At 57.3% G+C, this 55,905-nt stretch carries 58 protein-coding genes and 1 pseudogene (2 of these 59 running past the window's edge); 25 read left to right on the top strand and 34 right to left on the bottom strand.

The window, feature by feature from the left end:
- The 5 genes from LB462_RS09650 to hemC form a co-directional block, all read right to left on the bottom strand.
- Positions 1–379, bottom strand: the 5' portion of a protein-coding gene (locus tag LB462_RS09650) for a tellurite resistance TerB family protein (RefSeq protein WP_112525128.1). The gene continues 98 nt to the left of window position 1, outside the view; the window shows 379 of its 477 coding nt (coding positions 1–379); the start codon lies at positions 377–379; its stop codon lies beyond the left edge, outside the window.
- A gap of 117 nt (positions 380–496) precedes the next feature.
- The gene (locus LB462_RS09655) at positions 497–2,176 is read right to left on the bottom strand and encodes a heme biosynthesis protein HemY (protein WP_224507343.1); all 1,680 of its coding nucleotides are present in this window, start codon (positions 2,174–2,176) and stop codon (positions 497–499) included.
- A 10-nt stretch (positions 2,177–2,186) separates the two neighbouring features.
- A complete protein-coding gene (locus LB462_RS09660; protein WP_224507344.1) occupies positions 2,187–3,497 on the bottom strand; it encodes a COG4223 family protein in 1,311 nt (436 codons plus the stop codon).
- Positions 3,498–3,607: 110 nt separating this feature from the next.
- The gene (locus LB462_RS09665) at positions 3,608–4,342 is read right to left on the bottom strand and encodes a uroporphyrinogen-III synthase (protein ID WP_224507346.1); all 735 of its coding nucleotides are present in this window, start codon (positions 4,340–4,342) and stop codon (positions 3,608–3,610) included.
- Positions 4,343–4,344: 2 nt separating this feature from the next.
- The gene (gene hemC, locus LB462_RS09670) at positions 4,345–5,274 is read right to left on the bottom strand and encodes a hydroxymethylbilane synthase (RefSeq protein ID WP_224507349.1); all 930 of its coding nucleotides are present in this window, start codon (positions 5,272–5,274) and stop codon (positions 4,345–4,347) included.
- A 94-nt stretch (positions 5,275–5,368) separates the two neighbouring features.
- On the opposite strand from hemC, the gene tsaD reads away from it, so the two are divergent.
- Genes tsaD through LB462_RS09695 form a run of 5 tightly spaced genes read left to right on the top strand, consistent with a single transcriptional unit; the run spans position 5,369 to position 8,852 of the window.
- On the top strand, positions 5,369–6,448 hold the full coding sequence (gene tsaD, locus LB462_RS09675) for a tRNA (adenosine(37)-N6)-threonylcarbamoyltransferase complex transferase subunit TsaD (protein ID WP_224507351.1): 1,080 nt from the start codon (positions 5,369–5,371) through the stop codon (positions 6,446–6,448).
- Complete coding sequence (locus LB462_RS09680; RefSeq protein ID WP_224507353.1) at positions 6,445–7,428, top strand: NAD(P)H-dependent glycerol-3-phosphate dehydrogenase; 984 nt, start codon at positions 6,445–6,447, stop codon at positions 7,426–7,428. The genes tsaD and LB462_RS09680 overlap by 4 nt, the downstream gene beginning before the upstream one ends.
- 15 nt (positions 7,429–7,443) lie before the next feature.
- A complete protein-coding gene (locus LB462_RS09685) occupies positions 7,444–7,734 on the top strand; it encodes a YciI-like protein (RefSeq protein ID WP_224507355.1) in 291 nt (96 codons plus the stop codon).
- Positions 7,735–7,742: 8 nt separating this feature from the next.
- Positions 7,743–8,171 (top strand): EVE domain-containing protein, encoded by a 429-nt coding sequence (locus LB462_RS09690; protein WP_224507357.1) that lies wholly within the window; start codon positions 7,743–7,745, stop codon positions 8,169–8,171.
- A gap of 9 nt (positions 8,172–8,180) precedes the next feature.
- Positions 8,181–8,852 (top strand): class I SAM-dependent methyltransferase, encoded by a 672-nt coding sequence (locus tag LB462_RS09695; RefSeq protein ID WP_224507359.1) that lies wholly within the window; start codon positions 8,181–8,183, stop codon positions 8,850–8,852.
- On the opposite strand, the gene LB462_RS09700 is transcribed toward LB462_RS09695, so the two are convergent.
- Complete coding sequence (locus LB462_RS09700; protein WP_224507361.1) at positions 8,849–9,382, bottom strand: L,D-transpeptidase family protein; 534 nt, start codon at positions 9,380–9,382, stop codon at positions 8,849–8,851. The two genes, LB462_RS09695 and LB462_RS09700, sit on opposite strands and share 4 nt — an antisense overlap.
- 129 nt (positions 9,383–9,511) lie before the next feature.
- On the opposite strand from LB462_RS09700, the gene LB462_RS09705 reads away from it, so the two are divergent.
- Positions 9,512–10,195, top strand: a complete 684-nt coding sequence (locus tag LB462_RS09705; RefSeq protein WP_112525106.1) for a response regulator transcription factor — start codon at positions 9,512–9,514, stop codon at positions 10,193–10,195.
- Positions 10,196–10,325: 130 nt separating this feature from the next.
- Entirely contained in the window at positions 10,326–10,784 is a 459-nt protein-coding gene (locus LB462_RS09710; RefSeq protein WP_112525104.1) for a cyclic nucleotide-binding domain-containing protein, read from the top strand.
- A gap of 132 nt (positions 10,785–10,916) precedes the next feature.
- On the opposite strand, the gene LB462_RS09715 is transcribed toward LB462_RS09710, so the two are convergent.
- The 3 genes from LB462_RS09715 to LB462_RS09725 all read right to left on the bottom strand — a co-directional run bounded on the left by LB462_RS09715 (position 10,917) and on the right by LB462_RS09725 (position 15,480).
- Positions 10,917–11,723, bottom strand: a complete 807-nt coding sequence (locus LB462_RS09715; RefSeq protein ID WP_224507363.1) for an exodeoxyribonuclease III — start codon at positions 11,721–11,723, stop codon at positions 10,917–10,919.
- A 101-nt stretch (positions 11,724–11,824) separates the two neighbouring features.
- A complete protein-coding gene (locus LB462_RS09720; protein ID WP_224507365.1) occupies positions 11,825–12,499 on the bottom strand; it encodes an outer membrane lipoprotein carrier protein LolA in 675 nt (224 codons plus the stop codon).
- A 359-nt stretch (positions 12,500–12,858) separates the two neighbouring features.
- The gene (locus LB462_RS09725) at positions 12,859–15,480 is read right to left on the bottom strand and encodes a DNA translocase FtsK (RefSeq protein WP_224507367.1); all 2,622 of its coding nucleotides are present in this window, start codon (positions 15,478–15,480) and stop codon (positions 12,859–12,861) included.
- 274 nt (positions 15,481–15,754) lie between these two features.
- On the opposite strand from LB462_RS09725, the gene LB462_RS09730 reads away from it, so the two are divergent.
- Both LB462_RS09730 and LB462_RS09735 read left to right on the top strand, forming a co-directional pair.
- Positions 15,755–16,210, top strand: coding sequence for a mobile mystery protein A (locus tag LB462_RS09730; protein ID WP_224507368.1), 456 nt, complete (start codon positions 15,755–15,757; stop codon positions 16,208–16,210).
- Positions 16,207–16,797, top strand: coding sequence for a mobile mystery protein B (locus LB462_RS09735; RefSeq protein WP_224507370.1), 591 nt, complete (start codon positions 16,207–16,209; stop codon positions 16,795–16,797). The genes LB462_RS09730 and LB462_RS09735 overlap by 4 nt, the downstream gene beginning before the upstream one ends.
- Before the next feature lie 68 nt (positions 16,798–16,865).
- Here LB462_RS09735 and LB462_RS09740 read toward each other — a convergent pair whose 3' ends face one another.
- The 3 genes from LB462_RS09740 to tesB form a co-directional block, all read right to left on the bottom strand.
- Positions 16,866–18,290 carry an ammonium transporter gene (locus tag LB462_RS09740; protein WP_112525090.1) on the bottom strand — a complete coding sequence of 475 codons (1,425 nt, stop codon included), beginning with the start codon at positions 18,288–18,290 and terminating at the stop codon, positions 16,866–16,868.
- Between the two features lie 26 nt (positions 18,291–18,316).
- Entirely contained in the window at positions 18,317–18,655 is a 339-nt protein-coding gene (locus tag LB462_RS09745) for a P-II family nitrogen regulator (protein ID WP_100000921.1), read from the bottom strand.
- 256 nt (positions 18,656–18,911) lie between these two features.
- Positions 18,912–19,781, bottom strand: a complete 870-nt coding sequence (gene tesB, locus LB462_RS09750; protein ID WP_224507372.1) for an acyl-CoA thioesterase II — start codon at positions 19,779–19,781, stop codon at positions 18,912–18,914.
- Positions 19,782–19,872: 91 nt separating this feature from the next.
- On the opposite strand from tesB, the gene LB462_RS09755 reads away from it, so the two are divergent.
- On the top strand, positions 19,873–21,102 hold the full coding sequence (locus LB462_RS09755; protein WP_224507374.1) for a ubiquinone biosynthesis hydroxylase: 1,230 nt from the start codon (positions 19,873–19,875) through the stop codon (positions 21,100–21,102).
- Positions 21,103–21,109: 7 nt separating this feature from the next.
- Here the strand turns inward: LB462_RS09755 and LB462_RS09760 are convergent.
- Positions 21,110–22,140, bottom strand: a pseudogene (locus tag LB462_RS09760) (aldo/keto reductase).
- 27 nt (positions 22,141–22,167) lie between these two features.
- Entirely contained in the window at positions 22,168–22,692 is a 525-nt protein-coding gene (locus LB462_RS09765; RefSeq protein WP_224507376.1) for a hypothetical protein, read from the bottom strand.
- 182 nt (positions 22,693–22,874) lie between these two features.
- Between LB462_RS09765 and LB462_RS09770 the strand changes: the two genes are divergently transcribed.
- Together LB462_RS09770 and LB462_RS09775 are read left to right on the top strand one after the other, a co-directional pair.
- Positions 22,875–23,303, top strand: a complete 429-nt coding sequence (locus LB462_RS09770) for an OsmC family protein (protein WP_224507378.1) — start codon at positions 22,875–22,877, stop codon at positions 23,301–23,303.
- Between the two features lie 121 nt (positions 23,304–23,424).
- Positions 23,425–23,799: a YkvA family protein gene (locus LB462_RS09775; RefSeq protein WP_224507380.1), complete on the top strand. Its 375-nt coding sequence runs from the start codon at positions 23,425–23,427 to the stop codon at positions 23,797–23,799.
- Positions 23,800–23,820: 21 nt separating this feature from the next.
- On the opposite strand, the gene LB462_RS09780 is transcribed toward LB462_RS09775, so the two are convergent.
- The 5 genes from LB462_RS09780 to LB462_RS09800 all read right to left on the bottom strand — a co-directional run bounded on the left by LB462_RS09780 (position 23,821) and on the right by LB462_RS09800 (position 28,132).
- Positions 23,821–24,600 carry a succinate dehydrogenase iron-sulfur subunit gene (locus LB462_RS09780; RefSeq protein ID WP_112525080.1) on the bottom strand — a complete coding sequence of 260 codons (780 nt, stop codon included), beginning with the start codon at positions 24,598–24,600 and terminating at the stop codon, positions 23,821–23,823.
- Between the two features lie 75 nt (positions 24,601–24,675).
- On the bottom strand, positions 24,676–26,496 hold the full coding sequence (gene sdhA / locus LB462_RS09785) for a succinate dehydrogenase flavoprotein subunit (RefSeq protein ID WP_224507382.1): 1,821 nt from the start codon (positions 26,494–26,496) through the stop codon (positions 24,676–24,678).
- Positions 26,497–26,504: 8 nt separating this feature from the next.
- Positions 26,505–26,888, bottom strand: coding sequence for a succinate dehydrogenase, hydrophobic membrane anchor protein (sdhD, locus tag LB462_RS09790; protein WP_112525076.1), 384 nt, complete (start codon positions 26,886–26,888; stop codon positions 26,505–26,507).
- A 10-nt stretch (positions 26,889–26,898) separates the two neighbouring features.
- Complete coding sequence (gene sdhC / locus LB462_RS09795) at positions 26,899–27,297, bottom strand: succinate dehydrogenase, cytochrome b556 subunit (RefSeq protein ID WP_209998954.1); 399 nt, start codon at positions 27,295–27,297, stop codon at positions 26,899–26,901.
- A 361-nt stretch (positions 27,298–27,658) separates the two neighbouring features.
- The gene (locus tag LB462_RS09800) at positions 27,659–28,132 is read right to left on the bottom strand and encodes a GNAT family N-acetyltransferase (protein ID WP_114429624.1); all 474 of its coding nucleotides are present in this window, start codon (positions 28,130–28,132) and stop codon (positions 27,659–27,661) included.
- 189 nt (positions 28,133–28,321) lie between these two features.
- Here LB462_RS09800 and LB462_RS09805 point away from each other — a divergent pair, with 189 nt between their 5' ends.
- The 5 genes from LB462_RS09805 (at position 28,322) to queF (ending at position 31,114) form a co-directional block, all read left to right on the top strand.
- Positions 28,322–28,726 carry a hypothetical protein gene (locus LB462_RS09805; RefSeq protein WP_224507383.1) on the top strand — a complete coding sequence of 135 codons (405 nt, stop codon included), beginning with the start codon at positions 28,322–28,324 and terminating at the stop codon, positions 28,724–28,726.
- A gap of 81 nt (positions 28,727–28,807) precedes the next feature.
- Positions 28,808–29,518, top strand: coding sequence for a 7-cyano-7-deazaguanine synthase QueC (queC, locus tag LB462_RS09810; RefSeq protein WP_224507386.1), 711 nt, complete (start codon positions 28,808–28,810; stop codon positions 29,516–29,518).
- A complete protein-coding gene (gene queE, locus LB462_RS09815; protein WP_224507388.1) occupies positions 29,515–30,168 on the top strand; it encodes a 7-carboxy-7-deazaguanine synthase in 654 nt (217 codons plus the stop codon). Before queC ends, queE begins: the two co-directional genes overlap by 4 nt.
- 104 nt (positions 30,169–30,272) lie before the next feature.
- Complete coding sequence (locus LB462_RS09820) at positions 30,273–30,659, top strand: 6-pyruvoyl trahydropterin synthase family protein (RefSeq protein WP_224507390.1); 387 nt, start codon at positions 30,273–30,275, stop codon at positions 30,657–30,659.
- Positions 30,656–31,114: a preQ(1) synthase gene (gene queF / locus LB462_RS09825; RefSeq protein ID WP_224507392.1), complete on the top strand. Its 459-nt coding sequence runs from the start codon at positions 30,656–30,658 to the stop codon at positions 31,112–31,114. Before LB462_RS09820 ends, queF begins: the two co-directional genes overlap by 4 nt.
- A gap of 217 nt (positions 31,115–31,331) precedes the next feature.
- Here queF and leuC read toward each other — a convergent pair whose 3' ends face one another.
- From leuC to rimM, 6 genes are all read right to left on the bottom strand, one after another.
- Complete coding sequence (gene leuC / locus LB462_RS09830) at positions 31,332–32,741, bottom strand: 3-isopropylmalate dehydratase large subunit (protein WP_209998945.1); 1,410 nt, start codon at positions 32,739–32,741, stop codon at positions 31,332–31,334.
- A gap of 117 nt (positions 32,742–32,858) precedes the next feature.
- Positions 32,859–33,602 carry an amino acid ABC transporter permease gene (locus LB462_RS09835; protein ID WP_224507707.1) on the bottom strand — a complete coding sequence of 248 codons (744 nt, stop codon included), beginning with the start codon at positions 33,600–33,602 and terminating at the stop codon, positions 32,859–32,861.
- Between the two features lie 80 nt (positions 33,603–33,682).
- Positions 33,683–34,477, bottom strand: coding sequence for a transporter substrate-binding domain-containing protein (locus LB462_RS09840; protein WP_224507394.1), 795 nt, complete (start codon positions 34,475–34,477; stop codon positions 33,683–33,685).
- A gap of 174 nt (positions 34,478–34,651) precedes the next feature.
- Positions 34,652–35,104 carry a 50S ribosomal protein L19 gene (gene rplS, locus LB462_RS09845; protein ID WP_112525226.1) on the bottom strand — a complete coding sequence of 151 codons (453 nt, stop codon included), beginning with the start codon at positions 35,102–35,104 and terminating at the stop codon, positions 34,652–34,654.
- 199 nt (positions 35,105–35,303) lie between these two features.
- Positions 35,304–36,014: a tRNA (guanosine(37)-N1)-methyltransferase TrmD gene (gene trmD, locus LB462_RS09850; RefSeq protein WP_224507396.1), complete on the bottom strand. Its 711-nt coding sequence runs from the start codon at positions 36,012–36,014 to the stop codon at positions 35,304–35,306.
- Positions 36,011–36,592: a ribosome maturation factor RimM gene (gene rimM, locus LB462_RS09855; protein WP_112525052.1), complete on the bottom strand. Its 582-nt coding sequence runs from the start codon at positions 36,590–36,592 to the stop codon at positions 36,011–36,013. The genes trmD and rimM overlap by 4 nt, the downstream gene beginning before the upstream one ends.
- A gap of 124 nt (positions 36,593–36,716) precedes the next feature.
- Between rimM and LB462_RS09860 the strand changes: the two genes are divergently transcribed.
- The 3 genes from LB462_RS09860 to LB462_RS09870 all read left to right on the top strand — a co-directional run bounded on the left by LB462_RS09860 (position 36,717) and on the right by LB462_RS09870 (position 39,234).
- The gene (locus LB462_RS09860; RefSeq protein ID WP_224507399.1) at positions 36,717–37,673 is read left to right on the top strand and encodes a tyrosine recombinase XerC; all 957 of its coding nucleotides are present in this window, start codon (positions 36,717–36,719) and stop codon (positions 37,671–37,673) included.
- A gap of 63 nt (positions 37,674–37,736) precedes the next feature.
- Positions 37,737–38,804 (top strand): TraB/GumN family protein, encoded by a 1,068-nt coding sequence (locus LB462_RS09865; protein ID WP_224507401.1) that lies wholly within the window; start codon positions 37,737–37,739, stop codon positions 38,802–38,804.
- A 130-nt stretch (positions 38,805–38,934) separates the two neighbouring features.
- Positions 38,935–39,234, top strand: coding sequence for a hypothetical protein (locus LB462_RS09870; protein ID WP_224507403.1), 300 nt, complete (start codon positions 38,935–38,937; stop codon positions 39,232–39,234).
- 63 nt (positions 39,235–39,297) lie between these two features.
- Here LB462_RS09870 and lpdA read toward each other — a convergent pair whose 3' ends face one another.
- The 9 genes from lpdA to LB462_RS09915 form a co-directional block, all read right to left on the bottom strand.
- A complete protein-coding gene (gene lpdA / locus LB462_RS09875) occupies positions 39,298–40,740 on the bottom strand; it encodes a dihydrolipoyl dehydrogenase (RefSeq protein ID WP_224507710.1) in 1,443 nt (480 codons plus the stop codon).
- Positions 40,740–41,267: a hypothetical protein gene (locus LB462_RS09880; RefSeq protein WP_224507405.1), complete on the bottom strand. Its 528-nt coding sequence runs from the start codon at positions 41,265–41,267 to the stop codon at positions 40,740–40,742. The genes lpdA and LB462_RS09880 overlap by 1 nt, the downstream gene beginning before the upstream one ends.
- Before the next feature lie 83 nt (positions 41,268–41,350).
- Positions 41,351–42,646, bottom strand: coding sequence for a 2-oxoglutarate dehydrogenase complex dihydrolipoyllysine-residue succinyltransferase (gene odhB, locus LB462_RS09885; RefSeq protein WP_224507406.1), 1,296 nt, complete (start codon positions 42,644–42,646; stop codon positions 41,351–41,353).
- 34 nt (positions 42,647–42,680) lie between these two features.
- Positions 42,681–45,701, bottom strand: a complete 3,021-nt coding sequence (locus tag LB462_RS09890) for a 2-oxoglutarate dehydrogenase E1 component (protein WP_224507408.1) — start codon at positions 45,699–45,701, stop codon at positions 42,681–42,683.
- 88 nt (positions 45,702–45,789) lie between these two features.
- Positions 45,790–46,704 carry a succinate--CoA ligase subunit alpha gene (gene sucD / locus LB462_RS09895; protein ID WP_224507410.1) on the bottom strand — a complete coding sequence of 305 codons (915 nt, stop codon included), beginning with the start codon at positions 46,702–46,704 and terminating at the stop codon, positions 45,790–45,792.
- Positions 46,705–46,707: 3 nt separating this feature from the next.
- Positions 46,708–47,904, bottom strand: a complete 1,197-nt coding sequence (gene sucC / locus LB462_RS09900; protein ID WP_224507412.1) for an ADP-forming succinate--CoA ligase subunit beta — start codon at positions 47,902–47,904, stop codon at positions 46,708–46,710.
- Positions 47,905–47,973: 69 nt separating this feature from the next.
- Positions 47,974–48,936, bottom strand: coding sequence for a malate dehydrogenase (mdh, locus tag LB462_RS09905; protein WP_112525031.1), 963 nt, complete (start codon positions 48,934–48,936; stop codon positions 47,974–47,976).
- Positions 48,937–49,237: 301 nt separating this feature from the next.
- Positions 49,238–50,428, bottom strand: coding sequence for a cell division protein ZapE (zapE, locus tag LB462_RS09910; protein ID WP_224507414.1), 1,191 nt, complete (start codon positions 50,426–50,428; stop codon positions 49,238–49,240).
- Between the two features lie 58 nt (positions 50,429–50,486).
- Positions 50,487–51,023 carry a protease inhibitor Inh/omp19 family protein gene (locus LB462_RS09915; protein ID WP_224507416.1) on the bottom strand — a complete coding sequence of 179 codons (537 nt, stop codon included), beginning with the start codon at positions 51,021–51,023 and terminating at the stop codon, positions 50,487–50,489.
- 418 nt (positions 51,024–51,441) lie between these two features.
- On the opposite strand from LB462_RS09915, the gene dapF reads away from it, so the two are divergent.
- The 5 genes from dapF to LB462_RS09940 all read left to right on the top strand — a co-directional run.
- Positions 51,442–52,335: a diaminopimelate epimerase gene (dapF, locus tag LB462_RS09920; RefSeq protein ID WP_224507418.1), complete on the top strand. Its 894-nt coding sequence runs from the start codon at positions 51,442–51,444 to the stop codon at positions 52,333–52,335.
- On the top strand, positions 52,335–53,618 hold the full coding sequence (mtaB, locus tag LB462_RS09925; RefSeq protein ID WP_224507420.1) for a tRNA (N(6)-L-threonylcarbamoyladenosine(37)-C(2))-methylthiotransferase MtaB: 1,284 nt from the start codon (positions 52,335–52,337) through the stop codon (positions 53,616–53,618). Before dapF ends, mtaB begins: the two co-directional genes overlap by 1 nt.
- A 23-nt stretch (positions 53,619–53,641) precedes the next feature.
- On the top strand, positions 53,642–55,063 hold the full coding sequence (gene ftsY / locus LB462_RS09930; protein WP_224507422.1) for a signal recognition particle-docking protein FtsY: 1,422 nt from the start codon (positions 53,642–53,644) through the stop codon (positions 55,061–55,063).
- Complete coding sequence (locus tag LB462_RS09935; RefSeq protein ID WP_224507712.1) at positions 55,063–55,746, top strand: septation protein A; 684 nt, start codon at positions 55,063–55,065, stop codon at positions 55,744–55,746. Before ftsY ends, LB462_RS09935 begins: the two co-directional genes overlap by 1 nt.
- A 117-nt stretch (positions 55,747–55,863) precedes the next feature.
- Positions 55,864–55,905, top strand: the 5' end (the start) of a protein-coding gene (locus LB462_RS09940) for a hypothetical protein (protein ID WP_224507424.1). It continues 384 nt past the right edge of the window; only the first 42 of its 426 coding nucleotides appear in the window; the start codon lies at positions 55,864–55,866; its stop codon lies off the right edge, out of view.

Genomic DNA, 55,905 nt, shown 5'->3' on the forward strand with positions numbered 1-55,905 from the left:
AGACGACATTATCTTCCAGCTCATGCGCGCTACCATCGGCAAAAACGACATCCCACATCAGCTCAATGAATCTGATGCGCGCCTCTTCGTCAAGATTGCGCTTGATGATGCTGGTGAAACTGTATAGGTCGACTGCTTCCTGATCCGCCTGTTCACCTTCGTCAAGCAATCGCTTCAGCGCCTCTCCCTTCAGGCCATAGGCCTCGGAAATCAGCTGTGAAACGCGTTTGCGTTCCACCTTGCCGCGGTCACCGTCTGCATCCATCACATGGAACAGCAAGGCGGCTGCCGCAAGACGCGGATCTTTTTTTGAAAAATGCTCCTTGCTGTTGTCACCCGACGGCAAGGATTTGAAAAACGTCACAAGACTATCGAGCATAAAGGGAGATCTTTCGCGTCTATTAAGATGGTACTCATCCACCCATATCGCTGTTCATACGCCTAAACCACTGTACATCTTGCCGCAAAGACGGCCGCAGCCATCACGTTTCGATGATTAGAAAAGCCTGAACTTCTTGTTTCGCTCCGCTCCATCTTCAGGCCGCACGCCTGGGTCATCCGGCACAGGAAAAACGAATTCCTCATCCTTTTCCTTGGATTTCAGTGACTTTTCCGGAAATGCAGGCAAAACGGAAGCTATTCTCTTCGGATTGACCGTTTCTGTGGGCTTTGAGACCGGCCGTTCCGTAGGCTTTTCCGGTGGTTCAAGTTGCACGATTTCAGCATCCACGACATCCGCATCGCCACGATCTTCCTTGGAAGCCGGCTTTTCTGCTTCCAGAACGACCGGCCTGGCCGGTATGAGCGGCTTCACTTCTTCGCGAGGTCGCGCGGGTTCTGTTGCCAACGCCCTGTCGAAATCATCGCCGGAATCGATGACCGAACCAAGCTGTTCAACAGGAACCTTCCATTCGAAGGCGTCGAGCCTGCCAGTCACCGGAGATGCCGGCGCCCAGCGTTCCGAAACGTAGCCATCGGCTGTCCAGGCGGGATCCCGCGGCGCCTTGACAGCTCGCGACAGCCACTGCCGGACGCGGCCTTGATCGCCGGTTTGCGCTTCTTCGATATCGGCAAGCAGAAGATATGCACTCTCGCGTGGCGCACTGCGGAGCACAGCTTCCGCCGCCTCCCTCGCCTCCTTTAATTCGCCTGCAGCCAGCGCGGCCTGGGCGATGGCCAGGCTCGACTCAGGGTGATGCGGATAGAGCGACGCCAGATGACGGGCGCGCTTGAGGCGATCCAACACCGAATCGCCAAGCCGCGCGTGCACATAGGTTTCAGCAACTTCCGGATGAGGTTGCTTCTTCCAGCTATATTCCAAAACTTTCGATCCTTTGCGCAAGTCGCCTTGGCTGAACAACGTTTTTGCGGCGATGATCGCAGCTGGTATGAGATCAGGTGCCATTTTGTTGGCCTCTATGGCGGTCGATTTGGCGCCTGCCGGGTCACTTTCGAAGGTTTCGATTGCCTTCGCTGTCAAGAGCACCGCGCGCTCACGCTTAGCCTTCTCCTTGTCAACCTGCTTGGTCGCTTTCTGCTTTTCGAGCAGCAGCAGCGCTCCGTCCCAGTCGCCACGGGTGGTTTTCTGGCCAAGAGCCGCCGATGCGGCCCATTCGACATTAGGGGCCAGCAAAGCGGCTTCTTCGGCGTAGTGCCTTGAAGCATCGCGTGCGCCAAGGCGCTGCGCTTCAAGGTAAAGCCCCCGCAACCCGAGGAGCTTCGTTTCTGGATCTTCGAGCATGGCTTCGAATTTGGCCCGCGCGTCCTCGGCGCGCCCTTCGAGCATGGCGGACTGGGCATCAAGCAGTTTGATCAGCGGCTCCTGATCAACGTTCAGCAGCTTTTCTGCCTGTTTGATCATTCTGCGTGCGGTCTCGCCATCACCAGCACCTGCGGCGATCAGTCCGGTCGACAGCGACTGGTAGCCCCGATCGCGTTTGCGCGCACGGAAATGACGGCGCAGCGCGTAAGGCGACGTAACGAGGCTTTTGACAATCCACCAAGTCAGCATGACTGCGGCGACGATCGCGACGATCGCAGAAGCTGCCACCATCAGCGTGACCTTGTACTGCATGCCGGCAAGCGTAACGACGAGATCGCCGGGCCGATCTGCAAGCCACGCGAAACCGACACCGAGCAACAGAACGACAAGAAGGAAGAACAGAATACGAATCATGATCTTGCTCCTAATTAGCCGCTGCTGGGGACTTGATGCCGGTCAAGGCATCGGACAAGGCCTTCGACACGACGTCCCCGGCCTTTTGCCGGGCCTTCATCGCATTGGCGAAATCCATGGAAACAGCCTTGGCATTCTCCGGCAGCTTCTCCCATTCGGCAATGGCGGCGCCAAGGTCGCCTGCATTCAAATGCGCTTCGATCCGTGCCGTAATTGCATCGACGCCCTCGCCCTCCACCATCCCGACCGGACGCGCCTGCACCAAGCTGCTCGCGCTTGCCCACAAGCGATCGACCACCCCGGCATTGGGATCGACTGTATGAGCGCTTGCAATGATTTTGGGAGCGACGTCCGCGAATTCGCTGACCAGCACGTTGAGCGTCGGAATGCCTTTCGCAGCAAACTCGCGGAGGCTCTCGACCTCTCCCGCTGCTGGCGCAACCGCGACGTAAGTATCCAGTTCGGCCGCGAACGGTTCGCCGCGATCGATAGCGGCTTTCATGCCCGTTGCCGCCATGGCAAGTGCCATATTGGCCTGTGCCGAGGGGTCGTTGACTTTCGCCTCCAGAGCATTCAACCGCTCAGTAGCCCCCGCGGCGACTCCGCCAGCCTGCTCCGCCTGTTGCTGACTGCTGTTCAGCTGGGTTTCCAGAGCAGCGAGGCGCGTGTCAATGCCACTGGTATCGACGACTGCGCCAGAGCCCGCATTCTTCTGGATATCCGCAATACTTTGCTTGATTGCGACAAGCTCCGCGGAAAGACCAGAGACCTGGCTTGCAGCCTGTTTGGCGTTCTCTACCGCGCCGTTAAGCGCCACCTGCGCACCTTCATCCAGCGTCTGAGCCGCTGATCGCGCATTTCGTAATTCAGCCATCTGCTGCTCGAGCGCTGAAGTATCCGCCTTTGGCGATGGCAGGACACCTGCCCATTGCAGGGCCGCAGCGCCGACAAGAGCTACAATACCGCCAATGATTCCTGCTACAAAGCGGCCCAATGGGTCATTTGGCTTTGATCCGGAGGACGACACCATTGGTCGCGAAGCGGTCGATTGAGCGGAGGAATTGGTTCGCCCAAATGACTGCCCGGTCTCCGAAAAGCCAGAACTCGGTGGCGCATCTCCGCGCGGCTCAACGCCCGGCGTTTCCTTTGACTTTTCCGCCACATTTGCCTTCGCGTTAGCGGTTGGGTCGAAGCCGACCGGTTCGGGCTGCGGTACGCCACCTGCGCTGGACGCAGGCTTGTTGACCGCCAATGGCGCCAGTTCGATTGTCACAGGTTTGCGAGCAGACTTCGAATGACGCGGAACGGATGATTTGGCCATGGGCAGACTTTCCTGAACTTAGAGCGAGATTCGATCATATTGAATCTCGCTCTCAGACTTCTCGTGACCCGAAGTTAGCAAGGAAGTTGCGGTTGCGAAACCACACGTATTCATTGCGGTAAGCGGGGAGAATCCTGTGCCTGCTGCAGCAGGTCGAAGAGAGCATCCTCATCCGGCCTGTTTGCCACATGGATTGAAGCCTTGTTCACTCCAGACAGAGCGTTCGCAACACGAGGGGAGAGGCAGAAAATCGATGTGTTATCAAAATGATGGGCGATTTCCATCTGGCTTGTCAGACGCAAGAACTCTTCAGCGCCCCAACGAGAATACAGGAGGCAATGATCGATCTTACCCTTGCCGAAAAATTCTAACAGAAACTCAGTCGTATAACTGACTAAAACAGTATCGTAGGTCATCACTGGCTTAAAATGCATACCTAATGTACGGAGAGCATGCTCAAAATCCGGCGCGCGAACGCGCCCTGTCACATAAAGAACGCGGGCGCCGGTACATAACTCCTCACCTATGGTTTGAGCAAGCGACGCACCATCCCTGTCTCCCGCTGTCACCGTTTCAAACCCGCGGGCGCGCGCTGCAGCTGCGGTCGCTTCTCCTACAACGAAACAGGGCAATGAAAGGAACGGTTGTAACACCTTGTCCGGTGCCTGCCGCAATGCATTTGCACTCGTCACCGCAATCGCGTCGAATTTGCCATTGGGCGTTTTTACCGGAAGCTGAACAATCTTGGTCAGGGGCAAAACCAAAGGCAGGAAGCCATTTCCAAGCAAACGTTCGGCAGTTTTGGTCGCGCCCGGCCGAGGCCGTGTGACCAAAACGGTTTTCATCGTCAGAACCAATCCGTGAAGAAGTGTGGTCCGGCGAGTTTACGCACCCGTAGCGCCGCGTCCTGGCCGATTTCGACAGCGTCGGAGAATGCACCTTCACCTGTGACCTCATGTACCTCGCTGCCATCTGGCAAGAGAATCATGCCATGGAATTGAAGCCTCCTTCCCGATACGGTCGCCAGACCGGCGATTGGCGTACGGCAGGAACCATCGAGCGAACCGAGGAACGCACGTTCGCATGCCAGCGCCGTTGAGGTCGGCAAGTGGTTGAGCGGCGCTAATAGCGCATCGACGCGATTATCACCAATGCGGCTCTCTACCGTGATTGCGCCTTGTCCAGGGGCTGGTGGAAAAGCTTTTGCATCCATAAGCTCGGTTGCAACATGACCAAGGCCGAGACGTTTCAAACCGGCATAAGCAAGGAATGTTGCATCCACCTCGCCGTCAGCAAGCTTGCGCAGCCGCGTCTCGACGTTCCCGCGAAAATTGATGACCTTGAGATCGGGGCGTGCACGATGTATCAGCGCCCGCCGCCGCAACGATGCGGAGCCGACTACCGCCCCTTTCGGCAGATCCATGAAGGACTTTACCTCGCGGCCAATAAAGGCGTCACGAGGATCTTCGCGTTCGAGGAAGACCGACAGATGCAGCCCTTGTGGCAGAACGGTTGGCATATCCTTTGATGAGTGCACGGCGAGATCGAGGCGCCCGTCGGCAAGCTGTTCCTCGATTTCGAGCGTGAACAAGCCTTTTCCGCCAACTTCGGCCAAGGGTCGATCCTGTATCCGGTCACCACTGGTGGAAATGGCCACGATTTCGATGTCTTCATCGCGAAGTCCGTGGGCCTTTATCAGAAGGTCACGCGTCTCATGGGCTTGTGCGAGCGCCAGTGCACTCCCACGTGTACCAATCTTAAGCGTTTTTGTTTGCATTGGCGGCTGTCCGTGTTACGCGAATTCGAGTTGAGCGTTCTACTAACGACCTTTTGGCAGGTCGACAATGCGGCGAAGGATATCAGGTTTACCGATGCGGGTACTAGGTATTGAGACAAGCTGTGACGAAACGGCGGCGGCGGTAGTCGAGCGCGACGACCTAGGCCACGGGCGCATCCTTTCGAACGTCGTCCTGAGCCAGATCGACGAACACGCGCCCTATGGCGGCGTGGTGCCGGAAATTGCTGCGCGCGCCCATGTCGAAGTACTCGATCGGTTGATTGGCCAGGCATTGCACGAAGCGCAGATAACTCTGGACGATGTCGATGCTGTGGCTGCCACCGCCGGTCCGGGCTTGATCGGCGGTTTGATTGTCGGTTTGATGACCGGAAAGGCGATAGCGATGGCCAGTCAGAAGCCTTTTTACGCCATCAATCATCTCGAGGGCCATGCACTGACCCCGCGCCTGACCGATCGCATTGATTTTCCTTATCTGCTGCTGCTCGTCTCCGGCGGCCACACGCAGATGGTTCTGGTCAAAGGTCTTGGCGATTATGAGCGGTTGGGCACGACCATAGACGATGCCCTCGGCGAAGCATTCGACAAGACCGCCAAACTACTCGGCCTGCCCTATCCGGGAGGGCCTGAAGTGGAGAAGGCAGCTCTGCTCGGCGATCCCAGCCGATTCACCCTACCGCGTCCGCTGAAAGGCGAGGAGAGACTGGACTTCTCCTTTTCAGGTTTAAAAACGGCGGTGCGGCAACTGGCGACAGCGTTGGAACCGTTATCGCAAATCGACGTCAATGACATTTGCGCCGCTTTTCAAACCGCCGTCGCCGACACACTCGACGACCGGGTTTCGCGCTCGCTGCAACGGTTCCGCGCGAGTTTCCCGGACGTCAAGAAGCCGGCATTGGTTGTTGCCGGTGGTGTTGCCGCAAACAAGGTTCTGCGCGACGGTCTGCAGCGTCTATGCTCGGACAATGGCTTCCGCTTCATCGCACCACCCATGGCCCTTTGCACGGACAATGCCGCAATGATTGCGTGGGCGGGTGCCGAACGGGCTGGTCTCACACCTGCCGATTCGCTCGATATAGCCCCGCGCTCGCGCTGGCCACTGGACATGCATTCAACGCCCTTGATCGGCGCAGGCCGCCGTGGAGCCAAGGCATGAGCAAACCTTCAATTGCCGTAATTGGAGGAGGCGCCTGGGGTACAGCGCTTGGTACCATGGCCGCCCGCAACGACAATGCAGTCCGATTGTACGCACGCAGCACCACAACCGTCGATTCCATCAACAAAGATCATCGTAACGAGACTTATTTGCCCGGAATAGACCTACATCCGGCACTCACGGCAAGTACCGACGCTCGGGAAGTTCTGGCCGGAGTTGACTTGATTCTTTGCGTCATTCCGGCGCAAGCGCTTTCCAATGCCATACAGGAATTGAAAGACCTCATTCCAATCACCACACCGTTGGTGATTTGCGCCAAGGGCATAGAGCGCCACAGTGGCGAGCTGATGTCCGAACTGGTCGCCGGGATTATGCCTGACCAGACCCTTGGGGCCCTTTCGGGGCCAAGTTTTGCAACCGATGTGGCGAGGGGATTGCCGACCGCCGTAACAGTCGCGGCTCGTAGTCAGGCGCTTGCCGACCGCATTGCCCTTATGCTGTCCGGACCAACTTTCCGCTGTTATTCGACCGATGATTTGATCGGTGTGGAAATCGGCGGCTCACTCAAGAATGTGCTCGCCATTGCCGCAGGAGCCGCGATAGGCCGCGGTTTTGGCGCCAGTGCCCAAGCGGCGCTTGTCACCCGCGGGTTTGTCGAATTGCGGCGGATCGGCGAGGCTATGGGCGCAAGGCCGGAGACGATCATGGGTCTTTCGGGACTTGGTGATCTCATGCTTACTTGCTCTACGCCGCAATCGCGTAATTATTCATACGGGCTTGCGCTCGGGCGTGGGGAAGACTTGACTGGCCGACCGTTGGCTGAAGGCGTGGCCACGGCTGCCATCGCTGCCGAACTTGCTGCCCGCAACAATATCGAAGCGCCGATCATTGCGACTGTAGCGCAAATACTCGACCGCCACATCACCATCGACGAGGCCATGGAGGCGCTACTGGCGCGGCCGCTAAAGAACGAGAGTTAAACCGGGAGACAATGAATGCTCTATGCCCTTCTGTGCAACGACAAGCCTGATCATCTGCAATTGCGCCTCGACACACGCGCCTCTCATCTCGATTATTTGAACAGCCTAAGTGATCGCCTGAAATTTGCTGGGCCGTTCCTTGGCGATGACGCCAAGCCAAACGGCAGCCTGGTGGTCGTCGAGGCGCCTGACCTTGATGCAGCAAAGGAGATTGCAGCGAATGACCCCTATGCCAAGGCTGGGCTTTTCGCCTCGGTCGACATCCGCCCGTGGAACTGGGCAATCAAGAATCCTGACAACAAATAGGTGCTATCATGGCATTTTGGCTATTCAAATCAGAACCTGATTCATGGTCGTGGGACAATCAAAAAGCCGCCGGGGCCAAAGGTACAGAGTGGACCGGCGTGCGCAACTATCAGGCACGCAACAATATGCGTGCCATGAAAATCGGTGATAAAGGCTTCTTCTACCATTCCAATGAAGGGCTGGACGTCGTCGGTATCGTCGAGGTTTGTGCGCTTGCGCATCATGATTCGAGCACCGAAGATCAGCGCTGGGAATGCATCGACATCCGCGCGGTCAAGGATGTGCCTAATCCGGTGACATTGAAGGACGTCAAGGCTAATCCGAAACTGGAACAGATGGCGCTGGTTACGTCCATGCGGCTATCGGTGCAGCCAGTGCAACCGGACGAATGGAAAGAGGTTTGCCGTATGGGCGGACTGGTTCCAGCACCGGAATGAATTCATCCCGTGGTTGAGCCTGCTCTCGATCCTGAAAGCGATCGCTATCGCCGGTTCGTTCTGGCGAATACCCTTCTCCAATCACCCCCGCACGTGCCGGAGATCAAGCTCTATCTCGCCGATGAAGCGCATGACCTCTGGCACCGCACAGAAGACGAACTGACAACAATCGGCCTGCCGCCACCGTTCTGGGCATTTGCCTGGGCGGGCGGGCAAGGGGTGGCGCGATACGTGCTCGACCATCCCGCAACGGTTGCAAACACCGTTGTCCTCGATTTCGCCTCAGGCTCCGGTCTGGTCGGCATTGCCGCGGCTCGGGCAGGAGCAAAGCATGTCATCTCTTGCGACATCGACCCGTTCTCGCGCCCGGCGATCGGTCTGAACGCAGCAGCAAATCTTGCGACAATCGAGATTCGAATCGATGATCTGATTGGCCGCGACGATGGTTGGGATGTCGTTCTGGCCGGTGACGTTTTTTATGACAAGCCATTGGCCGACAGACTCGTACCTTGGTTCACCGGACTGGCTGTCCGCGGTGCGGACATCATCGTTGGCGATCCCGGCCGCTCCTATTTTCCCAAGAACCTGCTGGATTCATTGGCAGTTTACTCGGTACCGGTGACAAGAATTCTCGAAGACGCCGACGTAAAGCAGACGACAGTTTGGCGTTTCAAGCGCTAACGCAGCACGCGAACGACGGTCAGGTTTGAAAGATACGGCAAGAGCCGGTTCATATCGACCCTACTCAAGGCAATGCAGCCTTCCGTCGGTGTATAGCCCGGTCTTGCCAGATGAAAGAAGATCGCACTTCCCTTGGCACGATGGCGTGGTCTGATGTTCCAGTCCATGACGATGCAAATGTCGTACAGATCATCCTTGCGCCACATGGTTTCGTGGCTGGCACCATAGGGAATGCGCACCTTCCGGTTGTAATTGCGATCATTACTGACCTCGCACCAACCATCGTCGCGGCGGAGTACCTTGAGCAACAGGGCCCGCGTTCCCCTCACTTTCTTGTCAGGACGCTTGAAGCCGTAGAGCAACCGCATGCGCGTGAGCGGCGTTCCACCGTCACCTTCGCGCTTGAAGGCCGTGATTCCGCCTTTGCCCAGCGCACAGCGCAGGATCATATTGCCCGCGATCAACTGCCCTTGGCTCGTATGGCCAGGTCTCGGACGAACATCGATCAATTTCAAGGACCTGCGACTCATGCTTGCCTCATAAAAAGCATTTTTATGTCAGACTGATGCGCCGCATAACCAATATCAAGTCGATCCCCTTTCTTTCCTGTACTATTCGACTTAAATTCCAATGACTTCTTTCCATCTGCGGGAGATCCGATGACAGCGCGTACCATTCTTATCGTCGATGACGATGCAGACTTGCGAGCCATCCTGGTTGAACAACTAAGCCTCTATGAAGAATTCCAGATCATCGAGGAAGACAATGCGACCAAAGCCGTTCAGACGGCGAGAAACGGCGTTGTCGATCTCCTGATCATGGATGTCGGGCTGCCGGACATGGATGGGCGCGAGGCAATCAAGCTTTTGCGCAAGGGCGGCTTCAAGGCTCCGGTCATCATGCTGACCGGGCACGATACCGATTCGGACACCATTCTTGGCCTCGAATCGGGCGCAAACGACTATGTGACCAAGCCGTTTCGCTTCGCTGTCCTGCTGGCGCGCATTCGGGCACAACTGCGCCAGCATGAACAGAGCGAGGACGCGACTTTCATTGTCGGGCCCTATACGTTCAAGCCCGGGCAAAAGATGCTGATCGACGCCAAAGGCAGCAAGATACGGCTGACCGAGAAGGAGGTCGCAATAATCAAATATCTTTACCGTGCGGGCGGCAAGGTCATCACAAGGGATATCTTGCTTGAAGAGGTGTGGGGATACAACTCTGGGGTGACGACACACACGCTGGAGACGCATGTGTACCGGTTGCGGCAGAAAATAGAACATGATCCATCCAATTCGACCATACTTGTCACGGAAAGCGGGGGATACAAGCTCATTCCTTGATGCCGATTGCTACGCCATACCTCTTTTTTGAGGCATAAAGGACGCAGCACACGAATGATTTGCGCGTAATCCTGAAGATGATTTTTTGGGGTTATGCGCGGCGCCAATCTAGGTATATGTCTGTTATTGCATGGCAATTGAAGATGATATTCGCATTCTGGAGACGGTGGGGCTGTTCGAGACGTTTACGCGCGACCAGTTGCGTCTGCTCGCCTTCGGCACGGAACGTCTTGTCTTGCGCGAAGGCCGCGAACTCTATCGCGAAGGCCAGGCGGCAGATTGTGCCTATGTCATTGATCGCGGTGACATTTCCCTGTTCCGCGAAGGGCCGACAGGTCGCATAATCCTGAAAACGGTGGGGCCAGGTGCCGTCCTCGGCGAGATGGCGATCATCGCCCAGACCAAGCGCCTGACGAGCGCCATGGCCGAATCCGAGACTGAGGTCATCCGGCTCAATCGCTCGCTTTTCCGGCGAATTCTCGAAGAATATCCAGAAATCGCCGCCGCTTTGCATGACCAGATATCGGCCGATCTCAGCGAAATGATCGAGGCCATTACCCGGTACGAACACCTGTTTAATGAGCGCTGACTAAACCGGCCGCAACCAAATTTCCCGCGCAGATTGAAATTCCTGCATCCGAATCAAGGATTCTTGCGTCGGATTCGAGGAAGTTCATGCAGGATTCGAGTATTCTTCCGCAATTCTTGTTCCGGATCAGACTCAGCCCAGATTAAAACGTGCAATGACCGGGACGTGGTCCGAGGGACGCTCCCACCCGCGCGCTTCGCGAAGGATCGTGATGTCGGTCAGATCGGTTTCCAGGTCCGGCGACCCCCATATATGATCCAGCCGCCGTCCGCGATCGGCGGCCGCCCAATCAGCGGCGCGATAGCTCCACCACGTATAGATCTTCTCGCTCGGCGGGATATGCTGCCGCATCAGATCGCTCCAGCCGCCATCCTTCCGCAGCTTTTCCAGACCTTCCGTTTCGACCGGGGTGTGGCTGACGACCTTCAAAAGTTGCTTGTGCGACCAGACGTCGGTTTCCAGCGGGGCAATGTTGAGATCGCCGACCAGCAGAGACGCATGGCCATCGCCGTGAACGGCATTCATCGCGCGCATCTCGTCGAGGAACCCGAGCTTATGCTTGAATTTCGGATTGATTTCCGGATCGGGCTCATCGCCTCCGGCCGGAACGTAGAAATTATGGATACGCAGCCGCTTCGATCCGGCATTAACGACCGTGCTCAAATGCCGGCAATCGGCGATATCGCAAAATCCGACGCGCGCCGGTTCGGTCAGGGGACGGCGCGATAAAGTGGCGACGCCATGATAACCCTTCTGACCGCTGATCTCGATATGCTCATACCCGGCGATATGAAATGCCTCGCGCGGGAAAAGATCATCGGGGCACTTGGTCTCCTGCAGGCACAATACATCGGGTTGATAGTCGCGCAGGAATTGCAGGACCAGCGGCAAGCGCAGGCGCACCGAATTGATGTTCCAGGTGGCAACGGAAAAGGGCATGAAGACTCGCAAGATGGATGGGCGGCACTATCAAGCAGTGCTTGGTTCATCCGGTCATGCCAAAAGATTTGGCAAACCGCAAGGCCAGGGTCATGACCTGGCTACCGCTTCATGGCGATGCGGGTGTAGTCGATCTTGAACATATCATCGGCAAAGCGCACGCCGGTCCGCACATCGGTGATCATCACCGTTGTATCGAGACCTTGGGCATCGGTGATGGTCCACTGACGCAGGTCGGAGGTTTTCGGATCGAACATCATGGAAATGGTCGAGTTGCCGAAGATCGACTTGTCGCCAAGCACGATCGTCGTCATGTCCGGCTCCTGCTTCACTGATTTGACCGACTTGGTGGACAGATCGATCTGATCGCTCAGGAGCAGCTTCAGCGGGGTTTTCGACAGCGGATAGAGATCCCAGGTGTCGAGCTTGCGATTGTTGATCACCACGGACTTGCCGTCGGAGATAACGCGAATGGGCGACGGCTTGTTGTAGTTGAAGCGGATTTTACCGGGACGTTCGATATAGAACGTGCCCCCGGTCTGATCTCCACGCGGGCCGAACTGGACAAAACTGCCCGTCAGCGTTTTAACGCTGGAGAACTTGTTGGCTATGTCCTGTGCTGCGTTAATGCCGGCGGGTGCGGCTTGTGCCAAGGCCGGGGTCGGCAGCACTATATTCGCAGCGCCAAACAGGAGACCCATGCCGACGATGGAAGCAACCGCAGAGCTCTTTGCCACTGAGCCAAGGGCGCGAAACGGTGCTTTTGTCAGTATCATGATCGTATCTCCTGTCGTCTCTCTTCGTACGAAGCCAGTTGGGCTGCACTATGGCCAATAAACGGCAGGATATCGTTTCTTGTTCCCTAGCGCCGTTACGTAACCTGAGCTTGAATCGTTATGTAATGCGCCGCTGCCTATTGTTCCATAACTGCCTACAAAATCGTTACGTTACTCGTTCAAGTATCAACGTTTCCGCTTCTTACCCTCCCCCTTGTGGGGAGGGAGGCTGCGCAGCAGCAGGGAGGGGTTTTCGATTCATCTCGCCTGCATCGTCAGTACACATTTTCGGCCATAAAGACCCCTCCCCGTCGCTTCGCTCCGTCCCTCCCCACAAGGGGGAGGGTAAGAACTCGCGCCTAGAACTCATCGTCCTCTGTCGGCACAAGAATCTCGCGTTTGCCTGCGTGATTGGCAGGGCCGACAAGCCCTTCCTGTTCCATGCGCTCGATAATCGAAGCGGCGCGGTTATAACCAATGCCGAGCCGGCGCTGGATATAGCTCGTTGACGCCTTCTTGTCGCGAAGCACGACGGCAACAGCCTGATCATAGGGATCGTCCGAATCTTCGAGATTGGATGTTCCCGCTGGGCCGCCACCTTCGTCTTCGTCGTCTTCCTCTGTAATCGAATCGAGATATTCCGGAACGCCCTGCAGTTTCAGATGCTGGACGATCTTCTCCACTTCATCGTCGCCGACAAATGGTCCGTGCACACGCTGGATGCGGCCGCCGCCGGCCATATAGAGCATGTCGCCCATGCCGAGCAGCTGCTCGCCGCCCTGCTCGCCAAGGATCGTTCGCGAATCGATCTTCGATGTAACCTGGAACGAAATACGTGTCGGGAAATTCGCCTTAATCGTGCCGGTGATGACATCGACCGACGGACGCTGTGTCGCCATGATCACGTGGATACCGGCAGCGCGAGCCATCTGTGCCAGCCGCTGCACCGCGCCTTCAATATCCTTGCCGGCAACCATCATCAGGTCGGCCATTTCGTCGATGATGACGACGATATAGGGCATCGGCTTCAGGTCGAGCTCTTCAGTCTCGTAGACGGCTTCGCCCGTCGCGCGATCGAAGCCGGTCTGTACCGTCCGGGCAATACGCTCACCCTTCTTGTGGGCCTGCTCGACCCGCTGATTGAAGCCGTCAATATTGCGCACGCCGACTTTCGACATCTTGCGATAGCGGTCTTCCATCTCCTTGACCGTCCACTTCAGCGCGACGACGGCCTTTTTCGGATCGGTGACGACGGGCGTCAACAGATGCGGAATGCCATCATAGATCGACAGCTCCAGCATCTTCGGGTCGATCATGATCAGGCGGCACTGCTCCGGCGTCATCCGGTAAAGCAAGGACAGGATCATCGTATTGATCGCAACGGACTTACCCGAGCCCGTCGTTCCGGCGACCAGTAGATGAGGCATTTTCGCAAGGTCGGCGATAACCGCCTCGCCGTTGATGGTCTTGCCGAGCGCGAGCGCCAACTTGGTCTTTGTCTGTTCAAAGTCGCGGCTTGCCAGAAGTTCACGCAGATAGACCATCTCGCGCGTCTGGTTGGGGAGCTCGATACCGATGGCATTGCGGCCGGGCACCACAGCGACGCGCGCGGCGATCGCGCTCATGGAGCGGGCGATATCGTCGGCGAGGGTGATGACCCGCGACGATTTGATCCCGGGCGCCGGTTCCAGTTCGTAAAGCGTTACCACAGGGCCCGGACGTACATGGATGATTTCACCGCGCACGCCAAAATCCTCGAGCACGCCTTCCAATAGCCGCGCGTTCTGCTCCAAAGCCTCTTTGGAAAGGCCGGGGTTGCGCACCACGTTCTTCGGTTCGCTAAGAAAATGCAGCGACGGCATTTCGTACTCGTCGGATGCAATCAACGACGCCTGCGCTTCGCGCTGAACGCGCGCGCCGGCCCGCGGCGCAGGTGCCGGTGTATCAATGCGTGCGGCAACTGGCCTGTTCGGAATCGCCGTCGGTCTTGCCGGAGCTGATTGCAGTGCCCAATCGTCGACGTCCTCTTCATCGCTGAAGGCAACCGGATCGAAGCGGCCGTCAAACGCATCATTGCCGATATCGATAGCAGGCGCCTCGATTTGTGGTGCTTCGTCGTAGAAGCCGGGCTCGCGCCGTCCATCGGTCTGGCCGTTTTTCTGGCGCGAAACCGCAACGTCAGGGAAATCGCCATCATGACGCGTGCCGATACTGCGTGCACTGTTGTAGAGCCCGGCGCTACGACCTGAAACCCGCCGGAACAGGGCTTTCGTGCTCAGGAACCAATGGGTCAAGGCGCCGAGAGCGAGCAGGCCGCCACCTTCGCGATCGTCATCATCCTCGTCGTCGTAATCATCGTCTTCGGCCACGTGGCGCGTGGACTTCTTGGTGACCACCGGCTCGCTGTCGCGGTAGGTGATGCCACTGGCAAAGCCAAAGATCCAAAGGGTTGGGATCGCAAGAATGGCAACCATGATCATGGCCAAACCGCCACGGGGGAACGTGCCGATAAAGATGCCGGGTATTTTGAGGACCATATCACCAAAGACACCGCCGAGACCGATAGGCATTGGCCAGCTCTCGGGTATAGCGAAGCAGCCGGCGATCGCCGCAGCCAGAAGTGACGCGCAAAGCCAGGCAACACTTCGGCGCATCGTACGGTCCACGCCGCGCCCGGTGAGAAAGAGCCCGCCCCAGAAAAGCGCCGGCATCAGTGCCACGACCATGGAAAGACCGAAGAATTGCATACCGAGATCGGCGAAAACCGCACCGGGATAACCGAGTGCATTGCGGGTCGGATTCGACGTGGCGTGACTGAAGCTTGGATCAAGCACGTTCCAGGTGGCGAGGCTGCCGATGGCAAAGGCCACGAAACCGATAAGCCCCAGCCCCCACAGGATATGAATCTGCCTGCGGAACAGGGTGGATAACCCGGTTCGCTGATCATCAATGGCATAGGAGGATGGGTATCCTTGACGCATGAAATCCGGCCCCGCGTGAACGCATACAGAACGGCTGCAAGCAGCCGCAAATCCAAGAGTTGATTCTGACGTTACGGTGCGGATGGTTAAGGGGCCATTAACCATGGAAGGCCAGTCGAGGATTTGGTGAGGACGATTTGGAAAAGTTAGGTCGCATATTTCTCAAATGGTTCGTAGCTTCGCCGTTTTATAACTTATATATTATTAATTCGTTGTATTTTTATAACCTATACGTTATTTTTTGACAGACTGAAAATAACGTATAGGTTATAAAATGACAAATAGGGCACAAGCAATATCGGCACTGGAACGTCGCCTCTCGCCATTGAGACTCTGGCCTTCGGCACGCCCAGCACGCGGCTGGCTGCGTGCAATACGCCATGCCTTCGGGATAACCACGGCACAGTACGCCGCGCGTCTCGGCGTCAGCCAGCCTCGGATCATCGCAATTGAGAAGGGAGAAGTCGATGAAACTGTTTCACTGGCAACGCTGCGACGCGCCGCCGAAGCGCTCGATTGCAAGCTCGTCTATGCTATAGTCCCCAACCAGCCCATGGATAAGACATTGCGCGAGCGTGCCCTCCGCAGCGCCGCGCAGCAGCTGGCGCGCACCAACCATACGATGCGTTTGGAAAATCAGGGCCTTTCGAACCAAGAGTTAGACATCGAGAAGGACCACCTGATTGAGGAATTACTCGATGACCCTCGGCGTCTTTGGGATGAACCATGACAGAAGTGCTTTTCGATGCCGAAGACAATGGCGCGACAGCACTCGAACCGGACGAACGCGCTCAACTTATTCCGACCTACATCAGTACGCGAGCCGAGTTGAACGATGCAGAACTTCAGAATATCAATGACGCTGATCGTTGGGTTTTTAGGCGCCGCCGCGACGTGCTCAGCCTTGAGTTCCTGAAAAATCTGCACAAGCGCATGTTCAATCAGGTGTGGCGCTGGGCGGGCAATTATCGTACGACCGGCCGTAATATTGGCGTTGAGGCCTATCGCATTGATACAGAGCTGCATCAACTGTTGAGCGACGTACGTTTTTGGATAGCCAACACCACATTCCTGCCCGATGAGATCGCCATTCGATTTCATCATCGCCTGGTAGCCATTCACCCATTCCCCAATGGAAATGGACGTCACGCACGCCTTGCAGCCGATTTGTTGATAATTCAGTTAGGCAATCGCCGATTTACATGGGGCAGCGAAAGCCTGGTCGAGCCAGCCAAGACACGTCACAATTACATCAAAGCACTTCGCACCGCCGATAATCACGATATCCGCGCACTCTTGGCGTTCGCTCGCACGTAGAGATAAGGAGACAGGCCGCTAAAAGAAGGGCCCGAAAACCGGGCCCTTCTTTTTCCTGCAAGGTTCTATCAGCTGTGATAGGCAGCTTCACCGTGCGAGGTGAGGTCGAGGCCTTCACGCTCTGATTCGGGCGATGCACGCAGGCCGACAATCAGATCGACGATCTTGTAAAGGATCGCGCTGCCGATACCTGACCAGAGCAGCGTCACGAGAACACCTTTGAACTGCGCCCAGACCTGAGTCGCCGTACCTGCGTAGCTGGCGGCGAAATCGGCAGTCGAATAATCGACGATACCGGCGCCACCGAGTGCCGGATTGACGAGGATGCCGGTGCCAAGAGCACCGATGATGCCACCGACGCAATGGATGCCGAAGACATCGAGGCTGTCATCATAGTCGAACGTGTTCTTCACCACTGCGACGAAGAAGTAGCAGACGACGGTGACGACCGCACCGAGCACGATGGCACCCATCGGACCGACGAAACCAGCAGCCGGGGTAACGGCAACCAGGCCGGCGACGGCACCCGATACGGCACCGAGCATCGAAGCCTTACCACGCAGGAAGGATTCGAGGATGATCCACATCACCGCAGCAGCAGCTGTCGCGACGAAGGTGTTGATCATGGCAAGGCCCGCATAGGCATTGGCTTCGAGGTTGGAACCGGCATTGAAGCCGAACCAGCCAACCCACAGCAATGACGCACCGATCATGGTCATCGTCATGGAGTGCGGTGCCATGATGTCTTTCTTGTAGCCTGTACGCTTGCCAATCATCAGAGCGCCGACGAGACCTGCAATACCCGCATTGATGTGAACGACGGTACCACCGGCGAAGTCGATTGCGCCAAAGCCGAAGATCAGGCCCGACGGATCGGAATAGGCACTTGGACCGCCCCAGAACCAGACCATGTGAGCGATCGGGAAGTAGACGAAGGTAACCCAGAGAATGACGAACAGGATGACCGCCGAGAACTTCACACGTTCAGCGAACGCACCGACGATGAGCGCCGGCGTGATACAGGCAAAGGTCATCTGGAAGACGACATAGACCAGTTCGGGGATGGCGACGCCTTTGGTGAAGGTCTCCGACATCGTCGTCACGTCGACACCGTGCAAGAACGCCTTCGAGAGGCCGCCGACGAACGAATTGCCGGGTGTGAAGGCCAGGCTATAGCCGTAGAACACCCAGATCAGCATCACCACGGCGGTGATGGTGAAGACCTGCATGAGAACCGAGAGCATGTTCTTCGAGCGGACAAGGCCGCCATAGAAAAGCGCGAGGCCGGGGATGGTCATCAACAACACAAGCACTGTCGAGATCATCATCCAGGTGGTGTCGCCCTTGTCGACCGTGAAGGCTGGCGCTGCGGCGGCGGGAGCTGCTGGCGCGGCCTCCTGAGCGAATGCGGCCAGCGTACCGATAGCGACCAGTGCCAGCGACCCTAGAAGGGTGCTGCGCGCCGCAGATGTCAGACTGGTTGGAATTTTCATTATTGTCTCCTTGAACCCCAAATAAATCACAGCGCGTCGGTGTCGGTTTCGCCCGTGCGGATACGGACGGCCTGCTCGATGCTGAGAACGAATATCTTTCCGTCACCGATCTGACCGGTCTTGGCAGCCGTGGTGATGGCTTCAACGGCAGTGTCGACGAGCTCGGATGCGACTGCGACTTCCACCTTCAGCTTCGGAAGGAAGCTGACAGCGTATTCCGCCCCGCGATAAATTTCGGTGTGCCCTTTCTGGCGGCCATAACCTTTCACCTCGGTGACGGTCAGGCCCTGGATGCCGACAGCGGTGAGTGCTTCGCGCACTTCGTCCAGCTTGAACGGCTTGATGATGGCCATCACAATTTTCATTGAATATACCCCTGCGCTTGCGCGGCACCTTTCAGGTGGAATTACTCGAAAGGCTTCACATCCGCGTTGAACCCATCGCCTAAAGCCGCTTGTGGCAATCGGTGACTGCTAAGGAGTATTCAAGTTCTGTGCCAGACTCGAAATATAACGCCAAGTCATTGATTACAAATGGATATTTTTAACGATTGATGGCATGGTCACGTAATATGAAGCAACATGCCTAAAAATTAGGCAAACTCAAAGGGCTTTGAAAACGTCACGCTTCGGAATGCACACGAATTAGGCCTTCCTGTGCTGTCGAGGCAATCAATGTGCCATCACGGCTATAGATTGCACCACGATTAAAGCCACGCGCACCGGATGTACTGGGGCTGTCTGCCGTATAAAGCAGCCAGTCGTCGAAACGGCAGGGTCGATGAAACCACATGGCGTGGTCGAGGCTGGCGACCTGCAGGTCACGATCGAAAATCGATCTTCCATGCGCATAAAGCGAGGTATCGAGCAGCGTCATGTCCGACAGATAAGCCAGCACCGCCGCCTGCACGGCGCGGTCATCCGGCACGGGACCTGTGGTCTTGATCCAGACGTTCTGCTCGGGCGGAAGCTTTTCGCGCGAAAAATAGTGGGCGAGCGACAAAGGCTTCATCTCGATGGGCCGGTCTTGCTCCCAGTACTTGCGGATAGCGGCGGGCGCATTCTGCAGATATTGCTCTTTCAGGTCGCGGTCGCTGATGAGATTTTCCGGTTCGGTGACATCGAGCGGTTTGGGCTTTTGATGTTCAAGCCCCTCCTCCTCGATCTGGAAGGAGGCTTCCAGCGAAAAGATCGCGTGGCCATGCTGGATACCAACGACGCGCCGGGTGGTGAAGCTCGAACCATCGCGAATACGATCGACCTCGTAGATGATCGGCACTTTCGGATCGCCGGCGCGCATGAAATAGCCGTGCAGCGAATGCACATGACGCAGAGGATCGACGGTACGCTGTGCTGCGACCAATGCCTGGCCGATCACCTGGCCGCCGAAGACGCGTTGCCAGCCGGATTGCGGGCTGCGACCTCGAAACAGGTTGTGTTCAAGCATCTCAAGGTCGAGTATGGACAAAAGCTCATTCATGGCGTCAGACATGATCGAAGTCTCCCGTTCGCGCGTTCCAACGCTTGCAACAGGAACAGGAGCACAAGTCAAGCGCCGCATAATTGCAACCCGGAGGCAAATCATGGTTGAACGAAGCTCCCCGCAAGACATCACCATCGCCGGCGCAGGCTATGTCGGCCTCGCGACAGCGGTCGCGCTGAAATCATCGGCGCCGCACCTTGCCGTCACGGTTATCGACGCCGCGCCTGCCGGCGTATGGCGCAACGATACGCGAGCCTCGGCTATCGCCGCCGCCGCAAGCCGCATGCTGGACCGCCTCGGATGCTGGGAGGCGATCCTGCCGGAAGCGCAACCCATCACCGAGATGATCGTCACCGATTCGCGCACGTCCGATCCCGTACGGCCCGTTTTCCTGACCTTCAACGGCGAAGTTGAGCCGGGCGAGCCGTTCGCGCACATGGTGGAGAACCGCGTCCTCAACGCATCGTTGCGCAAGAAGGCAGATGAACTTGGCGTGACCTTCATCGAAGGCGCGCCGGTAAACGGTTTCGAACATGGCGAGGCATATCTTGCGGTCCGTTATTCCGACGACAAGAGCTTGCGTACCCGGCTGCTGATCGCTGCCGACGGCGTCAAATCCCGCCTGCGCGACATGGCCGGCATCAAGGTCGTGAACTGGGAATATGGCCAGTCAGGCATCGTTTGCACCGTCGCGCATGAGCGCCCGCACCATGGCCGGGCCGAGGAACATTTCTTGCCCGCAGGGCCCTTTGCGGTGCTGCCACTCAAAGGCAACCGCTCATCGCTGGTGTGGACCGAACGCACCGCCGATGCAGAACGCCTGGTCAACGAGGACGATTTCGTTTTTGAAGCCGAGCTCGAACAGCGCTTTGGCCTGAAACTCGGGGAGGTGCATGTGGAAGGCGCGCGTAAAGCCTTTCCGCTCGGTCTCACCCTTGCTCGGGATTTCGTCAAGCCGCGCTTCGCGCTGGTGGGCGACGCAGCGCATGGTATCCATCCGATCGCCGGACAAGGTCTCAATCTCGGCTTCAAGGATGCGGCAGCGCTGGCGGAAACCATCGTCGATGCCGACCGGCTCGGGCTCGACATCGGCTCGGTGGCGGTGCTCGAGCGCTACCAGACCTGGCGGCGCTTCGACACGGTGCAGATGGGCGTCACCACGGACGTTTTGAACCGGCTGTTTTCCAACGACAACGTACCGGTCCGTGCGCTGCGCGATTTCGGTCTCGGCCTGGTCGAACGGATGCCGCGGCTCAAGGGATTTTTCATCCGCCAAGCCGCGGGATTATCGACGACGGCGCCGAAACTGCTGCAGGGCCAGCCGATCTAGACTTGCTCTAGAGCGGCCGCGGATATTTGCGGTAGATCGCGTTTATCTCCTTGAGAAGTTCCGGTGGCAGCGTGATCTGGCTTGCCCAGATATCGGTCTTCAGCTGTTCCATCGACGTTGCGCCGATGATAACAGAGGTCATGAACGGCCGCGACAGGGCGAAAGCGATCGCCATCTGCGCCACATCGAGATTGTGCTTGCGGGCGAGTTCAATATAGGCGCGAACCGCAGGCGCGGAGTGTTCATTGTTGCGCCACAGACCGCCTGGCTGAATCGAGCCACGTGTGCCCGCGGGCATCTTCCCGTCGAGATATTTGCCGGTCAATACGCCGGAAGCCAGCGTCGAATAGGCGAGAAGGCCGACATCCTCGTGATGGCTGAGTTCAGCAAGATCGAGATCGAAGACGCGCTGTACTCGTTCTGCACCGAGGCAACGCGGGGTAGAACGTGACGCTCGGAAAGCTTGAGCCATTGACCGATGCCCCAGGCGGTTTCGTTGGAAAGGCCGATATGACGGATCTTGCCTTCCTTGACCATATCGCCAAGGCCGAGCAGAGCTTCTTCGATCTGCCCCACGACCTGCGACTTGTCCTGATTTTGCGGCGCATACTGCCATGCGGTACCGAAATGATAATGACCGCGGGCGGCATAGTGGACCTGATAGAGATCGATATAGTCGGTCTGCAGACGCTTCAGGCTGCCTTCCACCGCCTCACGGACGGTCTGGCGATCAGGTGGGGTTCCATTGCGGATCCAGCTATTGCCGCCGCCGGAAATCTTCGACGCCAATACGAACTTGTCGCGCTTGCCGGTCTTCTTGAACCACGTGCCGATATGACTTTCGGTTTTGCCGTAGGTGTCCGCGCTCGACGGAATTGCATAGACTTCCGCCGTATCCATGAAATTGATACCCGCGTCCAACGCATAGTCGATCTGGCTGTGTGCATCGGCTTCGGTGTTCTGTACGCCCCAGGTCATGGTGCCGAGGCAAATTTCAGTGACGTCGATATCGGTCCTGCCGAGTTTCTTCAGTTTCACGGGATTTTCCTGTTTGATCTTGGTTGATCAGTCGACTTGGAGGCCAAGCCTCTGCTTTAGCTTTCTGACACGCTGGCCGTAATGATGGGAGACAGGGACGGCAGCAGCGGCCTCCCCTACCATATCAATCAATTCGCACTTTTCCAGTTCGTTAAGCTGCTGGCGCAGAAACGGGGAGGTTTTTTCGATGACAGTTGCGGTATCGCCGGCCTGGCTGAAAGCCCATTTCGCGTAGATCATCGCCTCGTCAGCCTTTTTGGGACTGCTGATATGAAGGACCACACTCCTTACGGCATCGAAATGACCATCCGTAATCAGCACATCTTCGGCGATGATCGCAAAGATCAATGTCGCTGCGGCAAGAACGGGGTCCTCAATCGCAGTCAGCGGCGAATGCTCAGCCTGCAAGCGTATTTTCCTGCGCCGGAAATATCCACGCACACGCCCGGCGCTGTCGATAACGTCGCCCGCTGCCTCTCCCAATACCTTCAACCTGTACCACCAGAAGAGGCCGCCGCCGAGGAGCCCGAGAACTGCCAGAATAATATGCATGATCAAAATCCCTCTATGAAAAACTTCAGTTTAGAGGGAGGGAAATCGATCCGTAAATTAGGCGATGGAATAATACGGTGCCATGGATATGATACGGAACTATGCTAGCACGGAACCGTTATCGCCAAGCCTGATCACGGCGCACCACACGTCTTGCAACAACTTCATCGAGGGAGATAGAAATGGACAGACAAGCAACAGCAATCTGGAAAGGCGCGCTGAAGGATGGTCAAGGCACGCTCGACACCCAAAGCGGCGCGCTGAAAGGTCTTCCCTATAATTTCAAGGCCCGTTTCGAGGACGCAAGCGGCACTTCCGGCACCAATCCTGAGGAACTGCTGGGCGCAGCCCACGCGGGTTGTTTTGCCATGCAGCTTTCACACTTCCTTGCGGAGAACGGTACCCCGGCTGAAAAGCTCGAAGCCAAGGCGGTCGTGACGCTTGACCCGGCCAAAGGCGCGATCACCAAGAGCGCACTGACCCTGGTCGGTAATGTACCTGGCATCGACGCTGGGACTTTCAGCGAGCTTGCCAACAAAGCCAAGGCCAACTGCCCGGTATCGAAGGCGCTCGGCGCGATCGAACTTACTCTGGATGCCAGACTGGCTTGATTTGTCAGGCAACCAGCCGAATGATCTGCGGGCGCTCTGGCGCCCGTTGTTGTTGACCAAATAACTGGCACGACCAGGACTGATCCACATTGTGTGGCGATAGACCGGAATCACTTGGCTTATGATTGCATCGCTCGAACTGTGGGCGCGAACGATCAAGCGCGATGTCGTTGCGCTCTGGCTGGCCGCGCGTGATCCGCGTGTTCCCTGGTATGCAAAAGCAGTTGCCGGGGGCGTTGCTGCCTATGCTCTAAGCCCTATTGATCTGATACCGGACTTTATCCCGATCATCGGCTATCTGGACGATCTCATCATTGTTCCGCTTGGCATCATGCTGGCGGTCAAACTTGTGCCTGACGATCTCATGCAGGAACTCCGGGACGAGGCCACGCGCCGCGCCAAACCAGTGAGCAAGACGGGGCTTGCCTTTATGGTGCTAGTCTGGACGCTTGCGGCTATCGCTTTGCTGTGGGTTTTCTGGCCGAATTCTGCCTAGCTTCCTTCGGCCGGCGCGGCATCAAACCCGGCGTTCCACCATCATCTTCTTGATTTCGGCGATTGCCTTGGCGGGGTTAAGACCCTTGGGGCAAGCCTGTGCGCAGTTCATGATCGTGTGGCAGCGATAGAGCCGGAACGGATCTTCCAGATTGTCCAGACGCTCGCCCGTTGCTTCGTCGCGGCTGTCGATCAGCCAGCGATAGGCTTGGAGCAGCACAGCCGGGCCGAGATAGCGATCGCCATTCCACCAGTAGCTTGGGCATGAGGTCGAGCAGCAGGCGCACAGGATGCACTCGTAAAGGCCATCGAGCTTGGCGCGGTCTTCGTGGCTCTGCAGCCATTCCTTGGCCGGCTCAGGTGAGACCGTCTTCAGCCACGGCTCGATCGAACGATGCTGGGCGTAGAAATTGGAGAGATCCGGCACCAGATCCTTGACCACGGGCAGATGCGGCAGCGGATAGATCTTCACAGCGCCCTTGATCTCATCCATGCCCTTGGTGCAGGCGAGCGTATTGGTGCCATCGATATTCATGGCGCAGGAGCCGCAAATGCCCTCACGGCACGACCGGCGCAATGTCAGTGTCGGATCGATCTTGTTCTTGATCCACAACAGACCGTCGAGAACCATGGGCCCGCAATCGTCGAGATCGACATAGTAGGTATCGATGCGCGGGTTCTCGCCGTCATCCGGCGACCAGCGGTAAATCCGGTACTCGCGCAGATTGTTTGCGCCCTGCGGACGATCCCAGGTCTTGCCGGGACGCATCTGCGAGTTCTTGGGAAGTGCAAGTTCAACCATAATATTTTGGTCTCTCTATTTGTTCTTTCGCAATCCCGGACGGAAAACCGGTACCCACTTTTCCTGGGATTGCTTTTAGTACACACGCGCTTTCGGCGCGATCTTGGCGAGGCTGATGCCGCCATCCTCTTCCTTGAGCAACGGCTCGAGGTGAACAGGACGATAACCCAGCGTGACCTTGCCATCCGGCGCCAGCCAGGCAAGGCTGTGCTTGCGCCAATTGACGTCATCGCGGTTGGGGAAATCCTCGTGCGCATGCGCGCCGCGGCTTTCCTTCCGCGCCTCGGCGGCAACGACCGTGGTGATGGCATTGGCCATGAGGTTTTCGAGTTCGAGCGTTTCCATGAGATCGGAATTCCAGATCATCGAGCGATCCGTAACTTTCACATCCGGCATCTCGCTCCAGATCTGCTCCATGCGGCTCACGCCCGACTTCAGCGATTCCGAAGTGCGGAACACTGCCGCATCTTCCTGCATGGTCTTTTGCATCTTTTCGCGCAACTCAGCGGTCGGAATGCCGCCATTGGCATGACGCAGGCGGTCGAAGCGATCCATGATCTTCGTGACCGAAGCCTCATTGATATCGGGGATCTTCGCGTTGCGGTCGATCACCTGGCCGGCGCGGATCGCGGCCGCGCGACCGAACACCACAAGGTCGATCAGCGAATTGGAGCCGAGACGATTGGCGCCATGCACCGAGGCACAGCCCGCTTCGCCCACCGCCATCAGACCGGGCTGGATGCGGTCCGGATCTTCTGCAGTCGGATTGAGCGCTTCACCCCAATAATTGGTCGGAATGCCGCCCATATTGTAGTGAACCGTCGGGATAACCGGGATCGGCTCCTTGGTGAGATCGACGCCGGCAAAAATCTTGGCCGATTCCGAAATGCCGGGCAGGCGCTCGTGCAGGACGGCTGGATCGAGGTGATCCAGATGCAGGAAGATGTGATCCTTGTTCTTGCCGACGCCGCGCCCTTCGCGAATCTCCAGCGTCATGCAGCGTGAAACCACGTCGCGCGATGCCAGATCCTTGGCGGAAGGTGCATAACGCTCCATGAAACGCTCGCCTTCGGAATTGACCAGGTAACCGCCCTCGCCGCGCGCACCTTCCGTGATCAGACAGCCAGCCCCATAGATGCCGGTCGGGTGGAACTGGACGAATTCCATGTCCTGCAAGGGCAACCCCGTGCGCGCAACCATGCCACCGCCATCGCCGGTGCAGGTATGCGCCGACGTTGCGGAGAAATAGGAACGGCCGTAGCCGCCCGTTGCCATGACCACCATCTTGGCGGCAAAGCGATGGATCGTGCCGTCGTCGAGGTTCCAGGCGACAACGCCGGTGATGGTACCCTCCTCATCCTGGATGAGATCGAGCGCGAAATACTCGATGAAGAACTGCGCATTGTGGCGCAGGCTCTGACCATAGAGCGTGTGCAGTATGGCGTGGCCGGTACGGTCGGCCGCCGCGCAGGTGCGCTGCACGGGCGGCCCGTCGCCATAATTCATCATGTGACCGCCGAAGGGACGCTGGTAGATCTTGCCCTCTTCGGTGCGCGAGAACGGGACACCGTAATGTTCGAGCTCGTAGACGGCGGCCGGCGCTTCCCGCACCAGATATTCCATGGCGTCCGTATCGCCGAGCCAGTCCGAACCCTTGACCGTGTCATACATGTGCCACTGCCAGGAATCGGCACCCATATTGCTGAGCGAGGCGGCGATACCGCCCTGCGCTGCAACCGTATGCGAACGGGTCGGGAAAACCTTGGTGATGCAGGCTGTCTTCAGGCCCTGCTCCGCCATGCCGAGCGTGGCGCGCAGGCCCGCGCCACCCGCGCCGACGACGACCACGTCGAATTTATGGTCGACGAACTTATAGGCTTTATCTGTTGGTGCCATAGTAGAGTTTAAACTCCAAAGCTCAGCTTGAGGATCGCAAAGATGCAGACAATACCGACGCCAAGGGCGAAGAACGTATTGAGCATCAAGAGCACGACCTTCGCGCCTTCACCGTGTACATAATCTTCAATGATGACCTGCATGCCGAGGCGCATGTGATAGAGACCGGAGACGAGCACCATCAACAGCACAATGGCAGTCAGCGGGTGTGACAGGGCGGCCTTTGTCTCGACATAGCCTGCGCCATGCAGGGACAGGATCAGCCCGATGAAAAACAGGATCAGCGGAATATTCGACATCGCAGTCAGGCGCTGACGCCAGAAATGTTCCGTGCCTTCTTTCGCAGAACCAAGTCCGCGAACTTTTTTAAGCGGCGTGCGCATATCGCTCATATCCGCCTCCTCAAGCTATCGTGAATGCGGCGATCCAGACCAGGATCGTCAATGCGACGGAAAGAACGAGCGAACCCCAGGCCATCTTCGTGGTCGTGTCCTTCTCGAGGCCGCGGCCGGTATCCCAGATCAGATGGCGTATGCCGCCGATCATGTGATGAATAAGCGCCCAGGTGTAACCGAGCAGAACCAGAAGGCCGATCCACGAACCATAGACCATGTTGACGATGTCGAACTGCCGCTCGCTTGTCGCTGTTGCGATCAGCCACCAGGCGACCAGCAGCGTGCCGACATAGAGCGCCGAGCCGGTGATGCGGTGGACGATCGACATGACCATGGTTGGAATTGGTTTGTAGATTTGCAAATGCGGCGACAGCGGCCGGTTTGCATGTAGATTTGTCTTGCTCATAGCGTCCCCGAGGGTAGCGCCACATCTGGTTAGACGGGCAGGGCCGAAAGGCTGGATAAAGGCAATTTAGAGGGGTTTTAATCCGGTTTTTGCACTGCGTCAAAGCCCCATTCCGCACCCTCATGCGGCGAATTGGCTTGAATAGCAAGTCAATAAGGTTTCTGCTTAAAATTCAATCGTTTAAAGCGGTAAAAACGCCTGTTTCAGGGGTCAAATCTGGCACGCGTGCCCTGCAAAATAAATCGCCCGAGTCTCGAATTGCGAGGCTCAAGACAGGCATTTATACGATAGTCGTACGCGACAGGTCGGGTCGTTCTCAGGATATTTCCATGTGCGACAACAATCCGGAGTTGCCCCCGGGTTACTGATTGCCGAAGCGGATGATGAAACTGGTCCAGTCGGCAGGCGCCGCGACCTGTTCGTAGAGTTTGCGGCCATCTTCGGGAACACGCGGCGCATTGAGCGAGAGCTTGGTCCAGCCGCGTTCTTCGGCCTTGTCGGCGAGCACATCGATCAATGCCTTGGCGATACCTTTGCCGCGATGATCGTGATGCACATAGATATGATCGACCTGACCGGCGCGCATGCCGGACACGGGCTCTGGCAGATCGTAGAAAATGACGAAGCCGACAAGAACGCCATCGAGCCGGGCGCCCGCGATTTCCGCCGTGCGATCCCGCAACAGGTTCTCGGCGTAGTAGTCGTCCGGACGGCGCGGTGCTCCCCGCTTCAACGCCTGGGCATAGCTGGCAAGGAGAGGCGCGAACTCATGGGCATGGCTGAGGTGCAGCAAGGAAATGTCGATGGCGTGCTCGTCCGCGCTTTTCTTGGTCATGGTCGCATCCGTCCCTTTGTGACTGCCTGAGCAGGGTGTTCTTATACATCGGAGGATTGGTTGATTGCAGCCAGCACGTCAACCTGCGCCGGGGATGAAAATCGATTTGATTAGGTTTCGGGCGGATGACAATTGTTAATAAAAGGTTAATCTGGCTGTAGAACGGTTCGATCGTTAAGGGAATGTGTCATGCTGGCTAAGAAAACTGCCTTCTTCAAATGGCCTCTGCTCGCTCTCTCGATCGGTTTGGCTGCCCCGGCTTTTGCTGAAAACAGAATCAACGCCAGCAACTCCTATGGGGATGAGTACGGCAACATCGTCTATTACGAATCGGGCGGGTCCAAGATCATCTTCGTCGGCGGCGCCGCGGCGAAATCGGATGTGATCGGCAAACAGATCCGGCGCGAGGTCCCCGTCTATCGGCGCGGCGGAAAGCAACCGGCGATCATCTCTCCGCCAGCCGATCCGATGGTGATCGGTGTAATTCCGCCGCCCAACACAAGCTGCGACAGCCCGATCATGGTCAAGGGTCTCGGCTACCAGTACGGCATCGATCGTAACTCGACGATCATCCTTGCCCATCCCGGCTGCTGAACAACGATCCACCGCTGCGATTTGATTTGCCTCGCTAGCGAGCGCCCTGTAAAGGGTGCCGCTTTCAAGAGGTAACAAGATATGGCTCGCAGCTCCGACGGCGCACTCGTCCTGTTTTCCGGCGGGCAGGATTCGGCGACCTGCCTCGCCTGGGCACTATCGCGCTTCAACCGCGTTGAGACGGTCGGATTCGACTATGGCCAGCGGCACCGGATCGAACTCGAGGTGCGCGGGCAATTCCGCAGTGCCCTTACCGGGAAATTTCCGGAATGGGCTGCGCGGCTTGGCGACGACCATATGCTCGACGCAAGCATCATCGGCCAGCTTGGATCGACAGCCATGACCCAGGATATCGCGATCGAGATGGCGGAAAACGGCTTGCCGAATACGTTTGTGCCCGGCCGTAATCTGCTGTTCTTCACGCTCGCCGGTGCGCTGGCCTATCGCCGTGGCCTGCGGGTAATCGTAGGCGGCATGTGCGAGACCGACTACTCCGGGTACCCCGATTGCCGCGATGACACATTGAAAGCCCAACAAGTTGTTCTGTCGCTTGGACTTGACCGCCGCATAACGATCGAAACGCCCTTGATGTGGCTCGACAAGGCCGAGACCTTTGCACTGGCGGAAGATCTCGGCGGCGAAGCTTTGCTGGATCTGATCGTCGAGCACACCCATACGTGCTATCTCGGCGATCGTTCGCAGCGGCATGAGTGGGGCTATGGCTGCAACGGCTGTCCGGCCTGCGAACTGCGTTCGAAAGGGTGGCAGAAGTTCAAGGCAGAAGTCGCATGACCTACGCCGTCAAGGAAATCTACCTGACCCTGCAGGGCGAGGGCAATCATACGGGTCGCGCTGCCGTGTTCATGCGTTTTGCCGGCTGTAACCTGTGGTCCGGGCTCGAGCGCGACCGCGAAGAAGCGATCTGCAAATTCTGCGATACGGATTTCATCGGCATAAATGGTCCGGGCGGCGGCAAGTTTAAAACAGCAACTGTTCTGGCGGAGGCGGTGGCAGCAGCTTGGCCACAAAATGCTGGCGGCAAGCCTTATGTCATTTGCACCGGCGGTGAGCCCTTGCTGCAACTCGACTTGACCCTGATCGACGCCTTTCATGCGTGCGGTTTCGAAGTGGGTATCGAGACCAACGGCACCATCGCGGCGCCGGCCGGGCTCGATTGGATCTGTGTATCGCCCAAGGCAGCCGCACCGCTCGTTCAGACCAGCGGTAACGAGCTCAAACTGGTTTATCCCCAGAAGGAAGCCGAGACGCATCCATCACGCTTTGAGCAGCTCTCTTTCGAGCATTTCTATTTGCAGCCTCTTGACGTCATCGGCGATCCGGCGCAAACCGCCGCGCATGTGGCATCTGCAGCGGCCTATTGCCTCGCGCATCCGCTTTGGCGGCTGAGCACGCAGACACACAAGATACTGGGTTTGCCTTGAGGTGAGCCCTTTGTTTACCGCAATTCCGAACGCAAAACCGTAGACACTTTGCTGGAATTGCTTTTGCGGGCGCTTGTATTGCGCCAATGCGAACGAGGACAACCATGAGAATCTTCAACGAATTTACGTTTGAAGCGGCACATCATTTGCCGCACGTCTTTCCCGACGGACACATCAATACGCGTCTGCACGGACACAGCTTTCGGGTTCGCGTGACGCTGGAAGGAAAACCAGATGCGAGGACCGGCCTTATCTCCGATCTTGGCGCTGTCAAAAGCGCCTTCGACAGCGCACTCGAGAAACTCGATCATCGCTATCTCAACGAAATCGAAGGGCTTGAAACGCCAACGCTTGAAAACATCGCGATGTGGCTGTGGCGGCACTTTGCCTTGTCTCTGCCCGGTCTGGCAGAGGTCGGCGTCTACAGGGACACCTGCGGCGAGGGCTGCGAGTATCAGGGCGAGTTCGAGATGGAAAGGAAAGCAGCATGAGTCATTATGCAGAACAGGCGACGATGCTCGGCAAGGATGTCAAAATCCCGCAGCATCCGGATGAGGCGATCCTCGATGCCGTCCCGAACCCGCAGGCTGGAACGCTTTTCCTGGCACGCTTCGCCTGCCCGGAATTCACCTCGCTCTGCCCCGTGACTGGCCAACCGGATTTTGGCCATCTGGTCATCGACTATGCGCCGGACCAGACGCTGGTCGAGTCCAAATCACTGAAGCTGTTTCTCGGCAGTTTCCGCAATCACGGGGCTTTTCACGAAGACTGCACGGTCGGAATCGGCAAGCGCATCGTCGAAGCGGTCAAGCCGCTGTGGCTGCGCATCGGCGGGTATTGGTATCCACGCGGCGGTATTCCGATAGACGTATTCTGGCAGACGGGTCCGGTACCCGAAGGCTTATGGCTGCCGGATCAGGGTGTCCCGGCCTATAGGGGGCGGTGATTATTCATAGTGGGGACGGCTAATGCCGATTATCTCTCCCCTTGCGGGAGAGAAAGGATTTTCTTGAATTTTGCCCCTTTGCTAAATTCTTAGAAAATCCAAGTGAGGGGATTTGAACCCACAATACACTATCCCCTCTCTTGTGATTTCTAGCACTTAGCAAGGGCTAAGATGCTGAAATCACATTCTCCCCCACAAGGGGGGGAGATAAAGAAGCCTATTTCCACTCTCTTATATCGACAAAATGTCCGGCAATTGCCGCGGCTGCTGCCATGGCTGGCGACACGAGATGCGTGCGGCCCTTGAAGCCCTGGCGGCCTTCAAAGTTACGGTTCGATGTCGAAGCGCAACGCTCACCGGGCTTCAGACGATCATCGTTCATCGCAAGGCACATGGAACAGCCCGGCTCGCGCCAGTCAAAACCCGCAGCCTTGAAAATTTTATCGAGCCCTTCGGCTTCCGCCTGTTCCTTGACGAGTCCCGACCCGGGCACGATCATCGCATCCACGGTTGCTGCAACCGTGCGTCCCTCGACGACCTTGGCGACAGCACGAAGATCTTCGATACGGCCATTGGTGCAAGAACCGATGAACACACGATCAAGCTTGATATCCGTGATCGGTGTACCGGGCTTCAGGCCCATATAGTCGAGCGCGCGCCACTTCGATGAGCGCTTGGTCTCATCCGGAATCTCGTCCGGGTTCGGCACGGCGCCAGTGACGGCAATGACGTCTTCCGGCGAAGAACCCCAGGAAACGATAGGCGGCAGATCGGCTGCATTCAGAACGACGACCTTGTCGAAATGCGCACCCTCATCGCTCTGCAATGTCTTCCAATAGTCGAGTGCCATGTCCCAGGCTTCGCCCTTCGGAGCGCGGGGCTTGTCCTTGACGTAGGCGAACGTCGTTTCGTCCGGTGCGATCAGACCTGCGCGGGCACCGCCTTCGATCGACATGTTGCAGATGGTCATGCGACCTTCCATCGACAGCGCGCGAATGGCTTCGCCTGCATATTCGATGACATAGCCGGTGCCGCCCGCAGTACCGATCTCGCCGATGATGGCAAGGATGATGTCCTTGGCGGTCACACCAGCCGGCAGCACGCCATCGACACGCACCAGCATGTTCTTGGCTTTCGACTGGATCAGCGTCTGGGTCGCGAGAACGTGCTCGACTTCCGATGTGCCGATACCATGTGCCAAGGCGCCGAAAGCGCCATGGGTGGAGGTGTGGCTGTCACCACAGACGATCGTCATGCCCGGCAGGGTAAAACCCTGCTCCGGCCCGATAATGTGGACGATACCCTGACGGATATCCTTTTCCGAATAGTATTCGACGCCGAAATCCAGCGCATTCTTGGCAAGGGCTTCGACCTGGATTCGGCTTTCATTGTTTTCGATACGCTTGGTCCGGTCCGGCGAGGTCGGGATGTTGTGATCGACGACGGCGAGTGTCTTTTCCGGATGGCGAACCTTGCGGCCAGTGAGGCGAAGACCTTCGAAAGCCTGCGGGCTGGTCACTTCGTGGACAAGATGACGATCGATGTAGAGAAGGCATGTGCCGTCCTCCTGACTATCGACCAGATGGTCATCCCATATCTTGTCATAGAGTGTGCGTGGCGCAGACATTGCGATATCCTCAGACTTTCCAATTATTTCGTGGACATATGCACTCGAGGTCCAGTTACGTCAAGAAACAAGCGAAAAAAGTAATAATCCGGCGACAAAGCGCCGCTGTTTCCTGGATTAACGGCGATTCAAACGGCGTTCCAGCCAGCGCAGCCCGAGTGACAGGCTGATTGTCAGAACCAGATATATATAGGCGACCACGGAGTAGGTTTCAAAGAAGCGGAACGAGCCCGAGGCATAGACCTTGCCCATCTGCGTGACGTCGACGACACCGAGAACCGAGACAAGCGAAGAATCCTTCACCATCGAGATGAAATCATTGCCGTAAGGCGGCAGGATGGTGCGGATCGCCTGCGGCATGACGATCAGCCGGAACCGTTGAAACCGCCTGAGGCCCAACGCTTTCGCGGCTTCGATCTGCCCCTTGTCCACGGCTTGGATGCCCGCTCGGAAAATCTCGGCGAGAAAGGCCGCATAGGCCAGCATCAATGCGATTATCGCGCGCCAGAGCAAAGAGAAATCGCGAACTTGCAATGGATCTAGAAGCCCTGCCGATTGCAGCGGCTGCGTCATGAAATTCCACAGCCAGACTGCGGCCGGCGCGCCGACAAAAGCGATATAGAACAGCAGCACCAGCAAGGGGATGCCGCGAACAATCTCGACATAAAACCGCGCGATCTGCCTGACAGCGACATGTTCTGAAAGGCTCATCACCGCGAGGAGAAGACCGAAGGCCGACGCGAGGAAGAAGGCCAGCAGCGAAACCCAGACCGTAATCCAGATACCCTGCGAGACCGTAGTGAAGACTTGACCGTAGATCGGGCTGACGAGAATGGCGATGCCGAGTACAACGGCAATCATCCCCGCCGCAAGCAGCCACCACGGGAAATCACTCTTCTCGGAAGGCCCCCTGCTCTTCGTGTTGTCTGGCACTGTCGGGATTACTGCCCGAGCTTGTAGTCGAGGAACCATTTCTTGTTGAGCGCACCGAATGTGCCATCCGCTTTCAGCGCAGCAATGGCTGCATTGACTGGCGCGACGAGGTCTGACCCCTTCGGAAAGATGAAACCGAAATCCTCGGCGCCAAGCGGCCCGCCGATCAGCTTCAAGGCACCGCCCGATGCGTCGACATAGCCCTTGCCGGCCGTGCTGTCAGTAAGAACGAGATCGACATCTCCGGTCTTCAGCGCCTGGATGGTCGCGCCGAACGTCTCGAACAGTTTGATGCGCGGGTTCTGCTCATTGCCGTCCAACACATTGTAGACGGCCACATAGAAGTTGCTGGTGCCGGGCTGCGCACCGACGAGCGTATCCTTGGCGTCGGCGAAGCTTTTCGGATCGGTGAAGCGGCTCTCGTCGCCGCGCACGAGCATGAACTGCTCCGAACGCATATAGGGTTCTGAGAAATCCACCTTCTGCTTGCGCTCGTCATTGATGGTGATGCCGGTCATGCCGATCTGGTACTGATTGTCCGCAACGGCCTGAATCATCGCGTCCCAGCTGGTGTTGAGATACTCGACTTTGAAATTGAGCCGTTTGGCGATCTCGTTCATGGCGTCATATTCCCAGCCGACGGCCTTGCCGGTCTTCGGGTCGACGAATTGCAGGGGCGGATAGGCATTCTCCGTCACGACCGCGACTTTCTTGCCGCCAAGATCGGGCAACTCCGCGGCCAAGGCAGAAAACGGCGTCAGGGCAAGTACTAGCCCTGCCAAAAGAACGGATCGCAAGTTCATCTCAAACCCCTGTCACGTGTTTGCGTCGGAAACAGATTTCACCTTGTCATTGGCTCGTCAATCCCCGCGCAAGCACGTCTGTTCCTTCTGCGCCGTGAAGACAGATGATATTTTGCGCGGCAAACAAAAAAGGCGGCCCGAAGACCGCCTTTTTCAAAATGATAGGGACCGCGCTTATTCAGCGGCAGGTGCCTTGGCAACAGTTGCTTCCGATACTGTCTCGGCTGCACCAGTTGCAGGAACGGTTGTCTTGTTCTTGCGGTTGTCTTTCTTCTCGACGATACGAGCCGCCTTACCGGTGAGGCCACGCAGATAGTAAAGCTTGGCGCGACGTACCTTACCGCGACGAACGATATCGACGCCTTCAACCAGCGGAGAAATGACTGGGAATACGCGCTCGACGCCTTCGCCATAGGAAATCTTGCGAACCGTGAAGTTCTCGTTGATGCCAGCGCCGTTGCGGGCGATGCAAACGCCTTCATAGGCCTGAACGCGGGTACGGGTACCTTCCGTCACGCGGACGTTTACACGAACGGTGTCGCCTGGGCGGAAATCCGGGAGTACGCGCTTGGCTTCGATTTTTGCTCTCTGTTCGAGATCGAGCTGACGAATAATATCGACGGTCATCGTCTTCATCCTTTGTTTTTCAAACAGTCAGAGCGCTCGACACTTGAAACATAGCAACTTGGCCACATTCCTATGCCTCCGACGAAGCAGGAGCGAATTCACCATTCATTGATTAATGGACCGGGTATTTCCCGAGTTGGCGGGCTGATACACCATAAAACCCGGTTTGTCACCTACACAGACGATTCTTTTTGCTTGGCTATTTCTGCAATGAAGCTCTGTGCGCCTGCCAAAGATCCGGCCGGCGCTCCTTCGTCAACCGTTCTGCTTCCGAACGCCGCCACTTATCGATAACGCCGTGATTGCCGGAGAGGAGCACATCGGGAATGCGCCGCCCTTCCCATTCCTGCGGCTTGGTATAGTGCGGATGTTCAAGAAGCCCGGTCTCGAAACTCTCGGTCTCGCCGGACATGACATTGCCCATCACACCTGGCAGGAGCCTGACGATCGCATCGAGAACGACGATTGCAGCAGTCTCGCCGCCGGAAAGTATGTAATCTCCGATTGAGATTTCTTCGAAATCCCGGGCCTCGATCAGCCGTTCGTCCACGCCCTCGAAACGTCCGCAGAGCATGATCGCACCCGGCCCTGCAGCGAGTTCCCGCACACGGGCTTGGGTCAGGGTTTTACCACGCGGGCTCATGTAAAGTTTCGGACGCCCGTCAGCCACATGATCGACCGCGCGGGCGAGAACATCTGCTTTCATGACCATGCCGGCGCCACCGCCAGCTGGCGTGTCATCGACCATGCGATGCTTGTCGGTGGTGAAATCGCGGATCTGCACCGTTTCCAGTGACCATGCCCCGTCCACAAGCGCTTTTCCGGCAAGCGACACCCCGAGCGGTCCCGGAAACATTTCCGGATATAGCGTCAGCACAGTGGCGCGAAATCCGCATTCTGCCCCGGTCATGGCTGCTTTTTCCCGCCATCCTCACCGCCGAGTTGCCGGCGGCGTTCCTCATCTTCGTTCTCGTCGGGTATGAGCCCGGCGGCCGCGGGATCGATAATGATATGACCGGCCTTGATATCCACATGCGGCACCGCGAGCATCGTGAACGGGATCAGCATCGGGCGCTTGCCCGGTATGGTCAGCTCGAGTAAATCGCCGCCGCCGAAATCGAACATTGCCGATACCTTGCCATGCTTGTTGCCTTCGGCGTCGATCGCGTCGAGCCCGATCAGGTCGGAGTGGTAATATTCGTCCTCGTCCAGATCCTGCGGCAGTTGCGAGCGGTCTATGAACAAAGTCGTGCCATTCAGCGCCTCAGCCATATTCCGATCGTTCACCCCGCGAAAGCGCACGACGACCACCGTCTTCGCCGGTCGGATATCAAGCACCTCGAAAGGCCTGCCGGTCACGTCATAAAGCGGACCGTAATCCGCCAGCGCCATTGGATCGCCGGTGAAGGTTTTCACCCTGAGCTCGCCGCGCGTGCCATGCGCCGCACCGATCACCGCCAACTGCACCGGATCGTTCAACTTCGCCATCAGTTTCTTCCACCTTTACGCGTTCAGCCTCGAATTAGAGCAAACAGCCAATAAATCCAAGGCGAAACGACTCTGTAAGAAGTCATGTGGCATTGTCCCGGCATATTAGCCGAGGAGCGATGCCATGGGCGTCCAACCACAAACCGAGCCGTTTCTTGTTTCTGCCCGACCGGATCTGATTGATGCGCGAGAAAACTGGCTGAAATCGCTGAAGAACACGCGGCGGCTGGCAGCGAACACATTGGAGGCCTATGAACGCGACACGCGCCAGTTCTTCCAGTTTCTTACCGGACATCTCGGCGAGCCTCCAGCACTCAAGGACGTAGCGACACTGCGGATCGCCGATTTGCGTTCGTTTCTTGCACGGCGGCGCAATGATGGTGCCGGTGCGCGTACGCTCGGTCGCGGGCTTGCGGGCATACGCTCGTTCCTGCGCTTCCTCGAAAAGCAGGGCATGGCCAACGCTGCCGCTTCGATCGCCATGCGGGCGCCGCGCCAGCCGAAATCGCTACCCAAGCCGCTGACGATGGTGGATGCACGGCGTGTCGTCGAGAAGGGCGAACAGCTGAATGAAGCGCCGTGGATCGCCGCGCGCAATGCCGCGGTTCTGACCCTGCTTTACGGTTGCGGGCTACGCATCTCCGAGGCGCTCGGCCTCGATGGCGGCGCATTGGCCGATCCGGATGCGCGCTCGATTCTGATTACTGGCAAGGGCGGCAAGACCCGCATGGTGCCATTGCTACCAATTGTGCACAGGGCCGTTGCCGAATATCGCGCCCTATGTCCTTACCAACTCGAAGAGGGCAAGCCGCTGTTTCGCGGTGCGCGTGGCGGCGAACTGCATTCGGCCATCATCCAGCGTGACATGCAGAAGATGCGCGGCGCGCTTGGCCTGCCCGACACGGCGACACCGCACGCCTTGCGCCATTCGTTTGCCACGCACCTGCTGGGACGCGGCGGCGATCTGCGCACGATCCAGGAGTTGCTCGGCCACGCCAGCCTGTCGACGACGCAGGTCTATACCGGCGTCGATACGGAGCGATTGATGGAAATTTACGCCAAAGCGCATCCCCGCGCCTGAATACGGACAATTTACCGGCGGAGATTAACGCTTTCTCCGCAGGCTTACGGATAGATACCAGGCATGAACGACACCGATAATCTCACTTCGCTTGATCATATCGCAGACAGCCTTTTGCGGCTGTGCCTGATATTGAGCTGGCTGCTGTTGGCTTCGCTCTTCGTGGTGTCTTTCAGTGTGACACGCGCCAGAGCCGAAGAGGTCTCGTGCGGCGGCCATGATCTGATCGCGGAAATGGCAAGGACCGATCCGGCAAAGCTCGATGCTCTGCGCAAGGAGGCCGCGGATACCGTAAACGGCAAGGGCCTTCTGTGGAAAATCGAGAAGCCCGGCGTAGAACCATCCTATCTCTACGGCACGATGCATCTGACCGATCCGCGCGTACTCAAGCTTTCCGATACGGCGGAGACCGCCTATCGGGGCGCCGATATCGTCGTGATTGAAACAGATGAAGTCCTGGACCCGAAGGCCCCAATGAAGGTCCTGGCCGAAACGCCGGAACTGATGATGTTCATGGACGGCAACACGCTGGACAAGATCATTCCCAAAGACAAGCTCGATACGGTGAAAACTGCGCTTTCAGAGCGGGGTATTTCGCTCGCCGCCGTCAATCGCATGCAGCCCTGGATGCTGACCAGCATGCTCGCCATGCCGGCATGTGAATTCGCCCGAAAAAAGGAAGGTGCAGCCTTTCTCGATATCAAGCTGGCGGAAGACGCCAAGGCACAGGGCAAGCAGATTGCCGGGCTCGAGACTATCAAGGATCAACTCGGCGCCATGGCGTCGTTGCCAACACAGTTTCACATCGACGGATTGATCGAGACGCTGACGCTCGGGTCGAAACTGCCGGACGTCTTCGAAACGATGACCGTACTTTATACGCAAGGCGATATCGGCATGATCTTCCCTTTGATGCGCTCGGTATCTCCCGACGGCACCGAAAGCGGCCAGAATTATGCGGAATTCGAGGAGAAGATGGTCAATGCGCGCAACCGGACCATGGCGGAGCGTGCCGTGCCAATCGTGGCCAAGGGCAATGCTTTCATAGCAGTCGGTGCTTTGCACTTGCCCGGAGAGCAAGGTCTCGTTTCACTGCTGAGAAGCAGGGGTTATACAATCACTGCCGAGTGATAGTTTTACCAAGTATTGATGCCAAGGCCAAAAAATATCGTGAGTTCGCCACCGGGCAATTTCGGAACTTTCCTGGCCAATAGTCGTTGTTCTCCTCGGAATGGTACTGAAAAGTCATGGAGGACACGAAATGACATACGATCCAAACCTGCAACAGCGGCCGATGGAAAGCGATCCGAGCAATCCGAGATCAACCATCGCGAAGAGCGGTGGTGGCAGTGGTTTCCTGATCGCCGGGATTATCATTGCCGCGTTGGTGATCGGCGGCTACTTCTTCCTCAACCGCAGCGACGTTGGTATGAGCCCGACCGCTCCGACACCGCCTGCTGCAACTGACACAATGGCGCCTGCACCGGCACCGGCTACACCTGAGCCGCCGGCAGCGACTGCACCTGCACCGACAGCTCCGGCTCCTGCACCCGCTCAATAATTAGCGGGAGCATACAAAAAAGGCCCGGATATCCGGGCCTTTTCGATACGGTTGAAAAAGTAGTTACATGTGGATCGGCTTGAAGAAAGTCGCCAGAGCGGCTTCGCGCACAGCTTCCGACATGGTCGGATGAGCGTGTGTCGTGCGCGCCAAATCCTCTGAAGAACCACCAAATTCCATCAGCACGGTTGCTTCGTGGATCATTTCGCCAGCGCCATAACCCAGAATATGAACACCGAGCACCCGGTCGCTCGCCTTGTCCGCCAGGATTTTCACAAATCCGTCGGTGTGCAGCATGGCACGGGCACGGCCATTGGCCGTAAACGGAAATTTGCCGGCTTTGTATTCGATACCGGCTGCTTTCAGCTCTTCCTCTGTCTTGCCGACAGACGCCACTTCCGGCTGCGTATAGACCACGCTCGGGATTGCGTCGTAATTGACGTGACCCACCTGGCCGGCGAGGATCTCGGCAACGGCAATGCCCTCGTCCTCTGCCTTGTGCGCCAGCATCGCCCCCTCGACAACATCGCCAATGGCATAGATACCCGGGACATTCGTCTGCCAATGATCATCAATGGCGACACGTCCGCGATCATCGACGGCAACACCGGCTTCCTTCAGGCCTGCACCATCCGTATAAGGTCTGCGGCCCGTCGAGACGAGCACTACGTCGGCCTCGATGGTTTGGGCTTCGCCGCCCTTGACCGGCTCGAACGTGATCTTTGCGCCCTTCCCGGACTTTTCGACGCCGGTCACCTTGGCACTCATCTTGAACTCGATGCCCTGCTTTTCCAGCATGCGCTGGAATTGGCGCGAGACTTCCCCATCCATCGGTCCGAGAATCTTGTCCAGATATTCGACGACTGTGACCTTCGATCCGAGGCGCGCCCAAACCGAGCCAAGCTCAAGCCCGATGACTCCGCCGCCAACCACGACGAGGCGCTCCGGTACTTTTTCGAGCTCGAGGGCGCCGGTCGACGATATGATGACCTTCTCGTCGAATTCGACATTGACGCCGGGAATGCCCGCGACATCCGAACCGGTGGCGATGACAATGTTCTTCGTTTCGATCTCCTGAACCGTGCCGTCTTCGGCAGTCACGGAAACCTTGCCGGCCGCCAAAATCTTGCCTGTGCCCATGAACGTGTCGATCTTGTTCTTCTTGAACAGGAACGCAACGCCATTGACGTTGGCCTCGACCGTTGCATCCTTATGGGCAAGCATGGCAGGAAGATTGAGCTTTGGCGTGCCGACATCGACACCTAAAGTGGCATGGGAATGACCCGCCTCATGGAACACTTCCGAGGCATGCAGCAGTGCCTTTGACGGGATACAACCGATATTGAGGCAGGTTCCGCCGAAAGTAGCGCGCTTCTCGATCACCGCGGTCTTGAGGCCAAGCTGCGCGGCCTTGATCGCGCATACGTAGCCACCCGGACCTGTTCCGATGACAACGACATCATATGCCATGATTGATTCCTTCTCTTGCGACGTTGCCCAGAAAATTACTGTTCAGGCACGCATTCTTTAAAGCGGAAGACTTCCCAGGGAAAAGTCTCGATGGGTTTTTCAAGTTTGAAATTGAAGTTGCTCATGGAGCTGGAAAAATCCGGCAGGAGCAGAGCCTGCGCAGCCGGTTCCTTGGCTTGCGGCAGGAGGTCGGCGTCGGCTCCCTCCTTCAAGGCATAGATGACGCCACGCCAAACGGTGCATGCCTGCAGTTCGTCGCCGGTAACATCGCCAGTGGGGCACTTGTACATGATGATGCCATTGGGTCTTGCAACGCCCTCATTCCACATGACCACGCCATCGAGCTTCAGATCGCTGTCATTCATCTCGATGGAGAATTCATTCGATGTCATGACAGGCTTGTCTTCGGGAACATGCTTGAACCTCAGTGTAAAAGCATCATCCCTGTCAGTGTAGATCGCACGATCCTGCGTACAGGCGGCAAAAGCAGGAGCAGTAATTAGAGCCGACCCCAAGAGAGCAGCCAGAATAAGTGCAGAACGGGAATGAACGTTCGAATCCATCAATATTCTAACTCTCGGATTTGGACACGACGGCGCCGACTAACCTCCCCTTACGGGAACAAAAGCCAGCACCGTCGTATTTATTAAAGATCAAGAACAAGACGCTCCGGATCCTCCAGGCTTTCCTTGACGCGAACAAGGAAGGTCACCGCTTCCTTGCCATCGACGATGCGATGATCGTAGCTCAGCGCCAGATACATCATCGGGCGAATGACAATCTGCCCGCCAACGACCACCGGGCGATCCTGGATCTTGTGCATGCCGAGAATACCCGACTGGGGCGCATTGAGTATGGGGGAGGACATCAGGGAACCGTAAACGCCGCCATTGGAAATGGTGAACGTACCGCCCTGCATGTCAGCCATAGACAGCGCACCATCGCGTGCAGCCTTGCCGAGGCGGCCGATTTCCTTTTCGATCTCGGCGATCGACATCTGGTCGGCATTGCGCACGACCGGAACGACAAGGCCCCGATCCGTGCCGACAGCAACGCCGACATGAGCGAAGTTCTTGTAGATGATATCGTTGCCGTCGATTTCCGCGTTGACCGAAGGTACTTCCTTCAGCGCATGCGTTACGGCCTTGGTGAAAAAGCCCATGAAGCCGAGCTTGACGCCATGTTTCTTCTCGAAAATTTCCTTGTAGCGATTGCGCAGATCCATGACGGCCGACATATCCACCTCATTATAGGTGGTCAGCATGGCGGCCGTATTCTGTGCGTCCTTCAACCGGCGCGCAATCGTCTGGCGCAGGCGGGTCATCTTCACCCGCTCTTCGCGCGATGCGTCGTCGGCGGACGAAGCGGGACGAGCGGCAACAGGCTTGGGTGCCTCCGTCGCAGCGGGCTGGGCCGTGATGCCTTTGGCAACGGCATCAAGCACATCACCCTTAAGCACCTGTCCGCGCTTGCCGGACCCTTCGACCTGAGAGAGGGAAACACCTTTCTCGGCAAGGATCTTGGATGCAGCAGGGGAAGCCGGCATCTCGCTTGGTTTGCGTTCGGTAATGGCCGGCTCACCGGCGACTTCGGCGGTCTTTGCTTCTGCTTCCTTGGTTGTAGCAGCAGCAGCGCTGCCCGTAGCCTGCGCGGTAGCTTCCGGCTTTGCCTCCGCCTTCTTGGCGGGAGCAGCTACAGCGCCATCGCCGGAACCGATCATACCGAGCAGGGCACCGACCTCGACCGTATCGCCCTCCTTTGCAGTGATTTCAGCGAGCGAGCCGGCAGACGATGCCGGCACCTCGATTGTCACCTTGTCGGTTTCGAGTTCGACCAACGGCTCATCAACGGCAATCGCATCGCCGACATTTTTGAACCATTTGCCAATTGTCGCCTCGGAAACGGATTCGCCCAGCGTTGGGACGCGGATTTCGGTTGCCATTTTCTCGTTCTTCCGTTGATCGTCTACTGTTCAATTATGAACCCAAAGCATCTTCAAGGAATGCTTCAAGCTGTGCAAGGTGTTTGGACATCAGGCCCGTTGCCGTCGAGGCTGCAGCCGGACGTCCGGTGTAACGGACGCGCTGATGCTTGGCGTCGATATGCGCGAGGACCCATTCCAGATAGGGATCGATAAATGCCCAGGCGCCCATGTTCTTGGGCTCTTCCTGACACCAGACCATTTCCGCGTTGCGGAAGCGGGAGAGTTCGGTGATCAGGGCCTTTGCCGGGAACGGATAAAGCTGCTCGACACGCAGGAGATAGACATCGTCGATGCCGCGCTTTTCGCGCTCTTCGTAAAGGTCGTAGTAGACCTTGCCGGAGCACAACACCACGCGGCGAATCTTCGAGTCCTTCTGCAGCTTGATAGGCTGATCCTTGAGGAGCTGCGCATCATCCCACAGCAAGCGGTGGAACGATGAATCGCCCGTGAAATCTCCAATCGAGGAGACGGCACGCTTGTGACGCAGCAGGGATTTCGGTGTCATCAGGATAAGCGGCTTGCGGAAATCGCGTTTCATCTGACGGCGCAGGATATGGAAGTAATTAGCCGGCGTCGTACAGTTCGCGACCTGCATATTGTCTTCGGCGCAAAGCTGCAGATAACGCTCGAGCCGGGCCGAGGAATGTTCCGGCCCCTGACCTTCATAGCCATGCGGCAGAAGGCAGACGAGACCTGACATGCGGAGCCACTTGCGCTCACCCGACGAGATGAACTGGTCGAAGATGACCTGCGCACCATTGGCGAAATCGCCGAACTGCGCTTCCCACAGGGTCAGCGCTCGCGGATCCGACAGCGAATAACCATATTCGAAACCAAGCACGGCCTCTTCCGAAAGCATCGAATTGATGACTTCGTAGATAGCCTGGCCCTTCTGCAGATTGTTGAGCGGGATGTAGCGCTTTTCGGTATCCTGATCATAAAGCACCGAATGACGCTGGCTGAACGTGCCTCGCTCGACATCCTGGCCGGACAGGCGCACCGGATGGCCTTCCGTGACCAGCGAACCGAATGCCAAAGCTTCGGCAGTCGCCCAATCGAACCCTTCGCCGGTCTCGATCATCTTGGCGCGGTTATCCTGGAAACGCTGGATAGTCCTGTGCACATTGAGCCCAGGCGGAACTTCGGCGAGCTTCCTGCCGATTTCCTTCAAGGTCTTCACCGGCAGCCCGGTCTTGCCGCGCCGTTGTTCATCGGCATTGTCGGCCGTCCGCAGGCCACTCCAAGCACCGTCGAGCCAGTCGGCCTTGTTCGGCTTGTAGTGCTGACCCGCCTCGAATTCCTGTTCGAGATTTTCGCGCCAAGCGGCCCGCATCTTTTCGAGGTCAGCGTCGGTGATGAGCCCTTCGTCGATCAACTTCTGCGAATAGACCTGCACCGTCGTCTTCTGACTGCGGATCGTCTTGTACATGATCGGCTGCGTGAATGCGGGCTCATCACCTTCATTGTGGCCGAACCGGCGATAACAGAACATGTCGATGACGACTGGCTTATGGAACGTCATGCGATATTCGGTGGCAATCTTCGCCACATAAACAACGGCCTCCGGATCGTCACCATTGACGTGGAAAATCGGCGCTTCGATCATTTTCGCCACATCCGATGGATAGGGGGAGGAACGCGAGAAGCGTGGATTGGTGGTGAAACCGATCTGGTTGTTGATGATGAAATGTACCGTCCCGGCAACACGATGGCCGCGCAGACCTGACAGGCCTAGACATTCGGCGACAACGCCCTGACCGGCGAACGCCGCATCGCCATGCAGAAGCAGCGGCATGATCTTGGCACGCTCAGATAGCGGCACAATCTCATCGCGATCACGCCCGACAATGAGGTCCTGTTTGGCGCGCGCCTTGCCCATGACGACCGGATTGACGATCTCGAGGTGCGAGGGATTGGCTGTCAGCGACAGGTGGACCTTGTTGCCGTCGAACTCGCGATCCGACGACGCACCAAGGTGGTACTTCACGTCACCGGAACCTTCAACGTCATCCGGCGTATAGGAACCGCCCTTGAACTCATGGAAAATCGCGCGGTGCGGCTTGCGCATGAACTGGCTGAGAACGTTGAGCCGGCCGCGATGCGCCATGCCGAGAACGATTTCCTTCAAGCCCATGGATCCGCCGCGCTTGACGATCTGCTCCAGTGCCGGGATGAGCGACTCCGCACCATCGAGGCCGAAACGCTTGGTGCCCTTGTACTTGACGTCGATGAACTGCTCGAAGCCTTCCGCCTCGATCAGCTTCGACAGGATGGCCTTCTTGCCTTCCGCCGTGAAAGCGACGCCCTTGTCCGGACCTTCGATTCGTTCCTGAATCCAGGCTTTTTCCACCGGATCGGAAATGTGCATGAACTCGACGCCGATGGTCGAACAATAGGTGCGCTGCAGGATGTCGAGCATCTGCGGGATCGTCGCATATTCGAGACCCAGCACATTGTCGATGAAGATCTTGCGGTCGTAGTCAGCCGGCGAGAAACCATAGCTCTCGGGCGACAGCTCATTATAGTCTTCCTTGACTTCGGCAAGGCCGAGCGGGTCAAGTTTGGCATGCAGGTGACCACGCATGCGATAGGCGCGGATCATCATGATGGCGCGCACGGAATCGCGGGCAGCATGGATGATATCCGAATCTGACGCTGGCACCTGAAGGGCAACGGCAGCGCCATTGGTTGCTGCTGCACCGTTGGCACTCTTGGCCTTCAACTTGTCGGTGATGTGCTTTTCAACTTCGCCCCAGTTGCCGTCTAGCGCTGAAACGAGCTCGCCATTACTGGTAATCGGCCAATTCGGCTTCTCCCAGGAAGCGCCCTTGGCATTGGCGATGATGTCAGCCTTGCTGTCGTTGAGGTTGGCGAAGAATTCCTGCCATTCGGCATCCACCGATGCCGGATCCTGCTCGTAACGCGCGTGCAATTCCTCGATATAATTGGCATTGCCGCCATAGAGAAATGAGGTGAGAGCGAAAAGATCGTTGGCCTGTTCTTGACGTGCCATGTTCGTGACCGGAGCCCTGCTCCGTCTCCTTTTCTGGTGGTTGACCGGGGCGCCTACCGTCCCGATCCATTCTCGCTATGTTAACGTCTCAGCCCTTGAGGACTTCGACCAATGTCTTGCCAAGCTGTGCTGGCGAAGGCGAAACGCGGATACCCGCGGCTTCCATCGCTGCGATCTTGTCTTCCGCGCCGCCCTTGCCGCCGGAGATGACAGCGCCGGCATGACCCATCGTGCGTCCGGGAGGTGCCGTACGCCCGGCGATGAAACCAGCCATGGGCTTCTTGCGGCCACGCTTTGCTTCGTCGGCAATGAACTGCGCTGCATCTTCTTCAGCCGAGCCGCCGATTTCACCGATCATGATGATCGATTTGGTCGCTTCGTCGGCAAGGAACATTTCGAGTACGTCAATGAACTCGGTACCCTTTACAGGATCGCCGCCGATACCGACTGCAGTCGTCTGGCCGAGGCCCTCGTTCGTCGTCTGAAACACTGCTTCATAGGTAAGTGTTCCGGAGCGCGATACAACACCCACAGAGCCCTTCTTGAAGATGTTACCCGGCATAATGCCGATCTTGCATTCTTCCGGCGTCAGGACGCCAGGGCAGTTCGGGCCGATCAGACGCGCGGTGGAACGGTCGAGGCGCGCCTTGACCCGAACCATGTCCATGACAGGAATACCTTCGGTGATGCAGATGATCAGAGGTATCTCTGCCTCGATGGCTTCCAGAATTGCTTCTGCTGCGCCTGCAGGCGGAACGTAGATGACCGACGCATTGGCGCCGGTACGATCTTTACCTTCGGCAACCGTAGCGAAAATCGGCAGTTGCGCGCTCGAACCAGTCGGCAGATTGCCTTCCCAGGTCTCGCCACCCTTTTTCGGATGGATGCCGCCGACCATCTGAGTACCGTAGTAGGCCAAAGCCTGTTCGGTGTGGAATGTACCGGTCTTGCCGGTGAGGCCCTGAACGAGAACCTTGGTGTCTTTGTTAACCAGAATAGACATGCCTCAGTTCCCCTTCACAGCTGCGACGATTTTCTGCGCCGCATCATCGAGATCGTCCGCAGAGACGACATTCAGGCCGCTCTCATTGATGATTTTCTTGCCGAGTTCGGCATTGGTGCCTTCGAGGCGAACGACGAGCGGGACCTTGAGGCCGACTTCCTTGACCGCAGCGATCACGCCTTCGGCAATGATGTCGCATTTCATGATGCCGCCGAAGATATTGATCAGAATGCCTTTGACCGCGGGATCGGCCGTAATGATCTTGAACGCAGCCGTGACCTTCTCCTTGCTGGCGCCGCCGCCAACATCGAGGAAGTTCGCTGGCTCAGCACCATATAGCTTGATGATGTCCATCGTTGCCATAGCGAGGCCGGCACCATTGACCATGCAGCCGATATTGCCGTCGAGCGCCACATAGGCGAGGTCATATTTCGAAGCCTCGATTTCCTTGGCATCCTCTTCCGTCGTGTCACGGAGTTCGACAACGTCAGGATGGCGGAACAGGGCGTTGCCATCGAATGACACCTTGGCATCGAGAACACGCAAACGGCCGTCTTTCATGACGATGAGCGGGTTGACCTCGAGCAGGCTCATGTCCTTCTCGGTGAAGGCCTTGTAGAGGATCGGGAAAAGCGTCTCGCCGTCGGCTCTGGCTTCACCTGTGAGGCCGTATGCGTCATTGATCTTGGCGGTATCGTCTGCAGTCACGCCTTTTTCCGGATCAATCGAAACGGTGATGATCTTTTCCGGCGTGTCATGCGCGACGCCTTCAATATCCATCCCACCTTCAGTGGAAACAACGAAAGCCGGGCGTCCGGTGGCGCGATCGATCAGGATCGACAGATAGAGCTCGCGCTCGATGTCGGCGCCGTCTTCGATGTAAAGGCGGTTCACCTGCTTTCCGGCAGGACCGGTCTGCTTGGTGACCAGCGTATTGCCCAGCATTTCCTTCGCGTTGGCAACGACCTCCTCGACCGATCTTGAAAGGCGTACGCCACCTTTCGCACCCGGTCCGAGTTCCTTGAACTTGCCCTTGCCACGCCCGCCAGCATGGATCTGGCTCTTCACCACATAAAGCGGACCGGGCAGCGTTTTCGCCCACTCTTCCGCCTGTTCAACGGAATAGACGGCGACGCCATTGGCTATTGGGGCACCGAACGAGTGCAACAGACGCTTGGCCTGATATTCGTGAATATTCATATGATATTTCCTCTACGAATAATCCGCACACTTAGGTGCGGATCGTTTCAGAATTGTTTCAGGCCCGAGTTATTTCAGGTTCGGAGCAATGTTGATGCAGGCCTCGCACAGGCCCGCAACAGAAGCCACCGAAGCCTCGAATTGTTTCTGTTCGGTCTTGTTGAGATCGATTTCGATGACGCGCTCCACACCACCTGCACCGATGATGACCGGGACGCCGACATACATGTCCTTGACGCCGTATTGACCGGAAAGATGGGCTGCGACGGGAAGAACGCGCTTCTTGTCCTTGAGGAAAGCTTCGGCCATCTGAATCGCCGACGACGCCGGCGCATAGAAAGCAGAGCCCGTCTTCAACAGGCCGACGATTTCGGCACCGCCATCGCGGGTGCGCTGGATGATCTGATCGAGCTTCTCCTGGCTGGTCCAACCCATCTTGACGAGATCCGGAAGCGGGATACCCGCGACGGTCGAATAGCGTGCAAGCGGCACCATGCTATCACCATGACCGCCGAGAACGAAGGCGGTGACATCCTCAACGGAGACTTTGAACTCGTCTGCAAGGAAATAACGGAAGCGCGCGCTGTCAAGAATACCGGCCATGCCGACAACCATGTTCTTCGGCAGGCCGGAGAACTTCTGCAACGCCCAGACCATGGCGTCCAGAGGATTGGTGATGCAGATCACGAAAGCGCCGGGGGCGTACTTCTTGATGCCCGCGCCAACCTGCTCCATGACCTTGAGGTTGATGCCGAGAAGATCATCGCGGCTCATGCCTGGCTTACGCGGCACTCCGGCGGTAACGATCACCACATCCGCGCCTTCGATTGCCGAATAATCATTGGCGCCGACGAGACTGGCGTCGAAATCGTCGACTGGCGACGACTGGGCGATGTCCAGTCCCTTGCCCTGCGGTATGCCTTCTGCGATGTCGAAAAGCACGATATCACCGAGCTCCTTGAGCCCGATCAGATGTGCAAGCGTTCCACCGATCATGCCTGAACCGATGAGGGCGATTTTATTACGTGCCATGCTGGTTACTTCCTTGATCTGAAGTCGTGACGGACGCCAAAGGACACATCGCAATATTAGGGCAGCCCACGGGCAAACCTTTTACCACATGTCTTTGCGCTGGGACGTTCGAATATTCCTCTTTCAAAAATAACTCAACACAAAATTTTCACCCCAATAAATTCAATCGGTTAGAATTGATGGGATTTACGTAAACGTCAACAAAGTTCGCCCTACAAAAGGTGAGGCGCGCCATTTTTAGCATGGAGAACATATCAAAATGATGAAAGAAAGGCGAGTTGGATCGCACGCAATTGATGGCTTAAACTTCTGCGGACCGTGGCGGCTCGGCTGACTCGGAACGTGCGCCCGCTTCGGCCAAATAATCCTCACTTTGCATCTCGAACAACCGCGACGCCGTGCGGTCAAATTCAAAGGCCTCGTTGCCTGACTTTGCCACATAAAGCTGGTTCGGCGACGCGGCAGCAGAGATCACTACATGCACGTGGTGATCGTAGAGGAGATCGATCAGGATGATGAATCGCTTGGCTTCATTGCGTCTCGGCAGATCGAGCACAGGCACAGCATCAATAAAGATTGTCTGATAGCGCTTGATGATCGCGGTATAGTCTGCCGCCCCGAGTGGCTTCGAGCAGAGATCGGCAAAAGTAAAGCGCGCGACGTGCCGTGCGGCCTGCGGAATGATGACCGTACGGCCTTTGACCTTGACACTATCTTGCGTGATGGTCGCGCCAGCGGTCGCGGCGTGCCAAGCGTCATCCATCAGCCGGTTCGTCTCATCGTTCAGCGGCGAAAGAAAAACCGGCATGCGGTTCAACTTCTCCAGGCGATAATCTGTGCGGGCATCGAGGTTGATGACGTCCACGTGAGTTTTCAGAATATCTACGAACGGCAGGAAAAGCTGACGGTTTAGACCGTCGCGATAAAGATTGTCGGGCGCGACATTCGACGTAGCGACGAGCACCACGCCACGCTCGAAGAGCGCGCGAAACAGGCGCGACAGGATCATTGCATCGGCAATATCGGTCACCGTGAATTCGTCGAAACACAGAACCCATGCCTGCTCCGCCAACGCATTAGCGACTGGCGGAATAGGATCTTCCTGTTTCGTTTCGCCCTTCTTGAGAGCCTGGCGGTGCGCGTTGATACGTTCATGCACATCCGCCATGAAGTCGATGAAGTGCGCCCGACGTTTGCGTTTGACCGGCACCAGTTGATGGAACATGTCCATCAACATGGTCTTGCCCCGACCGACTTCGCCATGGATGTACAGACCCTTGACGATTTCGTGCCGCGGCGCCTTTCGGCTGAAGAGCCAGCCCAGCGCACTGGATTTTGTTGCAAGCCGCTTCGTCGCCACGTCGTGGATCAAACGATCAAATCGACTGGCAAGACGCTGTTGGGATGGATCGTCGTCCAAATCTCCTGCGTGCACAAGCGCATCGTAGCGCTCACGCACAGACGGAAATACTTTCAAATTATCGTGCGACATGCGAAATGCAGTCTCCGGGTGCGCCCGTGGCGCACTCCAATTTTAGGTCGTAAGATAGCTAACGTGACAGGCTGACGTTCTGCCCGCCCGAAGTCTGGCCGTCGAACTTCGATTGGCCGGAAGAATAGAGTTTTGCCACTGTACCGCCCGCTGCATCATAAAGCGTGAGTTGCTTGCCGCTCACAGCCCAAGAAGAGAGGTTGGCAAGTTCGCCCGGGCAGCGCAGAGGACCGGCTCGGTAGCCTTGGCCGAACTTGGTCTGCGGCGTCGCGATCTTGCAGCTCTGCCCGCCCATCGAAGCATTCCAGACGCCGGCAACGCTGCTGGCAGTAAGGTCAGGAGCATTTTCAGGTGGCAGCGCAGCGACCTGCGTATTGCCCTGCGGCGCTGGAGCTGCGTTACCCGTTGTCGGGGCCGTCGGAAACTGATTGGAGCCGCCCGGCGGTGGCAGCTGGCTCTGGCTCACAGAGCCTGAGGGTGCCGGCTGCAATGGTGCAGGCGCGGTAGAGACAGGATCCATCCGCGAACTCTGGCACCCCGCCAGCGCCATGCCAACAATGGCGACGGCCAGCAAATTGACTTTCAAAGTCCCCATAACTTCAGTTCTCCATCTGCGCATTTGAACTCAGAATGCGATTCCATTCGGCGCTCGTTAACCATCAATACAATGGCGATACTGGCGAAATTTCAACCCGCACCCCAGAAAAACCGCTGTTTTTCTGACCGAACCGGGCATCAGGACCATCAAAAAATGGTAGAACTGACAATATCGCCACACCTTCCAAAGCTGCCCGCGATCAGCCATGACCGGCGGCATTAACCAATTCAATCATTTCAAGGTGAATAAAGTCTTATGCATTGCAGCAAACCATGACTGGTTGTGCGGCGTCGACGATGCGCATGAGCACGGAACACCAGCAAGACAGAGTCGCGCAGGCACTGGCATTTCTTTCCCTTTTCCGCCATATAAGCCCTCTATCGACAGATGATGGCAATTATAGGCTAGCGAAGGTATGGCGGCATACGCGCAATTTGCGAAGATGAACGGGCTTGGTAACGAAATTATCGTTGCCGATATGCGCGGGCGTGCGGACCGGATTACGGCTGATGCGGCTATCGCGCTCGACCGGGAACCGGCGACCAAGTTTGACCAGATCATGGCCATTCACTCAGCCAGAACCGAGGGCACGCAAGCCTATATCGAGATCATCAATTCCGACGGCAGCGAGGCACAGGCCTGTGGCAATGGCATGCGCTGCGTAGTGCAGGCGCTGAGCTCCGAAACCGGCAAGCGTGAATTCACTTTCGAGACTATCGCCGGAATCCTGACAGCGCACGAGCATCCAGACGGCCAGATCTCCGTCGACATGGGCAAGCCGCGCTTTGATTGGCAGGACATTCCCCTCGCGGAACCGTTTCACGACACGCGCAGGATCGAATTGCAAATTGGGCCGATCGATGCGCCGGTCTTGCATTCGCCATCGGTCGCCAATATGGGCAATCCGCATGCGATCTTTTGGGTTGACCAGGACGTGTGGACCTACGATCTCGAGCGGTTTGGGCCTCTCCTCGAAAACCATCCGATCTTTCCGGAGCGCGCCAATATCTCCATTGCGCACGTGACAAGCCGCAACGCCATTACCCTGCGTACGTGGGAACGCGGCGCTGGTTTGACCAAGGCTTGCGGTTCTGCTGCCTGCGCCGCTGGTGTTTCCGCAGCGCGCACCGGCCGTACCGAAAGAATTGTAACGGTCACCGTGCCGGGCGGACCGCTATTGATCGAATGGCTTGATAACGATCACGTGATTATGACCGGACCTGCGGAGTGGGAGTTTTCGGGATCTCTGGACCCCGCGACCGGAGCCTGGCACCGCGACGAGGTCAAATCCTCGCAGGGAGCGGCGTGATGGCTGTCGATGTCGTCACTTTCGGTTGTCGGCTCAATACCTACGAGTCGGAGGTGATGAAGCGCGAGGCCGACGCGGCGGGTCTGGGCGCGCTTGAGGATGGCGCGATCATCTTCAATACCTGCGCCGTTACCAGCGAAGCTGTGCGCCAGGCCCGGCAAGCCATCCGCAAGGCACGCCGGGATAATCCGCAAGCGCGCATTATCGTTACCGGTTGCGCCGCACAAACGGGCGCTGATGAATTTGCCGCCATGGATGAAGTCGATCTCGTTCTCGGCAACGAGGAGAAGCTGAAATCCAACTCCTATCGCATGCTGCCGGATTTCGGCGTCAACCAGTTTGAAAAGGTGCGTGTCAACGACATCATGGAGGTGCGCGAGACCGCCTCGCACATGGTCGACGCTATCGAAGGGCGTGCCCGTGCTTTTGTTCAGGTGCAGAACGGCTGCGATCACCGCTGCACATTTTGCATTATCCCCTACGGCCGGGGTAACTCCCGCTCGGTGCCGATGGGCGGCGTTGTCGAGCAGGTCAAGCGGCTCATCGGCAATGGCTACAACGAAGTGGTGCTGACCGGCGTCGACATGACCAGCTATGGACCGGATCTTCCGGGAAACTTGCGGCTGGGCAAGCTGGTGAAGACCGTACTCAAGGAAGTACCGGACTTGCAGCGGATGCGCCTTTCCTCCATCGACTCGATCGAAGCCGATGAAGACCTGATGGAAGCGCTGGCGACTGAAAAACGCATGATGCCGCATCTGCATCTATCGTTGCAGTCCGGCGACAACATGATTCTGAAGCGCATGAAGCGCCGCCATTTGCGTGAAGATTCAATCGAGTTTTGCGAGAATGTCCGTAAGATTCGCCCGGATATCGTTTTTGGTGCGGATATTATCGCCGGTTTCCCGACAGAGACCGATGAGATGTTCGAAAATTCCATCCGGATCGTCGAGGAATGTGGTTTGACGCATCTGCACGTTTTTCCGTTCAGCCCACGTGAAGGAACGCCCGCTGCACGCATACCGCAGGTTAACCGCCAGGTGGTCAAGGCACGCGCGGCAAGGCTGCGAGCTGCAGGCGATACGGCCTATCGCCACCACTTGCAAAGTCTCGTTGGCACGACGCAGAAAATTCTCATCGAACGTGAAGGCCTTGGCCGGACGGAGGGTTTCACTCTCGTTGGTGTCGATGATGGAGTGCCGGGCCATATCATCGAGCGCACGATCAATGGCCATGACAGCGACAAGCTGTTGGCTAATGATAGTAGCCGGCGCGCGGCATAATCTTAATTAGCAAAGCAGTTTTCATGGCTCTGGGTTTCATCAAGAAGATATTCTCCTTCGGCAAGAAGGAGGTCGAAGAGGTTCCGGTTGAGAAGCTCTCAGGCGAGCTCGATCAGCTACCGACGGCTGAGCAGCTCTATGAGGATACAACGGCACAAGAAGCCTTGAATGTGCCTGCCGAAACTATTCCTGCTAAAGCAGAACCAGTTGTTGAGGAACAGACCGTCGCCTTCGAAGCGACGGCGGCAGAACCTGAGTTACTTCAAGACATCGAACCTGTCATTGTCGAACAGACCGAGATTGAATCGTCGCCAGTCGATGAACTTATCGAGGCCACGGATGAGATTGAATCGCCGATGGGCGAGGCAACAATCGAGCCGGTGTCGATCCCTTCTCCCGAAGCTCCAGTCGCAGAGGTTGTAGAAGCGCCCGAACCTGCAGTTGCACCCAAGCCCTCAAAAGTAACGGTTAGCAAAACGGTTGAGGAAAAGCAGGCAGAACAACCAGCCATTGCAGAACCGGAAAAACGCCTTTCCTGGTTCGAGCGTCTGCGCAAAGGGCTGTTCCGTTCCTCCCAGCAACTCGGCGATTCCATTGGCAGCATCTTCACCCGGCGCAAGCTCGACGAAGATACGTTGCAGGACCTGGAAGACGTACTGATCCAGGCAGATCTCGGTATGGAGACCGCCATCCGCATCACTGGGGCCTTGAGCGCGACGCGCTACGGCAAGGATATCAGCACGGAGGAAGTCCGCGCCATCATGGCAGCGGAGATCGAGAAAGTACTGGGCCCGGTGGCCAAGCCGCTGGAGCTCGACCTCTCGCACAAGCCGCACGTCATTCTCGTTGTGGGGGTTAATGGCACAGGCAAGACCACGACGATCGGCAAGCTTGCCGCCAAGCTTACGGCGGGCGGCCTTAACGTCATGCTCGCCGCGGGTGACACGTTCAGGGCGGCGGCCATCGAACAGTTGCACATCTGGGGCAAACGCACCGGCGCACCTGTCGTTTCCTCCAAGCTTGGCGCCGATGCAGCGGGCCTCGCCTTCGATGCGTGGAAACAGGCGAAAGAAGCCGGAAGCGACGTTCTGATCATTGATACAGCCGGCCGTCTGCAGAACCGGGCGGAACTGATGGACGAACTCGCGAAGATCGTTCGTGTGCTCGGCAAGAACGATCCGGAAGCGCCGCATACGGTCTTGCAAACGCTCGATGCGACGACAGGGCAGAATGCCCTCAATCAGGTCGAGATTTTCAAGAACATCGCCGGCGTCAATGGCCTCGTGATGACCAAGCTTGACGGCACAGCACGTGGTGGCATCCTTGTCGCCATCTCTGCAAAACATAAACTGCCGGTCTATTTCATTGGCGTCGGCGAGCAGGTCGAAGACCTCGAACCCTTCGCCGCAAGCGATTTTGCCAAAGCCATCGCAGGAGTTGCATGATGGAACAGCCCATATTCGAACGTGATCCATCTGATCCGGCAACTAGAATCGATCCGGCGCGCAAGGAGATCAATCCGCTGCTCAAGCTGGTTCTGGAACTCGGCCCGCTGATGGTGTTCTTCTTCGCCAATGCGCGCGGCGAATGGTTGATCGAACGTTTTCCGGCCCTCTCCAATATTGGCGAGCCGATTTTCATCGCCACCGCCCTGTTCATGGCGGCAACGGCGATTGCACTTGCGGCTTCCTGGATTCTGGTGCGCAGCCTGCCGATCATGCCGCTGATCTCCGGCATTGTCGTGCTGATCTTTGGAGCGCTGACGCTATGGCTCCACAATGAAACCTTCATCAAGATGAAGCCGACCATCGTCAATGCATTGTTTGGGGTCATCCTGCTCGGCGGACTGTATTTCGGCAAATCCCTGCTCGGCTATGTTTTTGACAGTGCCTTCAAGCTGAATGCCGAGGGCTGGCGAAAGCTGACCGTGCGCTGGGGGATATTCTTCATTTTCCTCGCGGTACTGAATGAAGTTGTGTGGCGCAGCTTCTCGACCGATTTCTGGGTGGCGTTCAAGGTTTGGGGCACCATGCCGATCACGCTGCTCTTCACCTTTGCGCAGATGCCGCTCGTAATGAAATATTCTATCGAGCCTGCAGCCGAGAAAGCGTCGAGCAAAGACCAATAAGACCGCCACAATCCGGCTGAAAAGGGTCATAATTTCCGCCTGATCACGACGAAATCCCGCCGTGATCCACGCTCAAGAATCGTGGCATCCGCAACGAATCTTCAGAAGGCCCAATCCATGAAAACGGCTCTCATCGTAATGACCCTGATGGGTTGCAAC

Source organism: Phyllobacterium chamaecytisi, assembly GCF_020164455.1.
GTDB lineage: Bacteria > Pseudomonadota > Alphaproteobacteria > Rhizobiales > Rhizobiaceae > Phyllobacterium > Phyllobacterium chamaecytisi.

Excerpts from the sequence above, each read along its gene's own strand:
- queC (WP_224507386.1), top strand. The coding sequence starts at position 28,808 with ATGGCTCGCAGCTCCGACGGCGCACTCGTCCTGTTTTCCGGCGGGCAG.
- leuC (WP_209998945.1), bottom strand. The coding sequence starts at position 32,741 with ATGTCTGCGCCACGCACACTCTATGACAAGATATGGGATGACCATCTG.
- rplS (WP_112525226.1), bottom strand. The coding sequence starts at position 35,104 with ATGACCGTCGATATTATTCGTCAGCTCGATCTCGAACAGAGAGCAAAA.
- LB462_RS09660 (WP_224507344.1), bottom strand. The coding sequence starts at position 3,497 with ATGGCCAAATCATCCGTTCCGCGTCATTCGAAGTCTGCTCGCAAACCT.
- tsaD (WP_224507351.1), top strand. The coding sequence starts at position 5,369 with ATGCGGGTACTAGGTATTGAGACAAGCTGTGACGAAACGGCGGCGGCG.
- LB462_RS09715 (WP_224507363.1), bottom strand. The coding sequence starts at position 11,723 with ATGCCCTTTTCCGTTGCCACCTGGAACATCAATTCGGTGCGCCTGCGC.
- LB462_RS09775 (WP_224507380.1), top strand. The coding sequence starts at position 23,425 with ATGATTGCATCGCTCGAACTGTGGGCGCGAACGATCAAGCGCGATGTC.
- LB462_RS09755 (WP_224507374.1), top strand. The coding sequence starts at position 19,873 with ATGGTTGAACGAAGCTCCCCGCAAGACATCACCATCGCCGGCGCAGGC.
- mdh (WP_112525031.1), bottom strand. The coding sequence starts at position 48,936 with ATGGCACGTAATAAAATCGCCCTCATCGGTTCAGGCATGATCGGTGGA.
- LB462_RS09865 (WP_224507401.1), top strand. The coding sequence starts at position 37,737 with ATGAACGACACCGATAATCTCACTTCGCTTGATCATATCGCAGACAGC.
- trmD (WP_224507396.1), bottom strand. The coding sequence starts at position 36,014 with ATGACCGGGGCAGAATGCGGATTTCGCGCCACTGTGCTGACGCTATAT.
- LB462_RS09680 (WP_224507353.1), top strand. The coding sequence starts at position 6,445 with ATGAGCAAACCTTCAATTGCCGTAATTGGAGGAGGCGCCTGGGGTACA.
- LB462_RS09710 (WP_112525104.1), top strand. The coding sequence starts at position 10,326 with ATGGCAATTGAAGATGATATTCGCATTCTGGAGACGGTGGGGCTGTTC.
- LB462_RS09870 (WP_224507403.1), top strand. The coding sequence starts at position 38,935 with ATGACATACGATCCAAACCTGCAACAGCGGCCGATGGAAAGCGATCCG.
- LB462_RS09820 (WP_224507390.1), top strand. The coding sequence starts at position 30,273 with ATGAGAATCTTCAACGAATTTACGTTTGAAGCGGCACATCATTTGCCG.
- rimM (WP_112525052.1), bottom strand. The coding sequence starts at position 36,592 with ATGGCGAAGTTGAACGATCCGGTGCAGTTGGCGGTGATCGGTGCGGCG.
- LB462_RS09735 (WP_224507370.1), top strand. The coding sequence starts at position 16,207 with ATGACAGAAGTGCTTTTCGATGCCGAAGACAATGGCGCGACAGCACTC.
- LB462_RS09690 (WP_224507357.1), top strand. The coding sequence starts at position 7,743 with ATGGCATTTTGGCTATTCAAATCAGAACCTGATTCATGGTCGTGGGAC.
- LB462_RS09655 (WP_224507343.1), bottom strand. The coding sequence starts at position 2,176 with ATGATTCGTATTCTGTTCTTCCTTCTTGTCGTTCTGTTGCTCGGTGTC.
- LB462_RS09805 (WP_224507383.1), top strand. The coding sequence starts at position 28,322 with ATGCTGGCTAAGAAAACTGCCTTCTTCAAATGGCCTCTGCTCGCTCTC.
- sdhD (WP_112525076.1), bottom strand. The coding sequence starts at position 26,888 with ATGAGCGATATGCGCACGCCGCTTAAAAAAGTTCGCGGACTTGGTTCT.
- queE (WP_224507388.1), top strand. The coding sequence starts at position 29,515 with ATGACCTACGCCGTCAAGGAAATCTACCTGACCCTGCAGGGCGAGGGC.
- mtaB (WP_224507420.1), top strand. The coding sequence starts at position 52,335 with ATGGCTGTCGATGTCGTCACTTTCGGTTGTCGGCTCAATACCTACGAG.
- LB462_RS09700 (WP_224507361.1), bottom strand. The coding sequence starts at position 9,382 with ATGAGTCGCAGGTCCTTGAAATTGATCGATGTTCGTCCGAGACCTGGC.
- LB462_RS09725 (WP_224507367.1), bottom strand. The coding sequence starts at position 15,480 with ATGCGTCAAGGATACCCATCCTCCTATGCCATTGATGATCAGCGAACC.
- LB462_RS09705 (WP_112525106.1), top strand. The coding sequence starts at position 9,512 with ATGACAGCGCGTACCATTCTTATCGTCGATGACGATGCAGACTTGCGA.
- ftsY (WP_224507422.1), top strand. The coding sequence starts at position 53,642 with ATGGCTCTGGGTTTCATCAAGAAGATATTCTCCTTCGGCAAGAAGGAG.
- queF (WP_224507392.1), top strand. The coding sequence starts at position 30,656 with ATGAGTCATTATGCAGAACAGGCGACGATGCTCGGCAAGGATGTCAAA.
- LB462_RS09770 (WP_224507378.1), top strand. The coding sequence starts at position 22,875 with ATGGACAGACAAGCAACAGCAATCTGGAAAGGCGCGCTGAAGGATGGT.
- LB462_RS09800 (WP_114429624.1), bottom strand. The coding sequence starts at position 28,132 with ATGACCAAGAAAAGCGCGGACGAGCACGCCATCGACATTTCCTTGCTG.
- dapF (WP_224507418.1), top strand. The coding sequence starts at position 51,442 with ATGGCGGCATACGCGCAATTTGCGAAGATGAACGGGCTTGGTAACGAA.
- LB462_RS09685 (WP_224507355.1), top strand. The coding sequence starts at position 7,444 with ATGCTCTATGCCCTTCTGTGCAACGACAAGCCTGATCATCTGCAATTG.
- LB462_RS09740 (WP_112525090.1), bottom strand. The coding sequence starts at position 18,290 with ATGAAAATTCCAACCAGTCTGACATCTGCGGCGCGCAGCACCCTTCTA.
- LB462_RS09915 (WP_224507416.1), bottom strand. The coding sequence starts at position 51,023 with ATGGGGACTTTGAAAGTCAATTTGCTGGCCGTCGCCATTGTTGGCATG.
- LB462_RS09890 (WP_224507408.1), bottom strand. The coding sequence starts at position 45,701 with ATGGCACGTCAAGAACAGGCCAACGATCTTTTCGCTCTCACCTCATTT.
- LB462_RS09665 (WP_224507346.1), bottom strand. The coding sequence starts at position 4,342 with ATGAAAACCGTTTTGGTCACACGGCCTCGGCCGGGCGCGACCAAAACT.
- sucC (WP_224507412.1), bottom strand. The coding sequence starts at position 47,904 with ATGAATATTCACGAATATCAGGCCAAGCGTCTGTTGCACTCGTTCGGT.
- LB462_RS09730 (WP_224507368.1), top strand. The coding sequence starts at position 15,755 with ATGACAAATAGGGCACAAGCAATATCGGCACTGGAACGTCGCCTCTCG.
- LB462_RS09745 (WP_100000921.1), bottom strand. The coding sequence starts at position 18,655 with ATGAAAATTGTGATGGCCATCATCAAGCCGTTCAAGCTGGACGAAGTG.
- zapE (WP_224507414.1), bottom strand. The coding sequence starts at position 50,428 with ATGTCGCACGATAATTTGAAAGTATTTCCGTCTGTGCGTGAGCGCTAC.
- LB462_RS09840 (WP_224507394.1), bottom strand. The coding sequence starts at position 34,477 with ATGAACTTGCGATCCGTTCTTTTGGCAGGGCTAGTACTTGCCCTGACG.
- odhB (WP_224507406.1), bottom strand. The coding sequence starts at position 42,646 with ATGGCAACCGAAATCCGCGTCCCAACGCTGGGCGAATCCGTTTCCGAG.
- sdhA (WP_224507382.1), bottom strand. The coding sequence starts at position 26,496 with ATGGCACCAACAGATAAAGCCTATAAGTTCGTCGACCATAAATTCGAC.
- LB462_RS09780 (WP_112525080.1), bottom strand. The coding sequence starts at position 24,600 with ATGGTTGAACTTGCACTTCCCAAGAACTCGCAGATGCGTCCCGGCAAG.
- LB462_RS09835 (WP_224507707.1), bottom strand. The coding sequence starts at position 33,602 with ATGATTGCCGTTGTACTCGGCATCGCCATTCTCGTCAGCCCGATCTAC.
- LB462_RS09765 (WP_224507376.1), bottom strand. The coding sequence starts at position 22,692 with ATGCATATTATTCTGGCAGTTCTCGGGCTCCTCGGCGGCGGCCTCTTC.
- tesB (WP_224507372.1), bottom strand. The coding sequence starts at position 19,781 with ATGTCTGACGCCATGAATGAGCTTTTGTCCATACTCGACCTTGAGATG.
- hemC (WP_224507349.1), bottom strand. The coding sequence starts at position 5,274 with ATGCAAACAAAAACGCTTAAGATTGGTACACGTGGGAGTGCACTGGCG.
- LB462_RS09935 (WP_224507712.1), top strand. The coding sequence starts at position 55,063 with ATGGAACAGCCCATATTCGAACGTGATCCATCTGATCCGGCAACTAGA.
- LB462_RS09720 (WP_224507365.1), bottom strand. The coding sequence starts at position 12,499 with ATGATACTGACAAAAGCACCGTTTCGCGCCCTTGGCTCAGTGGCAAAG.
- sdhC (WP_209998954.1), bottom strand. The coding sequence starts at position 27,297 with ATGAGCAAGACAAATCTACATGCAAACCGGCCGCTGTCGCCGCATTTG.
- LB462_RS09880 (WP_224507405.1), bottom strand. The coding sequence starts at position 41,267 with ATGGATTCGAACGTTCATTCCCGTTCTGCACTTATTCTGGCTGCTCTC.
- sucD (WP_224507410.1), bottom strand. The coding sequence starts at position 46,704 with ATGTCTATTCTGGTTAACAAAGACACCAAGGTTCTCGTTCAGGGCCTC.
- LB462_RS09860 (WP_224507399.1), top strand. The coding sequence starts at position 36,717 with ATGGGCGTCCAACCACAAACCGAGCCGTTTCTTGTTTCTGCCCGACCG.